The 44,279-nt window shown below is 72.1% G+C and carries 40 protein-coding genes, 1 tRNA gene and 2 pseudogenes; 18 read left to right on the forward strand and 25 right to left on the reverse strand.

The features are described from left to right. A tRNA-Leu gene (locus RR3_RS10130) sits at positions 1-85 on the forward strand. Positions 86-185: 100 nt separating this feature from the next. Here RR3_RS10130 and RR3_RS10135 read toward each other — a convergent pair. Next, positions 186-410, reverse strand: a complete 225-nt coding sequence (locus RR3_RS10135; RefSeq protein ID WP_064066674.1) for a hypothetical protein — start codon at positions 408-410, stop codon at positions 186-188. A gap of 145 nt (positions 411-555) precedes the next feature. On the opposite strand from RR3_RS10135, the gene RR3_RS10140 reads away from it, so the two are divergent. The 3 genes and pseudogenes from RR3_RS10140 to RR3_RS10150 all read left to right on the forward strand — a co-directional run. After that, positions 556-1,998, forward strand: coding sequence for an SDR family oxidoreductase (locus RR3_RS10140; RefSeq protein ID WP_064066673.1), 1,443 nt, complete (start codon positions 556-558; stop codon positions 1,996-1,998). Positions 1,999-2,136: 138 nt separating this feature from the next. Next, positions 2,137-2,532: a universal stress protein gene (locus tag RR3_RS10145; protein ID WP_064066672.1), complete on the forward strand. Its 396-nt coding sequence runs from the start codon at positions 2,137-2,139 to the stop codon at positions 2,530-2,532. Between the two features lie 47 nt (positions 2,533-2,579). After that, positions 2,580-2,717, forward strand: a pseudogene (locus RR3_RS10150) (DUF2784 family protein); the annotation flags it as partial. Positions 2,718-2,803: 86 nt separating this feature from the next. Here the strand turns inward: RR3_RS10150 and RR3_RS10155 are convergent. The 6 genes from RR3_RS10155 to RR3_RS10180 all read right to left on the reverse strand — a co-directional run bounded on the left by RR3_RS10155 (position 2,804) and on the right by RR3_RS10180 (position 7,335). Then, the gene (locus RR3_RS10155; RefSeq protein WP_017682183.1) at positions 2,804-3,757 is read right to left on the reverse strand and encodes a tyrosine-type recombinase/integrase; all 954 of its coding nucleotides are present in this window, start codon (positions 3,755-3,757) and stop codon (positions 2,804-2,806) included. 117 nt (positions 3,758-3,874) lie between these two features. Then, positions 3,875-5,254: a dihydrolipoyl dehydrogenase family protein gene (locus RR3_RS10160; protein WP_010596918.1), complete on the reverse strand. Its 1,380-nt coding sequence runs from the start codon at positions 5,252-5,254 to the stop codon at positions 3,875-3,877. Next, positions 5,251-6,147, reverse strand: coding sequence for a cytochrome c biogenesis CcdA family protein (locus tag RR3_RS10165; RefSeq protein WP_010596917.1), 897 nt, complete (start codon positions 6,145-6,147; stop codon positions 5,251-5,253). The genes RR3_RS10160 and RR3_RS10165 overlap by 4 nt, the downstream gene beginning before the upstream one ends. Further along, complete coding sequence (locus tag RR3_RS10170; protein WP_010596916.1) at positions 6,144-6,650, reverse strand: TlpA family protein disulfide reductase; 507 nt, start codon at positions 6,648-6,650, stop codon at positions 6,144-6,146. The genes RR3_RS10165 and RR3_RS10170 overlap by 4 nt, the downstream gene beginning before the upstream one ends. Next, a complete protein-coding gene (merT, locus tag RR3_RS10175; RefSeq protein ID WP_010596915.1) occupies positions 6,647-6,946 on the reverse strand; it encodes a mercuric ion transporter MerT in 300 nt (99 codons plus the stop codon). Before merT ends, RR3_RS10170 begins: the two co-directional genes overlap by 4 nt. Next, positions 6,946-7,335, reverse strand: a complete 390-nt coding sequence (locus RR3_RS10180) for an ArsR/SmtB family transcription factor (protein WP_026138108.1) — start codon at positions 7,333-7,335, stop codon at positions 6,946-6,948. Before RR3_RS10180 ends, merT begins: the two co-directional genes overlap by 1 nt. Before the next feature lie 128 nt (positions 7,336-7,463). On the opposite strand from RR3_RS10180, the gene merA reads away from it, so the two are divergent. The 3 genes from merA (at position 7,464) to merB (ending at position 10,081) form a co-directional block, all read left to right on the forward strand. Further along, positions 7,464-8,903 carry a mercury(II) reductase gene (gene merA, locus RR3_RS10185; protein WP_010596913.1) on the forward strand — a complete coding sequence of 480 codons (1,440 nt, stop codon included), beginning with the start codon at positions 7,464-7,466 and terminating at the stop codon, positions 8,901-8,903. A gap of 18 nt (positions 8,904-8,921) precedes the next feature. Further along, entirely contained in the window at positions 8,922-9,365 is a 444-nt protein-coding gene (locus tag RR3_RS10190; RefSeq protein ID WP_010596912.1) for a MerR family transcriptional regulator, read from the forward strand. A gap of 71 nt (positions 9,366-9,436) precedes the next feature. After that, on the forward strand, positions 9,437-10,081 hold the full coding sequence (merB, locus tag RR3_RS10195; RefSeq protein WP_064066670.1) for an organomercurial lyase MerB: 645 nt from the start codon (positions 9,437-9,439) through the stop codon (positions 10,079-10,081). A gap of 68 nt (positions 10,082-10,149) precedes the next feature. On the opposite strand, the gene RR3_RS10200 is transcribed toward merB, so the two are convergent. Beyond that, complete coding sequence (locus tag RR3_RS10200) at positions 10,150-13,161, reverse strand: Tn3 family transposase (protein ID WP_064066669.1); 3,012 nt, start codon at positions 13,159-13,161, stop codon at positions 10,150-10,152. A 150-nt stretch (positions 13,162-13,311) separates the two neighbouring features. On the opposite strand from RR3_RS10200, the pseudogene RR3_RS10205 reads away from it, so the two are divergent. The 4 genes and pseudogenes from RR3_RS10205 to RR3_RS10220 all read left to right on the forward strand — a co-directional run. Further along, a pseudogene (locus RR3_RS10205) lies at positions 13,312-13,548 on the forward strand (DUF2784 domain-containing protein); the annotation flags it as partial. 25 nt (positions 13,549-13,573) lie between these two features. Beyond that, positions 13,574-14,818 carry a saccharopine dehydrogenase family protein gene (locus RR3_RS10210; protein ID WP_064066668.1) on the forward strand — a complete coding sequence of 415 codons (1,245 nt, stop codon included), beginning with the start codon at positions 13,574-13,576 and terminating at the stop codon, positions 14,816-14,818. 288 nt (positions 14,819-15,106) lie between these two features. Next, positions 15,107-16,051, forward strand: a complete 945-nt coding sequence (locus tag RR3_RS10215) for a sulfite exporter TauE/SafE family protein (RefSeq protein ID WP_010595045.1) — start codon at positions 15,107-15,109, stop codon at positions 16,049-16,051. Positions 16,052-16,073: 22 nt separating this feature from the next. After that, the gene (locus tag RR3_RS10220) at positions 16,074-17,453 is read left to right on the forward strand and encodes a CoA transferase (protein WP_174557567.1); all 1,380 of its coding nucleotides are present in this window, start codon (positions 16,074-16,076) and stop codon (positions 17,451-17,453) included. Between the two features lie 28 nt (positions 17,454-17,481). Here RR3_RS10220 and meaB read toward each other — a convergent pair whose 3' ends face one another. From meaB to mutA, 3 genes are read right to left on the reverse strand one after another with little or no spacing between them, the layout of a single operon-like run. Continuing rightward, positions 17,482-18,501, reverse strand: a complete 1,020-nt coding sequence (gene meaB, locus RR3_RS10225; protein ID WP_040271567.1) for a methylmalonyl Co-A mutase-associated GTPase MeaB — start codon at positions 18,499-18,501, stop codon at positions 17,482-17,484. A 6-nt stretch (positions 18,502-18,507) separates the two neighbouring features. Beyond that, on the reverse strand, positions 18,508-20,754 hold the full coding sequence (scpA, locus tag RR3_RS10230) for a methylmalonyl-CoA mutase (RefSeq protein ID WP_064066667.1): 2,247 nt from the start codon (positions 20,752-20,754) through the stop codon (positions 18,508-18,510). Next, the gene (gene mutA, locus RR3_RS10235) at positions 20,755-22,620 is read right to left on the reverse strand and encodes a methylmalonyl-CoA mutase small subunit (protein ID WP_064066666.1); all 1,866 of its coding nucleotides are present in this window, start codon (positions 22,618-22,620) and stop codon (positions 20,755-20,757) included. A 247-nt stretch (positions 22,621-22,867) separates the two neighbouring features. On the opposite strand from mutA, the gene RR3_RS10240 reads away from it, so the two are divergent. Genes RR3_RS10240 through RR3_RS10250 form a run of 3 tightly spaced genes read left to right on the forward strand, consistent with a single transcriptional unit; the run spans position 22,868 to position 24,691 of the window. Beyond that, complete coding sequence (locus RR3_RS10240; RefSeq protein WP_082061252.1) at positions 22,868-23,548, forward strand: TVP38/TMEM64 family protein; 681 nt, start codon at positions 22,868-22,870, stop codon at positions 23,546-23,548. Between the two features lie 31 nt (positions 23,549-23,579). Next, a complete protein-coding gene (locus RR3_RS10245; protein ID WP_064066665.1) occupies positions 23,580-24,161 on the forward strand; it encodes a hypothetical protein in 582 nt (193 codons plus the stop codon). After that, the gene (locus RR3_RS10250) at positions 24,158-24,691 is read left to right on the forward strand and encodes a hypothetical protein (protein WP_064066664.1); all 534 of its coding nucleotides are present in this window, start codon (positions 24,158-24,160) and stop codon (positions 24,689-24,691) included. Before RR3_RS10245 ends, RR3_RS10250 begins: the two co-directional genes overlap by 4 nt. 82 nt (positions 24,692-24,773) lie before the next feature. Here the strand turns inward: RR3_RS10250 and RR3_RS10255 are convergent, their stop codons facing one another. The 3 genes from RR3_RS10255 to RR3_RS10265 form a co-directional block, all read right to left on the reverse strand. Continuing rightward, positions 24,774-26,003, reverse strand: a complete 1,230-nt coding sequence (locus RR3_RS10255) for an SPFH domain-containing protein (RefSeq protein WP_010595054.1) — start codon at positions 26,001-26,003, stop codon at positions 24,774-24,776. After that, on the reverse strand, positions 26,004-26,435 hold the full coding sequence (locus RR3_RS10260) for an NfeD family protein (RefSeq protein ID WP_003934930.1): 432 nt from the start codon (positions 26,433-26,435) through the stop codon (positions 26,004-26,006). Between the two features lie 62 nt (positions 26,436-26,497). Next, positions 26,498-27,319: a DUF3097 domain-containing protein gene (locus tag RR3_RS10265; RefSeq protein ID WP_048773516.1), complete on the reverse strand. Its 822-nt coding sequence runs from the start codon at positions 27,317-27,319 to the stop codon at positions 26,498-26,500. Between the two features lie 106 nt (positions 27,320-27,425). Here RR3_RS10265 and RR3_RS10270 point away from each other — a divergent pair, with 106 nt between their 5' ends. Next, complete coding sequence (locus RR3_RS10270) at positions 27,426-28,235, forward strand: Rv1486c family protein (protein WP_010595056.1); 810 nt, start codon at positions 27,426-27,428, stop codon at positions 28,233-28,235. Here RR3_RS10270 and RR3_RS10275 read toward each other — a convergent pair. From RR3_RS10275 to RR3_RS10315, 9 genes are all read right to left on the reverse strand, one after another. Then, the gene (locus tag RR3_RS10275) at positions 28,226-29,269 is read right to left on the reverse strand and encodes a hypothetical protein (RefSeq protein ID WP_064066663.1); all 1,044 of its coding nucleotides are present in this window, start codon (positions 29,267-29,269) and stop codon (positions 28,226-28,228) included. The two genes, RR3_RS10270 and RR3_RS10275, sit on opposite strands and share 10 nt — an antisense overlap. Positions 29,270-29,449: 180 nt before the next feature. After that, positions 29,450-30,514, reverse strand: a complete 1,065-nt coding sequence (locus RR3_RS10280; protein ID WP_010595058.1) for a ferrochelatase — start codon at positions 30,512-30,514, stop codon at positions 29,450-29,452. Between the two features lie 9 nt (positions 30,515-30,523). After that, positions 30,524-31,336 carry an NADH-dependent enoyl-ACP reductase InhA gene (gene inhA / locus RR3_RS10285; RefSeq protein ID WP_064066662.1) on the reverse strand — a complete coding sequence of 271 codons (813 nt, stop codon included), beginning with the start codon at positions 31,334-31,336 and terminating at the stop codon, positions 30,524-30,526. A gap of 50 nt (positions 31,337-31,386) precedes the next feature. After that, a complete protein-coding gene (fabG1, locus tag RR3_RS10290) occupies positions 31,387-32,136 on the reverse strand; it encodes a 3-oxoacyl-ACP reductase FabG1 (protein ID WP_010595061.1) in 750 nt (249 codons plus the stop codon). A 79-nt stretch (positions 32,137-32,215) separates the two neighbouring features. Beyond that, on the reverse strand, positions 32,216-33,196 hold the full coding sequence (locus RR3_RS10295) for a VWA domain-containing protein (protein ID WP_064066661.1): 981 nt from the start codon (positions 33,194-33,196) through the stop codon (positions 32,216-32,218). Further along, positions 33,193-34,146, reverse strand: coding sequence for a DUF58 domain-containing protein (locus RR3_RS10300; protein ID WP_010595063.1), 954 nt, complete (start codon positions 34,144-34,146; stop codon positions 33,193-33,195). Before RR3_RS10300 ends, RR3_RS10295 begins: the two co-directional genes overlap by 4 nt. Then, positions 34,143-35,300 carry an AAA family ATPase gene (locus RR3_RS10305; protein WP_010595064.1) on the reverse strand — a complete coding sequence of 386 codons (1,158 nt, stop codon included), beginning with the start codon at positions 35,298-35,300 and terminating at the stop codon, positions 34,143-34,145. Before RR3_RS10305 ends, RR3_RS10300 begins: the two co-directional genes overlap by 4 nt. Before the next feature lie 148 nt (positions 35,301-35,448). After that, a complete protein-coding gene (locus RR3_RS10310) occupies positions 35,449-37,344 on the reverse strand; it encodes an NlpC/P60 family protein (protein WP_064066733.1) in 1,896 nt (631 codons plus the stop codon). A gap of 337 nt (positions 37,345-37,681) precedes the next feature. Then, a complete protein-coding gene (locus RR3_RS10315) occupies positions 37,682-38,224 on the reverse strand; it encodes an Rv1476 family membrane protein (protein ID WP_010595067.1) in 543 nt (180 codons plus the stop codon). 257 nt (positions 38,225-38,481) lie between these two features. Here RR3_RS10315 and acnA point away from each other — a divergent pair, with 257 nt between their 5' ends. Further along, complete coding sequence (gene acnA / locus RR3_RS10320) at positions 38,482-41,286, forward strand: aconitate hydratase AcnA (protein WP_064066734.1); 2,805 nt, start codon at positions 38,482-38,484, stop codon at positions 41,284-41,286. A gap of 112 nt (positions 41,287-41,398) precedes the next feature. Continuing rightward, a complete protein-coding gene (locus RR3_RS10325) occupies positions 41,399-41,971 on the forward strand; it encodes a TetR/AcrR family transcriptional regulator (protein WP_010595069.1) in 573 nt (190 codons plus the stop codon). Positions 41,972-41,976: 5 nt separating this feature from the next. On the opposite strand, the gene RR3_RS10330 is transcribed toward RR3_RS10325, so the two are convergent. Both RR3_RS10330 and RR3_RS10335 read right to left on the reverse strand, forming a co-directional pair. Then, complete coding sequence (locus RR3_RS10330) at positions 41,977-42,222, reverse strand: helix-turn-helix domain-containing protein (protein ID WP_010595070.1); 246 nt, start codon at positions 42,220-42,222, stop codon at positions 41,977-41,979. 146 nt (positions 42,223-42,368) lie between these two features. Continuing rightward, the gene (locus tag RR3_RS10335; protein WP_017682210.1) at positions 42,369-43,997 is read right to left on the reverse strand and encodes an ABC-F family ATP-binding cassette domain-containing protein; all 1,629 of its coding nucleotides are present in this window, start codon (positions 43,995-43,997) and stop codon (positions 42,369-42,371) included. A 125-nt stretch (positions 43,998-44,122) separates the two neighbouring features. Here RR3_RS10335 and RR3_RS10340 point away from each other — a divergent pair. Further along, positions 44,123-44,279: SDR family NAD(P)-dependent oxidoreductase (locus RR3_RS10340; protein WP_139278873.1), on the forward strand; the 157-nt coding region annotated here is incomplete at its 3' end.

The raw sequence follows: 44,279 nt of genomic DNA on the forward strand, positions 1-44,279 counted from the left end.
TCCGAGTGGCGGAATGGCAGACGCGCTAGCTTGAGGTGCTAGTGTCCTATTAACGGACGTGGGGGTTCAAGTCCCCCCTCGGACACTCCGAATCGAGATCGTCGACGAAGGCCCCGAACCGAGCAGGTTCGGGGCCTTCGCCGCCCGCGGCGGTGGGCGTTCGCCGCCCGCGGCGGGTGGGCGGCTCAGCCGATCCGGCCCCGGCGGAAGTAGGTGATCGGGCCGATCCAGTTCACTGCGATGATCGCGGCCCATTTCGCCTTGCTGCCCGCGACCCGGTCCGCGGGGCGCCGCGTCAGATCGGTCCACGCCGTCGCGGCGAGCGAGAGCTGCACAGCGGCGAGGGTGAGCACGAGCGTCTGCTGCCCCGGGGTCAGGTCGCGGAACTGCGGGCGGCGCCGTGCGGTCATCGTCGTCTCCTTGGGTCGAGGATTCCTTCCCGCCGAGCCTGCCACGTTCCCGCCGTCGCCGGCAGAGCCACAGGTCCCACGAGGCCGGCCGGCGCGGCCCGCCCGATACCATCGGTCCGTACCGCCCCACACGACGAACAGGCCCATGACTTCGCACACCGACGCGCCGGGTATCGACCCGGCCGACCTCGCCACCTGCCTCCGCGTCCTGTCCCTCGTGGACGAGCTCGACGCCGACCACCCGGATTCGGTGACGGTGCAGCGCGCCGTGGGGCACATGTTCAAGAAGCTGAAGCGGCTGCGCCGCAACGAGACCCGCCGGGCCAAGGTCACCGCGGACCGGCAGGTGCTCGCGACGACCGCGACCGGATCGCCCACCCGCATCGACGACGAGACCGCCGGGATCGCGTTGAGCTCGAACGCACCGGGGGCGAGCGCGGGCACCCTGATCCGGCCGCGGGCCTGCTACGTGTGCAAGGACAAGTACACCCGGGTCGATGCGTTCTACCATCAGCTGTGCCCGCGCTGCGCCGCGGAGAACCACGCGAAGCGGGACGCCCGTACCGATCTGACGGGCCGGCGTGCGTTGCTCACCGGCGGCCGCGCCAAGATCGGCATGTACATCGCGTTGCGGCTGCTGCGCGACGGCGCCCACCTGACGATCACGACCCGGTTCCCGAACGACGCGATCCGTCGTTTCGCGGCCATGGAGGACAGCGCCGACTGGCTGCACCGCCTGCGCATCGTCGGCATCGACCTGCGCGACCCCGCCCAGGTCGTGGCCCTGGCCGACGACGTGGCCGCGCAGGGTCCACTCGACATCCTCGTCAACAACGCCGCCCAGACCGTGCGCCGCTCCCCCGGTGCGTACTCCGCCCTCGCCGAGGCCGAGTCCGGTCCCCTGCCCGCCGGCCCGCGGCCGGAGGTGCTCACCTTCGGCAAGCCCTCGGACGCCCACCCGGCCGCGCTGGCCGGGTCGCTGCCGTCGCAGCTGACCGCGGAGTCGCTCACCTCGCTCGCGCTGGTGGCCGGGTCGGCCACGGCCGACCGGATCGCCGCCGGTGTCGCGGTCGACGCCGGGGGGCTGCTGCCCGATCTGGTGCACACCAACAGCTGGGTGCAGACCGTCGGGGAGGTCGAGCCGCTGGAGCTGCTCGAGGTGCAGCTGTGCAACTCCGTGGCACCGTTCATCCTGGTCAATCGGCTGCGGCCGGCGCTGGCGGCCTCCCCGGCCCGCCGCACGTACGTGGTGAACGTCTCGGCGATGGAGGGGCAGTTCGCCGGGCGCCGGTACAAGGGGGCCGGGCATCCGCACACCAACATGGCCAAGGCCGCGCTGAACATGCTCACCCGCACCAGCGCCGAGGACCTGCGCGCCGACGGGATCCTCATGACCGCCGTCGACACCGGCTGGATCACCGACGAACGGCCCCACCACACCAAACTGCGCCTGGCCGAGGAGGGGTTCCACGCCCCGCTCGATCTCGTGGACGGGGCGGCCCGCGTGTACGACCCGATCGTGCAGGGCGAGGCCGGGGTGGACCTGTACGGCTGCTTCCTCAAGGACTACCGCCCGGCCCCGTGGTGAGCGCGTCCCGCCGGCCGGGTGAGATCCACCCGACACGTCCGCGCAGGTAGAGACCAGTTCCACACCGCCGGGAGCGGCCTGGGCGCCCCGGGACGGGGATACTGGAGACATACGCCGTCGCCGCCCCCGGAGGACCCCATGCCCGTTGCCGTAGTCCACGCCGACACCCCGGAAGGACACGCCGCGCTCACCACGGCCGCCCGCGAGGCCGCCCACGGCGACGGCACGACCCTCGTGCTCGTCGCGGTCGACGACGACGGCGCGGCCGGGCAGCGCGAACTCGACTCGATCCGCGCGGACGTCGCCGCCGCCCTGGGTGCCGACGGGTGGGAACTGCGGACGGCGGTGCACGACGGGGACCCGGTCGCCGCGCTGGTCGACCTGGTCGAGCGGTCCGGCGCGGACCGTCTCGTGGTGGGCAGCCGCGACCGCAACGCGCTCGGCAAGTTCCTGCTCGAACGGCGCCTGCAGCGGCTGCTGCTCGAGGCGCCGGTCCCCGTCCTGGTCGTCAAGGGCACCGACTCGGACGAGTAGTCGTCCGGAACGGCCGCTGCCCCGCCCGATCCGGTTAGGCTGGCGGTATGGCGTACCGGCTGTTGGCCGACGTCACCGTGGCCGCGCACCTGGCCTTCCTGCTGTATGTGACGTTCGGCGGTTTCCTGGCGTGGCGGTGGCCCCGCACGCTGGCGCTGCACGTAGTGGCGGTGGTGTGGGGGTTCGGGGTCCCGGCAGTAATGGCGCAAAAAACAACGAGGTTCGCGTAGCGCCTGGTCCGGGTAGACGGACGAGTCGTTGTTGGTGGCCGCTATCGGTGGCCGCGGTCGGGACCGAGGAGGCTGGTGATGCCGCGCATGGCCGCCGGTGAGGGTTTGAAGTAGCGGCGCAGGTTGTCGGGTTTGCGGTGGCGGGACTTGGCCATTAGCTCGAGCAGGCTGGCTCCGGCCTCGCCGAGATGCGTCAGGCCAGAATGCCGGAGTTCGTGCAGGTCCCAGCCGGTGCCGGGTCCGTTGGTGGCGGTGGCGGCATCGAGCAGGGCGCGGGCCTGGCCGTAGGACAACCTGGCCAGGCCGGTGTCGGGGCAGATGTCGCGGTCGGCGACGGCTTTGCGGGGTCCGGGTCGGCGGTGGGTGACGAACAGCGGTCCGCGGGTGCGGCCCTTGGTGAGGCGTGGCAGGAGCCGGGCGGTACCCGCGTCCCAGTACACGAGCTCGTGCGCGTACTCGTGATGGGCGGCGCCGCGGCGGCGGGTGCGGGGCTTGGCGCCCTTGGACTTCACCGGGCAGCACCGCCCGGCCAGGTCGAGGTCTTCGATGTTGACCTGGAGCAGTTCCTCGGTGCGGGCGCATGTTTCGTAGAGCATCCGCCACAGCGTCTTATCCCGCAGGTCGATGTCGCGGCGGGTGATGAGCCGGTCGATCGCGGTGCGCGAGCGCACCGGGGTGGCCGAGTCCGGCGGGGTGGAGCGTTTCACCCACGCGGGGACCGCCGGGGCGAGGTGTCCGTGCTCGCGGCACCACGCCAGCCAAGACGCGACCGCGGCGCGGCGGGCGTTCCAGGTGTTGACCGCCGCCTCGCCCCACAAAGTTTCCAGGGTTTCGCCGATCTCGTCGTCGGCGACATTGGCCAGCGGCCGGGCCTCGCCGAGCCTGGCGGTGGTCTTATCGACGGCGATGGCGTAGGAGCGGCGGGTGTTCGGGGAGCGGATCGAGTCGAGGAAGCCGTCGCCGGCGGCGCGGACGGTGATCCCGGACGACAACATTGTGACCTCCCTGGCCTGCTTGCCACAGATAACAGGGCCGCTTCGCGCACCGCCGGAGCGGAGTCGTCGCAGGCCGGGTTTCATGGTGCCACAGATAACAGGGTGTTATCTGTGGGATCAGTCGGCGGCGGGTCGGTGGACGCCGCCGGCGGCGGCGTTGACGGCTTCGGCGAGGGTGGGGTGGATGTGGATGGCGGCGGCGAGTTGGCCGTAGGTGGCGCCGCAGGTCATGGCGATGACGGCTTCGTGGACGAGGTCGCCGCCGTCGGGTCCGGCGATGTGGCAGCCGAGGATCCGGTCGGTGGCGGCGTCGGCGACGAATTTGACCAGGCCGCGGGTGTTGCCGATGGCACGTGCTTTGGCAACGCCGGTGAAGTTCTGGCGGCCGATGATCACGTCGTAGCCGGCTGCGCGGGCGGCGGGTTCGGTCAGGCCGACGGCTCCGACTTCGGGGTCGGTGAACACCGCGTGCGGCACGACACGTCCGGTGGTGGTGCGGTCCTGGTCGCGGTAGACGGTGCGGTAGACGATGTCGGCGTCGTCGCGGGCGGTGTGGGTGAACATCGGCCCGCCCCGCAGGTCGCCGATCGCCCACACGTTGTCGGCGGAGGTGTTCAGGGTGTCGCCGACGGTGAGGAAGCCGTGCGGGTCGGGTTGCAGGTCGAGGTGTTCCAGGCCCAGGGCGTCGGTGTTGGGGGTGCGCCCGGTGGCGAGCAGCAGGTGGCTGCCGGTGATCTCGGCGGTCTCGGTGCCGGTGCAGCCGATCCGGATGTTGCCGGCCGTCCCGGCGGCGTGAGTACAGGTGGTGGCGGTCGCGACAGTGATGCCGTCGGCAGTCATGCCGTCGGCGACGGCGGCGCTGATGTCGGGGTCTTCCCCGGGCAGCAGCCGGTCGGCGCGCTGGACGATGGTGACCTCGGCGCCGAATCGCCGGAACATCTGCGCGAATTCGCAGCCGACGTAGCCGCCGCCGACGACGAGCAGGTGGGCGGGTAGTTCGGTGAGGTCGAGCAGCGTGCGGGAGGTGTAGTAGGGCACGGCATCCAAGCCGTCGATGGCCGGGAGGGTGGTGCGGGTGCCGGTCGCGAGGATGATCCGGTCCGCGGTCAGGGTGGTGCCGTCGACGGTGAGGCGCCGGTTACCGGTGAATTGTCCTGCGGCGTGGTAGAAGTCGAGGTCGGCGGATTTTTCGACGGCCCGATACGATCCGGCCCGGATGGAATCGACGAGGGTGTTCTTACGCTCCACCACGGCGGCCAGGTCGACGGTGACCGGACCGCCGACGCGGACGCCGAACTCGGCGGCGCGGCGGGCCTGATGGGCGACGGCGGCGGAGGCGATCATCGTCTTGGTGGGGATGCAGCCCCGGTTCAGGCAGGTCCCGCCGAGCAGTTCCTTCTCGACGAAGGCGACCCGGCCGTGGCGGGCGGCGCGCAGCGCCAGTGGCAGCCCGGACATTCCGCCGCCGAGCACGAGGGTGTCGTAGCGTTCGGTCATTGCGGGCGCCCTTCCTCGATGACGGTCGTCGGGGTGCAGCAGTCGACGGGTGCGGCATCGGTAACGCGGCGCCGGATCATGCGGTGAGCGAGGACGGTGACGGCGGCGGTGAGCACGGTCAGTGCCGCGATCGTCGCCATCAGTGGTGTGTGGTTCTGCAGCCAGGTGCTGGCGGTGGTGGACAGGGCCGCGAATCCGTTGGTGCCGGTGGTGTCGCCGGTGACGGCGGGCAGCCAGTACCAGGCCAGGTAGGCGCCGGTGAGGATGAGCACGGTCGCGGTGATGCGGGTGCCGTGCCGGGCGAGGGCGGCGAGATGGTGGGTGAGCGCGGTACCGGCGGCCGCGGCGGCGAGGCTGACCAGCAGCAGGATCGTCGCGGCGCCGAGGGTGTAGGCGACGAACACCGCGAGCAGCGCACCCCAGCCCGCGGTGGCCTGGGCCTGGGCGATGACGGCCAGCAGCACCCCGAACGTGCACGACAGCGACGCCGCGGCGTAGCCGATCCCGGCGAGGACGATCCCGGTTGTGCCGCCCGGCCCGGTGGCCGGGCGCAGCGCTCGGGTGGGCAGTCGCAGACCGAGCACGCGGCCGGTGAACATGACGACACCGAGCAATACCAGGGCGACACCGACGACCAGACCGAGCCACGGCGCGGCGCTGATCAGCGCGCGGGCACCGGCGCTGATGGCCAGCCCCGCCACGGCCAGGGTGCCCGCGAACCCGAGGGTAAAAGCGACGCCGGTTCGCAGCGCCCGCGCCGTGCGTACCCCGAGCGGTTCGGTGGCGGTGTCGCCGAGGGTGTGGGTGATCCAGGCCGGCAGCAGCGCGAAACCGCACGGATTGACCGGGGCGAGCATGCCCGCGGTGAACGCCAAGGCCAGCAGCCCGTTCACCGGTCCCCGGCCTTCGCCAGCGCGGCGGTGATCTGATCGGCGGACGGGTCGGCGGCCCGGTAGGCGACCGCACCGCCGGGGTCGACGACGAGCAGGGTCGACAGGGCGGCCACGGAGTACCGCTTGGTCAGGGTCGCATCGGTGTCGATGACCGCGGGCACGGTGTCGGTCCCGGTTTGCTGCTGGAAGTCGGTGACGACCTGGGCAGGTTCGGCCGGATCCATGTCGACCAGGACGAAAGCGGCGGTGTCACCGAGTTGTCGCGCAGCCTGCGACAGCGACTTCGCGCCGCCCACGCATTCACCGCAGCCGACCGAAAAGAAGAACATCGCCGTCGGCTTGCCGCTGGGCACGGTCACCGGCGCCCCGGACAGCGCGGTGACCGTGACGGGGTCGGTGGCGGCGCGGGGCGAGGCGGTGTCGGTGCCGCAGGCAGCCAGCACCGTGACCGCCAGGGCGGCGAGCGCCGCGCTCACCGTGCGTCGGGTGATCGGCGTGGTCACGGCTGGGAACTCCGATCGGTCGACGCGTTGGGCTGATGCGATCGGCGGGTGCCCAGCAGTCCGCGGACTGTCCCTCGCTGCGGCGGCTTACGACGGCGCGCGGTGTAGCCGACGGCGGCGAGGACCATCACCGCGGCGGCCACGATCGGTCCCCAACTGCGCAGCGCACCGCCGAGGGCGGTGAGCGCACCGGCCGCGATCAAGGCCGGTCCGGCGCAGCACACGATCATGGCCACGGCGGCACCCACCACCGCGAGCGGGCCGCCGATCCCCGTGGAGTTGTTGCGTACGTTCATCAATGTCCTGCTCCGTTCACACGAGCGGTGTCGATGCGGGTGCAGCAGGTCAGCGCGGCGGCGTTGTCGGCGGCGAGGGAGCGGGCCAGCATCACCAGGTCCGCGACGCGTGGGTCGCCGACGGAGTAGCGCAGCTTCTTGCCGTCACGGCGCGCGGTCACATAACCGCAGTCGGCCAGGCAGGACAGGTGCACCGACACCCGCGGCTGGGAGATCCCGGCATGCTCGACACACTCCGCGGAGGTGCGCTCGGCGGCCAAGATGAACTCCAGCAGCTTCAACCGCGTCGGATCCGACAGCGCGCGAAAGAACTTCGCCGTCGCATCCAGGTGCGTGCAGGCCGTCTCGCCACCGGGCGCGGTGACGGCGGCGGTCGTGGACCGGGGCAAGGGGATCGCCTCCACAAGAAGAAAGTTGAACTATTCGGATAAGCGCATAGTATGATGTCCGGAGATATTCGTCAACGCGAATAGCAACCTGTTCCGTGACCGGAGTCCCCCAGCAAGGAGAACCCGCCGTGACCACGACATCCCCGCGCGCCGATCTGGCGATCATCGGTTCCGGTTCGGCGGCGTTCGCCGCCGCCATCGCCGCGGTCAACCTCGGCAAACGGGTGGTGATGGTCGAGCGCGCCGCGATCGGCGGCACCTGCGTGAACGTGGGCTGCGTGCCGTCGAAGGCGCTGCTGGCCGCCGCGGAGGCCCGGCACACCGCGGCGAGCGCCGACCGGTTCCCGGGGCTGGCGGCGACCGGGGCACCGGTGGACTTCGCCGAGCTGATCGCGGGCAAGAACGCGCTGGTCGACCGGCTTCGCGGCGAGAAGTACCTCGACCTGGCCGCCGACTACGGCTGGGAGATCGTCTCGGGAACCGCCGTCTTCACCGGTACCACCGACGCACCGGTGCTGCGGGTCGAGCAGGGGGCCGATGGCCCGCGGGTGATCGACGCCGATCAGTACCTGATCGCGACCGGCGCCGCGCCGTGGGCGCCGCCGACCGACGGGCTCGCCGAGGCGGGGTATCTGACCTCGACCACCGCGATGGAGCTCGACGTCCTGCCGGGGTCGCTGATCGTGGTGGGCGGCAACGCCATCGGTCTCGAACAGGCACAGTTGTTCGCCCGGCTCGGCACCCGGGTCACGGTGATCGAGGCCCTGGATCGGCTGGCGCCGTTCGAGGAACCCGAGATCTCCCGGGCCATCGCGCAGGTGTTCGCCGACGAAGCCATCACCGTGCTCACCGGCGCCACCCTCGACAAGGCACTGGCCGAGGGCGGCGAGAAACTCGTCACCGTCCGCACCGCCGACGGGGCCACCACCGAACTGCGGGCCGCCCAGCTGCTCATCGCCACCGGCCGCCGCCCCGACACCCCCGGATTGAATCTGGCGGCGGTCGGGGTACGCACCGACGACCGCGGCGCCGTCGTCGTCGACGCCCACCAGCGCAGCAGCAACCCGCGGATCTGGGCCGCGGGCGACGTGGCCGGCGGCCCCCAATTCGTGTACGTCGCGGCGGCGCAGGGCACACTCGCCGCCGGCAACGCCCTCGGGCACGCCGGCCGCACCCTGGACTACACGGCGCTGCCGCGGGTGACATTCACCAGCCCGGCCATCGCCGCGGTCGGCCACACCGACAGCCAAGCCGCCGCAGCCGGATTACGGACCGAGTCGCGGCTGCTCACCGGTGCGAACGTGCCGCGTGCCCTGGTCAACCGGGACACCCGTGGTGTGGTCAAACTCGTCGCCGAGGCCGGGACCGGGCGGGTGCTAGGCGTGCACGCCGTCGCCGAGGGTGCCGGGGATCTGATCACCGCCGCCGGGTACGCGATCACCGCGGGCATGACCGTCGACCAGCTCGCCCGCACCTGGGCGCCGTATCTGACCATGGCCGAAGCGCTGAAACTCACCGCCCAAACCTTCACCGCCGATGTCGCCAAGCTGTCCTGCTGCGCGGGCTGAGGACCGGATCGAGCCGTCATGAACACACCGGTGATGACCATCGGAGACCTGGCCCGCCGCACCGGAGTGCCGGCGAAAGTACTACGCCGCCACCACGACCTGGGCCTGATCTACAGCCTCGGCCGCAGCCGGGCCGGATACCGGCTCTTCGACGAACACGCGCTGTGGTGCGTCGAGGTCATCGCCACCCTGCGCGGCCTCGGCCTCACGGAGGCCGAAATCCGTCAGCTCGCCGCCACCTGCGACGACAGCGCCCGGCCGGTCGGACCGCAGCTGGCCGAACTACTGGCCCGCTCCCGGACCCGGATCGAGGACCGCATCCGCGACCTCGACGAGCAGCGCCGCCGCATCGACGAGTTCGAACACCACCACCACGACGCGTTGACCCGGGCGACCAGCCACGACCGAGCCGCCGCCCCGCCGTGGGTGCCGGATCCGAGGACATGCGGCTGCGGCGCTTGACCTTCCCTGCGGTGGCAAGCCCGACACTCGATCCCACACCCGTGACTACACGCTCCGAGGGGACACCAGCGATGACGACCAACCCGTTCGCCACCACCATCGTCGACACACTGTTCGACTCCACCGCCAATACGGGAACGAACCTGATGGGCACCGCGATGCGGCTGCTCGCGGCCGGTGAACCGATCACCATCGAACAGCTCGCTACCGCCGCCGGCGCCAGCGTCGCCGACGTCGAGAACGCGCCCGCCGCCGCGGACATCGAATACGACGACCGGCACCGCATCCTCGGCTGGGGCCTGACCCTCAATCCCACCCCGCACCGGTTCACCGTCGACGGCCACCAGCTCTACACCTGGTGCGCCGCCGACACCCTGCTGTTCCCCGCCATCATCGGTCGCCCCGCCACCGTCGAATCCACCTGCGCCGCAACCGGAACCACCATCCGACTGTCCGTTGACCCGGCCTCCGGGGTCAGCGGCCTCGACCCGGCCACCGCGGTCATCTCTGTACCCGGCCCCGACGAACTCGACCCGACCCGGGTCCGCGTCACCACCTGCAACCCCGGCCGCTACTTCGCCACCGCCGTGGCGGCCGCCGACTGGCAGAGCCGGCACCCCACCGGGCTCGTGCTGCCCGTCGCCGACGCCTACGCCCAGCTGCGCCCGATCAGCGACCGCGTCCTCACCGCCACCGAACCACCACGCTGTCGCTGACCCAACCCAGGCCACCGATGTGCCCAGCTACGCCCCAGCACCCTCTCCCGGAAGGTGGTAGCCGGCGGTCAGAAGAGGGTGTCGCGGACCCGCAGCGGCCGGTACCCGGTGGGGCCGAGCTGGGCCAGTTCGGCGTCGATGTCGACCTCGATGGCGCCGAAGAAGTTGATGTTCTCGCTGTGCGCCGGAGAAATGTGCGCCAGCACCTCGTCATCGATGCGCCGCCCGGCCCGCCGCATCTGTTCGGTCGCCAGACCGTAATACTCCGTGGTCCAGGCGATGACGGCGTTGGTCGCCAACGTGAGGCACCATGCCTGTTCGGTCTGTCCCTCCAGGTGCCTCGCGCGCACGGTTCCTTCATGCGCGTAGAGCAGGTCGCGGCGGAGCGCGTGCAGGGATTCGCCCTTGTTGAGCTGGCGGGAGATCTTGCGTCGATAGCCCGGGTCGGACAGATACCGGGCGGCGTAGATCGTGCGCCGCAGCGCCCCGTACTCCTTGAGCGCCGCCGCGAGGGCGTTCTGCCGGCCCGACGCCGACAGCTTGCCGACCAGCAGCGACGCGGTGGCGTGCCCGAACTTCAGCGACCCGGCCAGCCGGAGCAGGTCGTCGTAGTGCTCGGCGATCAGATCGAGATTGCACCGCCGGGTCAAAAGCGGGCCCGCGTGCGGGAACGCGGACTCGACCTGGGCTCGCGGCGCCGCCCGGTACAGGGTGATCCGGCCCAGGTCCCGGATGCGGGGCGAGAACTGCAACCCGAGCAGGTCGAACAGCCCGAAGTTCACCAGGGTGACGCCGTGCGTGTCGGTCGCATGCTCGGTGATCGGCAGATCCGTTGCATTGCCGAGGATTTCGTCCAGCACGTAGTGAGCTTCACGTCTCGTCGCGACGATGACCTTCGTGCCGTAGGTGGCGTGCTGATCGGTGACATGGGTATACGTGCTCAGTCCTTCGTTCGCGAAATAGCGGCTCAACGCTCTGGCAGTGACCGATTTGCCACGGGTCGGGAACCGCTGCCCATCACTGGAGGACAGGGTGCCGGCCCCGAAAATCGGGGTCAGCGGCAGGCGTTGGTGGTAGTCGATGATCGTCAGGTTCGCCGCCCGCAGCGTCTCCTCCCGCACATACCACTCCGAAGTCCAGGCCAGGATGTCGTAGGAGATGCCGGAGGCCTCCGCCATACGGGTGAGACCCAGGTTGGTGGAGTAGGCCAGCAGCACCGCGATGAGGTTGCGCTTCAACTCCGGGGTGCGGGACTGCTTACCGCCGGCGTGGGTGAAGCAGTCCAGGTAGCCGGTGCGTTTGTCCAGCTCGATCAACAGCGACACGATCGGCGCGAACGGCAGCATCTCCGTCAACTCCTGCTTCAACGCCACCGCTTCGGCCGGAACGTCTTCTGCCGACAGCGGCGAGACCACCAGGTCACCGGCCTCATCGAGACGGACCGGGCCGTCGCCGTCGGCGAGCACCTTCTCCAACTCGCTCATAGCGTCGTGCAGCTCGTCGGTGGCGGTCGCCAGGGCGCGGGCCGGATCAGCGGACTTGCCGACCAGGCGGCAGAACTCGTCACGCTGCGGCTCCCACGCCTGCGGGGTCAGCAGGTAAGCGGCCGGGTCGGCGTAGCGGCGCGACCCCGGCACGAACACGTCGCCGCTGCGCAACCCGTCCCGCAGCCCCAGCAGCACGCACAGCTCCCAGTAGTGCCGATAGGCGGTGGTGTTGCCGGCTTTGCGGGCCTCGTCGAGGTAGCCGCGCCACTTCGTCGGCACGAACCCCGTCGGCGCGTCGTCGGGCACCTTGCGGGTACCGGTCGCATTCAGCTCCCGCAGCATGTGCACCCCGATCAGCAGCTCGATCGCCGCGGTGCCGCCGGCGAACCGGACTGTCGACAGCACCTGCGGGGTGAACTGCCGCAGATAGGAGTACGAGCTGTCCAGAGCGGCCAGGTGCCCGTGATCGCGCGGCAGCCGAGGTTTGGCCTGCGCGACCGCGGCCCGCAACCGCTCCCATCCGATCCGATCGCCCCGGATCAGGCCGCCGATCTCCTCGTCAGGGATCTGCGTGTCGGTGATGATGGCCAGCAAGTCGTCGAGCAACCCCTGCCGATCCTCTCCGGCCTTACCGCGCTCGGCGAGCTCGTCGCGCATCCGGCGTTCGGCTTTGCTCAACCTGGCCGAGATCGCCTGATCGAACAGCTGCACCACCTCGTCGAGCACATCGGTGGCCGACTGAGCCAACACCGTGAGCAGGATCGGGTAGCGGCGTTGCGGATCCCGGCGTTCCAAGGCTTGGCCCGTCAAGCGTCGGCCCACAGTCGCCAGGAACCGCCGCCGCTCCGCCGGCAGCACCGACATATCCAGCTCATCCGCGCCCAGGTTGCGCAGGAACACCAGCTTCTCGACCTCGGCCTTCACCGCGGTCGCCGACGCCTCCACCGGGCCGGTCGACAACCACCGCAACCGCGACATCCCGATAGACGGGTCGGCGACCAGCAACGCATCCAGTTCCTTACACCGCTGCGGCGTGAACTCGCGCGCCAACCGGTCATAGGTCTCCCGCTGCGCCTGCGTGCGAGCATGCGCGACCCGGCGGACCACCGTGTCCGGGCCCGGCCGGATCACCCGCGCCGAGATCAGGTACTCACACGCCAGCCGGAACAACAGCGTCGGCGAATCGTGCTCCATCGCCCGCGCCAGAAGGAACTCATCCAGCTCCTTCAACTCCATCGACCCGGCAGGCCGCCACCCCAGATACTGGGCCACCAGCCGCACATGCTCGGTCCGCGTCTGCGCCCGCTTGCCATACGAACGAAGCTGCACCGCATCGACATTCAGCTGATCCGCCAACCGGGCCACCGCCACCGGCGGCGCCGACGACACCTTGTCCGGCACGAACCCCAGCCACGGCAAGGTGCACAACGCCACCGCCAGGCCCAGACGGACCGCAGGGCCCCTGCCCTGCGGAGCAACGAACGCCAGATCCGCCGGGGTCAGCGTGAAGTACCGGAACAACTCCTCACGACTGATCTCCGGGAACTCCCGCAGGCGCTGCAACTCCTCGTCCGCGAATACCCGCGTCGCCACGAACCCCAGCCTCCAAAACGCCGACCAACCTCATCGGCAGCCAAGCCAAGCACCAACCACCCCGGCCCGCAGCCCGAACCGAGAAATCACCGCCGACCAGGCGCTACGCGAACCTCGTTGTTTTTTGCGCCATTACTACCGGGACCCCGGTTCGCCACCGTCCTCGCCGGGTTCGACTGCCCGCTGACCGATCTGGAGAACTGGGCGCGCCGCCGCGCTGGGATCGAGGGCCTGCCGCCGAGCGGGTTCATCGACCACTACCTGACCGGGGTGATCTACCCGGACTCGGCGGTGGGACTCGTGCGGGCCGCGGTGGCGGTGACGATCGTCGTGTCCTGGTTCGGGTGGTGGCTGCGGCGCCGTCGTGTGAGCCGCGTCGCATCCTGACTTACCCGGCAGTAGGGTGTGGCGCATGACTGCCTCCCGCGATCTCGACATCGTCGTCTACGGCGCCACCGGCTTCGTCGGCCGGATCACCGCCGCCTACCTCGCCGAACACGCCCCCGAAGGGGTGCGCATCGCCCTCGCCGGCCGCTCCCGCACCCGTCTCGACCGCATCCGCGCCGAGCTCGGGCCCGCCGCGCGGGATTGGCCGGTACTCGAGGCAGACGCCGGCGACCCGCAGTCGCTGGCCGCGCTCGCCGCCCGCACCCGCGTGGTGGTCACCACGGTCGGCCCCTACGCCAAGTACGGGCTGCCGCTGGTGCAGGCCTGCGCCGAGGCGGGCACCGACTACGTCGACCTCACCGGCGAGGTGTTGTTCCACCGCGAGAGCATCGACCGGTTCGACGACCTGGCGCGCCGCACCGGCGCCCGCATCGTGCACTCCTGCGGATTCGACTCGATCCCCTCCGATCTCGGCGTGCACGCGCTGCACCGGGCCGTGCAGGCCGACGACGCCGGCGATCTCACCGACACGACGCTGGTGGTGCGGGCGATGCGGGGCGGCGTCAGCGGCGGCACGATCGACTCGATGCGCACCCAGGTGGACGTGGTGCGCCGGGACGCCGCGGCCCGCAAGGTCGCCCTCGCCCCCTACTCGCTGTCGCCGGACCGGTCCCGCGAACCCGACCTCGGGCGCCAGAACGACCTGGCGACCGTCGACGGCCGATCCGTCGCGCCCGACCTGTCCGGCCGGCTCGCGCCGTTCTTCATGGGCCCCTACAACACCCGGGTGGTGCGCCGCAGCAACGCGCTCAGCGGCTGGGCGTACGGGCCGCACTTCCGCTACCGGGAGACCATGAGCGTCGGTTCGTCGCGGCTGTCGCCGCTCGTGGCGACCGGTGTCGCCGCGGGCTTCGGCGCGCTGGTGGCGGGGCTGGCGTTTCCCCCGACCCGGTTCGTGCTCGACAAGCTGCTGCCCGCGCCCGGACAGGGCCCGTCCGAGTCTGCCCGCGAGCGCGGCTTCTTCACCATCGACCTCTACACCACGACGAGCACCGGTGCCCGCTACCGCGCCCGCGTCGCCGCCCAGGGCGACCCCGGCTACAAGGCGACCGCGGTGATGCTCGGCGAATCGGCACTGTCGCTGGTCCTCGGCGGCGACCGCCTCCACGCCGGGGGCGGGGTGCTCACCCCCGCCACCGCCTTCGGGGACGTACTCACCGACCGGTTGCGCGCCGCCGGATTCGAGATCACGGCCCGGCGCCTGCCGTGACCGCCGCGGCGCCGTCGCGGGAGGCGGCGACACGCCGCCCGGCGACGGCGCCGCCGCGCGCGACCGGCTATGCTCGGACGGATCGTCGCGAGAGCGGCGAACGGCAGACCTGGGAAGGGACACGAACGTGCACACGACGAGCATCGCGGCGGCTCCGGCCACCCTGCTCGCGTTGATGGCGTTCTGGCCCACCCGACGGGGCGCGTGCTTCGACCAGGAGTGTTGCTGAGCGGCGTCCGCCGCCCTCTCCCCTCCCCGGTTCGCTCCTTCGTGGTCGGAGTCTTCTGCATGTTCGCTCTTCTGGTGTTCACGCTCGTCGGTATCGGTGCGCAGCTCGTCGACGGGGCCCTCGGCATGGCCTTCGGGGTCACCGCCACCACCTTGTTGATCTTCAGCGGGATCGGTCCCGCGCACGCCAGTGCCGCCGTGCACCTCGCCGAGGTCGGCACCACCCTCGTCTCCGGCGCCTCGCACTGGCGGTTCCGGAATGTGGACTGGGGGGTGGTCGCGAAGCTGGGCGTGCCCGGCGCGCTCGGCGCCTTCCTCGGCGCGACGGTGCTCTCGAGCCTGTCCACCGCGGCCGCAATCCCGGTGACGTCGACGATCCTGCTCGCCATCGGTGTCTATGTGGCGCTGCGGTTCTCGGTCCGGCCACCGGCCGTCGCGCACGCCCGCACCTCACCGCACTCGGCGAAGTTCCTGTCCCCGCTGGGCCTGTTCGGCGGGTTCATCGACGCCAGCGGCGGCGGCGGATGGGGGCCGATCACGACCAGCACCCTGCTCTCCCGCGGCAAGACGGCCCCCCGGACCGTGATCGGCTCGGTCAGCGCCTCCGAGTTCCTCGTCGCACTCGCCGCGAGCATCGGCTTCCTCGTCGGTCTCGGCCGGGAATCGCTCGGCAACCTGCTCGTCGTGGCCGGTCTCGCCCTCGGCGGGGCCATCGCCGCACCGATCGCGGCGTGGCTGGTCAGCCGGGTACCGGCCACCCTGCTCGGCACCGCCGTCGGCGGCGTCATCGTGTTGACCAACGCACAGAAGCTGTGCACCTCGTTCGAGATCTCCGCCACGGCCACTACCCTGCTGTACCTGCTGATCGTGGCCGGCTGGATCGCGCTGCTCACGGTCTCGTGGCGCCGGTCGCGCCTCACCCGCGCCGAATCCGCCGGGGCGCTCGAGCGCCTCGAGCCGGCCCGCCCCGAACTGCGGGAGCCGGCCGCGGACCGCACGAGCTAGCGTCCCGCTCTACGCTCGGCGCATGACGAGCCCCCTCGCCGTGCTCGACGCCTACGGCGCCGCCCTCGCCGCCGCCGGCCTCGACGTCCCGGTGGAGCCGGCGCCCGGCATCGACTGCGTCCCGGCCGGGCGGTTCCTCACCGCCCGGCTGCCGGTGGCCGACCTCGCCACCGGGGCGGTGACGGCCTTCGCGGCGGCCACCGACCGCTACCGCCATGCCCGCGGACTCGCCCCGCAGGGGGCGCGGCTCGACCCGGAGCGGATCGCCGCGTCGTTCGCCGGGGACCGGATGCTGCGCATGGCCGGCCGGCCCGTGCAGGGGTTCGCGGCGCTGTCCGGGTTCTTCGCCGCCGCCGACGGGTGGGTGCGCACCCACGCGAACTACCCGCATCACCGGGCGCGCCTGCTGCGCGCCCTCGACCTGCCGGACGGCACCGACCGTGCCGGCTGCGCCGCCCGGCTCCGGCAGCTGCCGGCGGCGGCGGTCGAGGACGCGGCCGCCGCGCACGACGCGATCGCGGTGCGGGTGCGCACCGAGCACGAGTGGGCGACGAGCCCGCCGGGCCGGGCCGCGGCGACGGGTCCGCTGGTCCGGATGCTCGCGCGGGACGACACCGCCGACCGGACCGTCGCGGGCGACGATCCGGCGCGGCCCCTGACCGGGCTCCGGGTGCTGGACCTGACCCGGGTGATCGCCGGGCCCGTCGCCGCCCGCGCGCTGGCCCTGCTGGGAGCGGAGGTGCTGCGCATCGATCCGCCCGCACTCCCCGAGATCACCTGGCAGCACGCCGAGAACGGGCAGGGCAAGCGCACGGCGCTGCTCGACCTGCACACTCGTCGCGGGCGGGAGACGTGGTGCCGTCTGCTCGCCGACGCCGACGTGCTGCTCACCGGCTACCGGCCCGGGGCGCTCGACGCGCTGACCGGTGCGCCCGGCACGATCCGGCCCGGTCTCGTGCACGGCCGGGTGTGCGCGTGGGGATGGTCCGGGCCGTGGGCGGCCCGTCGCGGCTTCGACTCGATCGTGCAGGCCGCGTCCGGGATCGCGGTGGCCGAGGGCGACTCCGACACGCCCGGCGCGCTGCCGGTGCAGGCCCTCGACCACGCGAGCGGCTACCTGCTGGCGGCCGGGGTGCTCGATGCGCTCGCCGCGCGGCACCGGGACGGGCGGGGCCGCGACGTGGCGGTCGCGCTGGCCCGCACCGCGGCATGGCTGCTGCAGGCGCCCGGCCGGGACCCGCACCCGCCGGTGCCGGCGCGTCCCGGGCCACGGACCGTGGCCACGCACGCGGCGGTGACCACGGCCCGTCCGGTGCTCGCCGAGTACCCGGACTATCCGTTCCCGGCCCGGGCCTGGGGCGGCGATCCGGCGGCCTGGTGGTCCAGGGGCTGGGTGGTCTAGGGGCTGGGCGGTCTAGGGGCTGGGTGGTCTAGGGTGCGGCGTCGAACGCGTCGAGGATCTGCTGGGCGGCCAGCGCCGCGGTGAGCGAGCCGTCGCGCACGGCGCGTTCGACGTCGCCGCGGAGCGCACGCACCCGGGGGTTGGTCTCGAGCCGGCGCAGCAGCTGGTCGTGCACCATCGTCCAGGTCCAGTCCACCAGCTGGCGGCGCCGGTTCTCCTCGAACAGGCCCGCCGCGGTGAGCACCCGGCGGTGCTCGAGGACGGTGTCCCAGAACGTGTCCAGGCCGGCGCCCTCGAGGCCGCTCATGGTGATCACCGGCGGCTTCCACACCGCGTCGTGCGGATGCACGAGCCGCAGGGCGCCGGCCAGTTCCCGCGCCGCGACCCGCGCGTCGCGTTCGAAGGGGCCGTCCGCCTTGTTCACCGCGACCAGGTCGGCGAGTTCGAGGACGCCCTTCTTGATGCCCTGCAGCTGGTCGCCGGTGCGGGCGAGGGTCAGGAAGGTGAAGCAGTCCACCATGTTCGCGACGGTCACCTCGGACTGCCCGACCCCGACGGTCTCGACGAGGATCACGTCGAACCCGGCGGCCTCGAGCAGCACCATCGTCTCGCGGGTGGCCTTGGCGACACCCCCGAGGGTGCCGGCCGTCGGGGACGGCCGGATGTAGGCGTCGCGCTGCACCGACAGCCGCGCCATGCGGGTCTTGTCACCGAGGATGGAGCCGCCGGTGCGGGTCGACGACGGATCCACCGCGAGCACCGCCACCCGGTGCCCCTTGCCGAGCAGGTACATGCCCAGCGCATCGATGAAGGTGGACTTGCCGACGCCGGGAACGCCGGTGATGCCGACGCGCATCGCGCCGCCCGCCTTCGGGAGCAGGCGCAGCAGCAGTTGCTGCGCCTGCTCCCGATGGTCGTCGCGGGTGGATTCGACGAGGGTGATCGCCTTCGCCAGGCCGGCCCGCCGGTTGGCGAGCACGGCCTCGGCGAGGGCGTCGACGTCGACCGCGGGCCGGCGGGTGTGACTGCCGACGGGGGTGCTGCCCATTGCGGGTCAGGCCCCGAGGTCGTGGCCGAGCTGGTCGGCGAGCTTGTGCAGCAGCCCCACCGCGGCGTCCGCGATGACGGTGCCCGGCGGGAAGATCGCGGCGGCACCGGCCTGGTACAGCTCGTCGAAGTCGCCGGGCGGGATGACCCCGCCGACGACGATCATGATGTCCGGGCGGCCCACCTCGGCGAGGGCCTCCCGCAGCGCGGGCACCAGGGTGAGGTGTCCCGCGGCCAACGACGACACGCCGATGACGTGCACGTCGTTGTCGGCCGCCTGGTTGGCGACCTCCTCGGGGGTCTGGAACAGCGGTCCCACGTCGACGTCGAAGCCGAGGTCGGCGAAGGCGGTGGCGATCACCTTCTGCCCGCGGTCGTGGCCGTCCTGGCCCATCTTCGCGACGAGGATACGCGGCCGGCGGCCTTCCTCCTCGGCGAACTTCTCGACGAGTTCGGTTGCCGTGCTGATGTTGACCGCCTTTCCGGCCTCGTCCCGGTAGACCCCGCTGATGGTGCGGATCTCGGCCTGGTGGCGGCCGTAGACCTTCTCGAGGGCATCGGAGATCTCGCCGACGGTGGCCTTGGCGCGGGCCGCGTCGATGGCCAGGGCCAGCAGGTTCGTGTCCGGCCCGGTGTCGGTCGCGCCGGCGGCGCGGGTGAGGGCGTCCAGCGCGGCCTGCACGGCCTCGGGGTCGCGGTCGGCCCGCAACTGCTCGAGCTTGGCGAGCTGCTCGGCCCGCACGCGGGAGTTCTCGACCTTGAGGACCTCGATCTCGTGGTCCTCGGTGACCTGGTACTTGTTGACGCCGATCACCGGCTGGCGGCCGGAGTCGATGCGGGCCTGGGTGCGGGCCGCGGCCTCCTCGATGCGCAGCTTCGGGATGCCCTCGGAGATGGCCTGCGCCATGCCGCCGGCCTCCTCGACCTCCGCGATGTGCTTGCGGGCGCGGTTGGCGAGCTCGTGGGTGAGCCATTCGAGGTAGTACGAGCCGCCCCACGGGTCGATCGGCCGGGTGGTGCCCGACTCCTGCTGCAGCAGCAGCTGGGTGTTGCGGGCGATGCGGGCGGAGAAGTCGGTGGGCAGCGCGAGCGCCTCGTCGAGGGCGTTGGTGTGCAGCGACTGGGTGTGGCCCTGGGTCGCGGCCATCGCCTCGATGCAGGTGCGGGCGACGTTGTTGAACACGTCCTGCGCGGTGAGCGACCAGCCGGAGGTCTGCGAGTGGGTGCGCAGCGACTTGGACTTGGCCGACTTCGGGTGGAACTTCTCGACGAGCTCGGCCCACAGCAGGCGGCCGGCGCGCATCTTGGCGATCTCCATGTAGAAGTTCATCCCGATGGCCCAGAAGAAGGACAGGCGCGGGGCGAACTTGTCGATCTCCATGCCCGCGTCGAGGCCGGCGCGGATGTACTCGACGCCGTCGGCGAGGGTGTAGGCCAGCTCGAGGTCGGCGGTCGCACCGGCCTCCTGGATGTGGTAGCCGGAGATCGAGATGGAGTTGAAGCGCGGCATGTTCGCGCTGGTGTAGGCGAAGATGTCGGAGATGATCCGCATCGACGGCTTGGGCGGATAGATGTAGGTGTTGCGGACCATGAACTCCTTCAGAATGTCGTTCTGAATGGTCCCGGCCAGCTGCTCGGGCTTGACGCCCTGTTCCTCGGCGGCGACGACGTACAGCGCCAGGATCGGCAGCACCGCGCCGTTCATGGTCATCGACACCGACACCTGCGACAGGTCGATGCCGTCGAACAGCTGCCGCATGTCGAGGATCGAGTCGATCGCGACGCCGGCCATGCCGACGTCGCCCTGCACGCGGGGATGGTCCGAGTCGTAGCCGCGGTGGGTGGCGAGGTCGAACGCCACCGACAGGCCCTTCTGCCCGGCCGCGAGGTTGCGCCGGTAGAAGGCGTTGGACTCGGCGGCGGTGGAGAACCCGGCGTACTGCCGGATGGTCCACGGCTGGTTGACGTACATCGTCGGGTACGGGCCGCGGACGAACGGCTCGAGACCCGGGTAGCTGTCCAGCGGGTAGCCCTCGGCGACGATCCGGTCGCGGTCGGCCTTGGTGTAGACGGGCTTGACGTCGATGCCCTCGGGCGTGGACCACACCACCTGCTCGGTCGTGTAGTGGTTGGCGGCGGCGACCCCGTCGACGAGCGCTGCGGCCTGCTCCTCGGTGGGGGCGGCGGGGGCCGGCGCCGCCGGATCCGTCAGCGGGACGTCGGCGAAGCTGCCGATCTTGTGTTCGATGCTCACTTACGCTCCCAGGGTGTTCAGCAGGTCGGTCAGCGCGGCGATCGCGTCGATCTTGGCGGTGAGGAACCCGTCCGGGCGCGCGGCGCCGCCGGTCTCGCTCACGGCCTTCTCCGGCCCGGCGAGCAGGACGGTGCCGACGCCGGCGTCGCGGAGGGCGGTGACGGCCGCGCCGGCCTGTTCGCCGTAGCGCTTGTCGGTGCCGCACACCACGGCGACGGTGACGGCGGCGTCGCGGACGGCGGCGGCGATGCTGTCGTCGTCGACGGACAGCGGGCCGGGATTGACCGTCTCGATGCCGCCGGAGGCGAGCAGGTTCGCGGCGAACGTCGTGCGGATGTTGTGCTCGGCGATCGGCCCCAGCGGGGCGAGCAGCACCCGGGGCCGGGCGCCGTGCGCGGCGAGGTGGACGTCGGAGCGGTCGCGCAGCGCCTCGAAGGCGGCGGCGTACCGGGCGACGGCGGCCCCGGCGTCGGCGGTCTCCGCGGGCAGCGGCGCCTCGGCCAGGTTGGGGAACTCGTTGACGCCGGTCACCGCGGTCCGGCGGTAGGCGATGTCGGATTCGCGGCGGGCGCGGGTGGCGGCGATCCGCTCGGCGATCAGGCCGGCGTCGAGGGCGGCGCGGTAGCCGCCGGCCGCCTCGATCTGCTGGAAGAACTCCCACGCCTTGGCCGCGATCTGCGCCGTCAGTTCCTCGACGTACCAGGATCCGGCGGCCGGGTCGAGGACGCGGCCGAGGTTGGACTCCTCGAGCAGCAGCAGCTGGGTGTTGCGGGCGATGCGCGCGGAGAAGGCCTCCGACACCCCGAGCGCGCCGGCCGGCAGGGCGGCGTCGAACGGGAGCACGGTGACCGCGTCCGCGCCGCCGATGCCGGCGCCGAACGCGGCGAGGGTGGTGCGCAGCATGTTCACCCAGGGGTCGCGCTGAGTCATCATCGCGGCCGAGGTGACGGCGTGCTGGGGGGCGTGACCGGCGTCGGCCGCACCCACGACCTGCGCGATGCGGGCCCACAGTTGCCGGCCGGCGCGGAACTTGGCGATGGTCTGGAACTGGTCGTCCGTGGCGGCGAACCGGAACTCGATCTGGCCGAGCGCCCGGGCCGCGGACTGGCGGCTGCCGGTCAGCTCGCGCAGGTACTCGAGTCCGGCGGCGACGGCGGCACCGAGTTCCTCGGCGTCGGCGGCCCCGGCATTGTGGAATGCGGTGCCGTCGACCGTGAGGGCCCGCACGGTCTCGGCGCGGCCCGCGGCGGCGTGGGCGAGCTCGACGGCCTGGGCGACGGTGACGTCGGCGCGTCCCGAGAAGGCGCTGGTCAGCGGGGCGGCCCCGAGATGCAACCGCACGGCGGCGCGCTCGGCGACGTCGGTGCGCGCATCGAGCAGCGCGTAGAGGGCGCCCGCGGCGGCGGCGGTGTCGGCGCCGGCGTCGAGGGTGAGCGGCGCGAGATCGAGCAGGACCCTGTCGAGCGCGGCGGGCAGGTCGGCGATCGCGATGCCGTCCGCGCCGACACGCAGCCACAGGGCGCTGACGCCGTTCTCGAGGGCGTCGAGGATGCGCTCGTTCACCTCGCCGGGAGTGTCGCCGAAGCGGGCGCTGACGAGCCATCCGGTGTTGACGTCGCGGACCGCGGAACCGCCACGGACGAAGGGGAAGGAGCCGGGCAGCGGCGCCTCGGGACGTTCGTCGCGCAGGCCGTAGAGGGGCGCGACGGCGACGTCGTCGTAGGTGGTGGTCTCGAGCAGCCGCTGCGGTTCCGGTCCGAGCTCCGCGGGGTCGACGCGGCGGGACTTGGCCAGCACCCCCGCCACCGCCTCCTGCCACTGCGCGTAGGCGCGCGCGGCATCCTCGGCTTCTGAAGCTAATGACACGTGAGGTCCTCTCGTACGCAGCGGGCGGGCTCGCCGAACACGGCCGTGGAAACCTTAAACTGATTCCGTTGTGATGCTAGCCGCATACACGCCGCCCCTATTGTGGGGATCACCACAGTTTCCCTAGCGATCGATAATGTCGTCGCCTAAGGAATCTACCGGGCGCCGGCGTGACGGCCCGAGGGGCCCCGCACCCGGCCGTGCACGGCCGCGCCCCGGCGCGCGAAGCCCGGTATCGTGACCGGTCGTGACGAAGATGCTGCGGGACCGGCGGATTCTCGCGGCGGCGGCCGCGCTGGCCGTCCTCGCACTCGCCGCCCTGCTCCTGCCCCACCCGTCCGTCGCCGAGGTGCGCGCCTGGGCCGAGGCGGCCGGGCCGCTGCTTCCGCTGCTGTTCTTCCTGATCCACGCCGTGGTGACCGTGGCCCCGTTCCCCCGCACGATCTTCACCCTCAGCGCCGGGGTGCTGTTCGGGTCGGCCACGGGCATCGCGGTGACCGTCGCCGCCACGACCGTCAGCGCCGTGCTGGCGCTGCTGCTGGTGCGTGCGATCGGCCGCGGGGTGGTCGAGGAGCATCTGAGCCACCCCACGGTCCAGGCGGTCGACGAGCGACTGGCGCGGCGAGGCTGGCTGGCGGTGGGGTCGCTGCGGCTGATCGCGCCCCTGCCGTTCGCGGTGGTCAACTACTGCTGCGGGATCTCGTCGGTGCGGGTGGCCCCGTACGCGCTGGCCACCGCCGCCGGCATCCTGCCGGGCACGGTAGGGGTGGTCCTGCTCGGCGACGCCCTCACGGGACGCACCCATCCCGCGCTCCTGGGGATCTCGGCGGTGTGCATCGCCGTCGGCGCCTCGGGACTGTGGCTCGAGTCCCGCCTCCCGGCGCCCCGCCCCGCGACCACCACCGTGTCATCAAGCCCTGAAGCTTGATTTTTGCTATTCAAGGCTCCATCCTTGATGAATGTTCGTGTTGACTGTCGATCAGCGCGGCAGCCGACGGGACGTCGACCGGGTCGCGGACCTGCTCGGCGAGCTGCGCGGCGCCGAGCTGCTCCGCCCCTTCGAACGCACCGCCGGCGACGAGGTGCAGGCCGTCGCAGCCGACCCGGCCGTCGTGGTCGATCTCGCCCTCGACCTCGTCCGCCGGGGCCACTGGAGCGTCGGCATCGGCGTCGGGCCCGTCGAGCAGCCCTTGCCCGCGCAGACCCGCGCCGGCCGCGGCCCGGCCTTCGAACATGCCCGCCGCGCCGTCGACCGCGCCAAGAACGCACCCGCCCGGGTCGCGGTGGAGGGACCGGACGCCGCCGCGGCCGCCGACGCGGACGCCGCCCTCACCCTGACGGCGCTGCTGGTGACCCGCCGCTCCGATGCCGGGCACGAGGCCGTCGAACTCGTCCGCCGCGGACTCACCCAGGCCGAGGCCGCCACGCGGCTCGGCATCAGCACCCAGGCGGTGTCGCAGCGTCTGGCCGCCGCCGGATGGCAGGCCGAACCGGCCGGCCGCGACCTCGTCCGCCGTCTCCTGGAAAGGGCCGATCGTTGACCGTCGTCACCCTGGTTCTGCTCGCCGTCGCCGCGCTGGCCCCGATCCTGGGCCTGCGCCGCGGCACCCCCGTGTGGCTCGTCGCCGGACTCGCCGCGGCGGCCCTTGCCGGTGCCGCGCTCGCCGCGACCGCCACCCCCGCGGTCCGTGGCGTCGCCCTGGCCGCGACCCTCGTGCTCACGACCGCGGCGGCGGTCACCGGCGGCGGCCCCGCCGTGCTGGCCTCGTTCCGCATCGCACGTCGGCAACCCGATGCGGGACCGGTCCCGCCGTCCCCGGCCGGACCCGAACCGCCGCCCGGACCGCTGCGCGGCGGCCGGGTGATCGGCCTGCTGGAGCGGGCGGCGGTCGCCGCCGCGATCCTGGCCGGATGGCCGGAGGGCATCGCCGTCGTGCTCGCGGTCAAGGGCCTCGCGCGTTATCCCGAACTGCGCGAACCCCAGGCCTCGGAGCAGTTCATCATCGGCACCTTCACCAGCGTGCTGTGGGCGATCGCGGTGTGCGGGGTGGGACGGGGCCTGCTCACCTGAGCGGCCGCGCAACCCCGGGATCCGGGTCCCGGGGTTCAGGTCACCGGGTTCAGGTCACCGGGTCCAGGTCACCGGGTCCAGGTCACTGGGGTTCGCCGTGCCGTTGCCCGGGCTGCGGCTGCACCCATCCGCCCGTGATCGGCTCGGACGGCGGCAACGCCGCCGACGGGGGCTCCCCGCCCCGGCGTTCGGCGCCGGTCGGGTTGTGCACCGCCGGATCGACCGGTTTGCGGGCGACGGCCTCCGCGGCGGCGACGGCCTGCGCGACCTCCGGATCACGCGCGGTGGAGAACCAGTCGGCCACCTCGTCGGTGTCCTCCTCCGGTCGCGGGAGCCGCTCGTCGACCGGGCTGGGCTCGAAGCGGAACACCCCGTCCTCGCCTGGGGCGCCGAGATGCCGGGCGAAGCCCTTGAGGGCGTCCCCGAAGTCGCTCGGCACCATCCACACCTTGTTCGCGTCGCCCTGCGCCATCTGCGGCAGCGTCTGCAGGTACTGGTAGGCGAGCAACTCCGGGGTGGGCCGGCCGGACTTGATCGCCGCGAACACCTTCTCGATGGCCTTCGCCTGACCCTGCGCCTCGAGGTACTTCGCGGCGCGGTCACCCTGAGCGCGCAGGATCCGCGACTGGCGGTCCGCCTCCGCCTCGAGGATGGCCGCCTGCTTGGCACCCTCGGCCGACAGGATCCGGGACTGCTTGTCACCCTCGGCGGTCTTGATCGCCGACTCCCGATGCCCCTCGGCGGTGAGGATCATCGCCCGCTTCTCGCGGTCCGCCTTCATCTGCTTCTCCATCGACTCCTGGATCGACGGAGGCGGATCGATGCTCTTGAGCTCGACCCGGGCCACCCGCAGACCCCAGCGGCCGGTCGCCTCGTCGAGCACCCCGCGCAGCTGGCCGTTGATCGAGTCGCGGGAGGTGAGCGTCTCCTCCAGGGTCATGCCGCCGACCACGTTGCGCAGCGTGGTCACCGTCAACTGCTCCACCGCCGCGATGTAGTTGCTGATCTCGTACACCGCCGCCTGCGGGTTCGTCACCTGGAAGTACACGACCGTGTCGATGCTCAGGGTGAGGTTGTCCTGGGTGATCACCGGTTGCGGCGGGAACGAGACCACCCGCTCGCGCAGATCCACCTTGGCCCGGATCCGGTCCACGAACGGGACCAGGAACGTCAGCTGACCCGACACCGTCCGGTAGTACCGGCCCAGCCGCTCGATCACCGCGGCCTCGGCCTGCGGCACCAGCGCCACCGATTTGACGACCACCAGCGCGACGAACGCCACGACAACGGCGAGCACGATCAGCGCTTCCATCTACGGTCCCTTCCACACGACGGCCGTCGCGCCGTCGATCTGCATCACGGTCACGGTCGTGCCGGGCGGGTACACCTCGGTGACGTCGAGCGGACGCGCCGTCCACACCTCCCCGTCCAGCTTCACCTGCCCGGAATGCGCGGCCACCTCCTCGAGCACCAGCGCCTGCTTGCCCGGCAGGGCGTCCACGTTCGTCGCCTTCGCCGGTGGCAGCGCGTAGCGGCGGCGCAGCACCGGCCGCACCCCGCCCAGCAGCACGAGCGACGAGACCGCGAACACCAACGCGTCGGCCCACACCGGCAGGTCCGTCGCGGCGGACACCCCCGCCGTGGCCAGAGCGGCCGCACCGAGCATCAGCAGGACGAAATCGCCCGTCAACGCCTCCGCGGCGGCGAGCACCAGCCCGGCGATCAGCCAAATCAATGCCGACACGACGCCATCCAACCACAAATCGGACATCCCGGGTGGAACCGCAGGCCAGGGCCGCGGTGCCGTCAGTCCCCGGCGGGCTCGGTGACGAAATCGACGAGCTGCTCGACCGCCCCGATCAGCGGCGCCTCGAGATCGCGGAAGCTCGACACCGCCGAATAGACGCGACGCCACCCGTCCTGCGGGCTGCCCCACCCCAGCGCCCGGCACACCCCGGTCTTCCAGTCCTGCCCACGCGGAATCGTCGGCCACGCCTCGATGCCCAGCGCCTTCGGCCGCACCGCCTGCCACACGTCGACGAACGGATGCCCGGTGACGAGCACGTGCGGCCCCAGATTCGCGGTCAGCCGCTCCTCCTTGGAACCGGCGACGAGGTGGTCGGCGAGCACCCCCACCCGGCGACCGGGACCGGGGGCGAACCCGGCGAGCCGCTCCCCCAGGTTGTCGAGACCCTCGAGCTGTTCGACCACGACACCCTCGACACGCAGATCGTGCCCCCACACCCGTTCCACCAGGGCGGCGTCGTGCACCCCCTCCACCCAGATCCGGCTGCCGCGCGCGACCCGCGCCCGCAGCCCGGCGACCTTCGTCGACCCGGACGCGGACCGGGCGGCGCCGGCCGCCGCGGGGCGCGGCGTGGGCCGCACCAGGGTCACCGGGCGGCCGTCGAGGAGGAACGCCGCCGGACGCAGCGCGAACAACCGGGTGCGCCGCGCGGCGTCCTCGAGCCGGACGAAGTCGCCGTCGTAGGTGCGCTCGAAGCCGACGACCGCACCGCACCACCCGGACGCGGCGTCCTCGACCACGAGGTCCTTCTCGGCAGCCACCTCGGGAACTGCGGGTCTACGGGCGCGCGGATGGCCGGCGAAGATGTCGCCGCCGTACATGTCGGGACTCACCCGCGCCACGTTAGGGCCGCCGCGGCCGCAGCCGCGGGAGGGCACGCCGACGGTCGTGACTGCGCCGTCGGGACGGCGCCTATGCTCGGAAACCGTGAGTTCCCCCGGTCAGACCCTGACGGTGTGGGCCGGTTCCTGGCTGGCCGGACACGCCGCGCCCGACGACGTCCTCGACGCCCTGCACGCCTGGGCGCCGCTGCACCTGGTGGTCTCCCACGACGAGCCCGCCGGCGACGTCTCCGGCGTGCCCGCACGCTCCCCCGTCGACGGCGCCGCCGTGCTGCTCACCGCGCTGCGCCGGGCCGACCCGGCCGGCGCGGACGGGATCCGGCTGGTGCTGCCCGCCCCCGGCGACGTGCGCGGCCTGCCCCCGGGCACCGCGCTGGCCCGCGCCGCGGTCGCGGCCGGCGAGGCGGTGCTCGCGGGCGCACCCGGAACACCCGGTCTCGGCTTCGTCCCCTCCGTGGAGGGCCCGGACGTGCTGCGCTGGACCCTGTTCGCGGTCCCGGCGGTGCCCGAGCCGCCCGCCGAGCCCGGCCTCGGGGAGGCCGAGTTCGCCATGCGCGAGGCGGTGCGGGAGGCCGCGACCAGGGTGGGCGGGGTGCTGACCGTGGGCGCCGGCGGCCGCGCCGCCGATCCCCGGGAGCAGATCGCAGCCGAGATCGCCGAGCATGCGCGGCACCGCTATCCGGAGTCGATGCCCGAACGCGCCGCCCGCATCCTCGACTCGGCCGATCAGGTCGCGGCGATCCTCACCGTCGCCGGCCGCGGCGCGGAACCCGACGCGGCCTCGGCCACCGGGCAGGCGGCGCGGGAGCAGGCGCTGCGCCCGCTGTGGGCCGCCGTGCGCGCCGCCCGGCTCGGGGCGGTGGCGGCCACGGTCCGGGCCGGCCATCACGCCTGACGCACTGCCGGCGACACCCCGCCCGGGACGTCCCCCGGCACGATGGCGCTCTTCTCCGTCCGGATCGCCGCCCGCACCACGATCAGCAGCAGCAACGACACCGCGAACCCGGCCAGCGCGCCGAACTGGCGCAGGTCGAACAGGAACACCTGGGTGACGAGCAGGTTCACCGCGACGGAGGCGTACAGCAGCCGCAGCGCGGGCAGATCGCGGTGCCGCGCGAACTGCCAGAGTCCGGCCACGATCAGCACGGCGCTCACGGCACCGGAGAGTTCGGCGCCGATCTCGGAGATGCCGGCGTCCTCGGCCTCCCACCCCGACCCGGCCAGTACGATCGCCAGTCCGACGAGGGTGTGGGCGGCGTGCACGGCGAACACCACCAGCACGAGCCGGCGGGCCGCGGCGGTCGCCGCCCAGGCCGTGACCCGGTGCTCGATCCGGTCCCGGGCCGCGGCGATGCGCCCGTCGAATCCGGTCGTCGCCGCGACCGGCGCGGCCAGCGCGGCCCGTACCGAGCCGGCCAGCTCACGCTGCGCCGGATCCTGAACCCCTGCCAGGACGTCCAGCGCGCGGCGGCGCCCGAGCTCGTCGAGCCGGCCGAGCACGAGATCGGTCAGCGCCTCGAGACCGACGGCGAGGCGCTGCCGGTCGGTCGGGCCGCGCCGCGCCAGTGCCACGCGGGCACCGAGGTAGAACGCGACGAGCACCACGTACATCACGGCCACGGCGGGCCGGAAGAAGTAGTCGACGTCGGTGGTGAGGAACTTGCCGACCTCGTCGAGGAACAGCCCGAAGCCGATCCCCCCGAGCAGCGCGGCGCGCATCCGCACCCGGCTGCCGTGCCGGATCAGGGCGCCGACGAGGGCGACGGCCATGAGCAGCCCACCCCACAGCACGTGCGCGATGTGCAGGGTGCCGCCGCCGATCTGCGGATAGCCGGTCGCGGCGAGGTAGCTGCGGGTGACGAGCACGGTCGCGACGGTGGCGACGAGGAAGACCTCGACGCGGGTGAGGGCGGCGTCGTCGACGGTCATGCCGACATCTTCCCCCGGGTCGTGGCGGCCGAGCCCGATATCGGCGCGACCGCCTGCCCGTCCGGCTCGGGGCACCGGGCAGCACGGTCGGCGAGTCGACCCGGCGCGGCAGGTGGTGGCTGTCGGCCGGAGCCCGCACGCCGGGCCCGCGGGCCGGGCCCGCGGGCCGGGCCCGCCCGGTCAGCGGCGCGGCCGTGCCGGGGGCCGGCAGCATTCGGGGGCGCAGAGCTCACCGTTGCACCCGACGCCGAGCAGCGGTTCGGTGCCGCGCCGCACGGGGGCGGCACCGTCGAGGCGTTCGCGCACCAGCTCACGCACCATCTGCACGAACCGCGGGTCGGTGCCGGCGGTGGCGGCGCGGACGAATGCCATGCCGAGTTCCGCGGCCCGGTCGCGCGCCTCGGTGTCGAGATCCCAGACGACCTCGAGGTGGTCGGAGACGAATCCGACCGGCACGACGACGACCGCGTCGATGCCGCGGGCGTGCAGAGCGTCGAGGTGGTCGACGATGTCCGGCTCGAGCCACGGCACCTGCGGGGGTCCGGACCGGGACTGCCACACCAGGTCGTGGTCGCCGGTGCCGGTGGCGGTGGCGACCAGGCGGGCCGCCTCGGCGACCTGCCGGCTGTAGAGGTGCCCACCCAGATCGGGGGGGCCACCGGTGGCGTCGGCGGCGGTGGGCACCGAGTGCGCGGTGAACACCAGGCGCGCCGCGTCGCGACGGTCGGCGGGCAGCTGGGCCCGGGCCGCGGCGACGGCGTCGGCGACGGCGGCGAGGAAGAGCGGATGATCGTAGAAGTGCCGCAGCTTGGTCAGCGCGGGCGCGTCGTCGCCGACGGCGGCGCGGGCGCGGGCGATGTCCTCGTGATACTGCCGGCACCCCGAATAGCCACCCCAGGCCGAGGTCGGGAACACCAGGGCGTTGCGCACCCCGTCGCCGCGCATGGCCGCGACGGTGTCCTCGATCATCGGGTGCCAGTTGCGGTTGCCGAAGTAGATCGGCAGGTCCAGCCCGGCGGCGGCGAAATCCACCTCGAGACGCGCGATGAGGTCGCGGTTGAGGGCGTTGATCGGGGACACACCGCCGAAGTGCAGGTAGTGCTCGGCGACCTCGTCGAGGCGTTCGGGTGGCACCCCCCGCCCGCGGGTGACGTTCTCGAGGAACGGGCGCACGTCGTCCGGCCCTTCCGGGCCGCCGAACGAGAGCACCAGCAGCGCGTCGTACGGCTCGGGGGTACGGGTCATGGCTCGACCCTAGGCGCCGGCACCGAAGCCGACCTGGGAATGGAAGCCCCCGTCGACGTAGACGATCGACCCGGTGGTGCCGGGCAGCCAATCCGAGAGCACCGTGCACACGGTCTTGGCGACGGGCGTCGGATCCTCGACGTCCCAGCCGATCGGGGCGGCCGCGGACCAGCCCTCGTTGAGCCGGTTCATCTCCGCCCCGGGACCGGTGGCGTCGCCGGCGATGGCCTTGGCGGCGAGGGTCTTGATCGGGCCGGCGGCGACGAGGTTGGAACGGATGCCGCGGCCGCCGACCTCCTTGGCGACGTAGCGGTTGACGGACTCGAGGGTGGCCTTGGACACGCCCATCCAGTTGTAGAAGGGCACGGCCCGGGCCGGGTCGAAGTCCATGCCGACCAGGGACGCACCGTCGCTGAGAACGGGCAGCAGCGCCTTGGCCAGTGCGGCGTAGGAGTAGGCGGACACTTCGAGGGCGACGGCGACGTCGGTCCACGGCGCGTCGAGGAACGGGCTGCCGAGGCAGGAGCGGGGCGCGAACCCGATCGAATGCACCACGCCGTCGAGGCCGTCGGGGGCGAGTTCGCACACCCGGTCGGCGAGGGTGGCGAGATGCTCGGTGTTCTGCACGTCGAGTTCGAGGGCCGGCGGCACCGGCTGCGGCAGCCGCTGCGCGATGCGGTCGATCAGGCGCAGCCGGTCGAAGCCGGTGATGATCACCTTCGCGCCCTGTTCCTGCGCGACCTTCGCGGTGTGGAAGGCGATGGAGGCGTCGGTGATGATGCCGGTGACGAGAATGGTCTTGCCCTCGAGCAGTCCGCCCATGAGTGTGTCGGTCCTCCAGTGAGTTTCGGATGTGGTGGCGTGCGCCGGTGTCAGTGGCCCATGCCGAGGCCGCCGTCGACGGGGATGACCGCGCCGGAGACGTACGCGGAGTCGTCGGACGCGAGGAAGCTGACGACGGCGGCGACGTCCTCGGGTCTGCCGAGACGCTGCAGCGGGATGAACTTCTTCGCGGTGTCGCGGACGTCGTCGGAGAGTTCGGCGGTCATGTCCGTCTCGATGAAGCCGGGCGCGACGACGTTGGCCGTGATCGACCGCGAGCCGAGTTCGCGGGTCACCGAGCGGGCCAGGCCGATGACGCCGGCCTTCGAGGACGCGTAGTTGATCTGCCCCGCCTGACCGGCCATGCCGACGACCGAGCCGAGGAAGATCATCCGGCCCCAGCGCCCTCGCAGCATCGCGCGGTTGGCGCGCTTCGCGCACCGGAACGCACCGGTGAGGTTGGCGTCGACGACCTTCGTGAACTGGTCCTCCGTCATCCGCATCAGCAGCGTGTCGTCGGTGATGCCGGCGTTCGCGACCAGAACCTCGACCGGTCCCTGGTGCTCTTCGACCTCCTTGAACGCGGCGTCGACGGAGTCGCTGTCGGTGACGTCGCAGCGGACGGCGAACAGCCCGTCCGGGGCGCCGGAGCCGCGGTGGGTGACGGCGACCCTGTGGCCGTCCGCCTGCAGGCGGCGGGCGACGGCGAGGCCGATGCCACGGTTGCCACCGGTGACGAGAACCGAGCGGGGGGTGGCCGCGGGGCGCGGCGATCCGGCGGGGCTGCTTGCGTCAGTCATGGGGTCAAACCCTATCTGGTGGCGGTACGGGTCGGTAACAAGGCGCCCCGAGCGGCGGGCGGACCGGCTGCTACGCAGGTCAGGGCAGGCGTTGGCGCAGCAGCAGGGCGGCGCCGACCCCACCGGTGACGGCGAGGACGCCGAGGATCAGCCAGGGGCGGCTGGCGTCCCCGCGGGTGGTCTCGTACCCGATCTGTTCCTCGAGGGTGTTGTAGGCGTCCTCGAGTTCCTGCAGGTTCGATGCGGTGAAGAAGGTGCCGCCGGAGAGGTTTGCGATCTCCTTGAGGGACGGATCGTCCACCGGAACCGGGATGCGTTCGTTCTCGATCGAGACGGTGCCGTACTCGGTGCCGAAGGAGATCGTCGAGACGGGCACGTCCTTGTCCGCGGCCTGCCGGGCGGCGGTGAATCCCCCGCGTGGGTCGTCGGGGCTCTCCGGGACGGTCTGCTTGCCGTCCGAGAGCAGCACGATCCGGGCCGGGGGTGCCTGGTCGCCGCCGCCGAGCACCGCGGCGAGGGTGTCGACGGACTGCAGGGCCGTGAAGATCGCCTCGCCGGTGGCGGTGCGTTCGCTCAGCTGCAGGTTGTCGATCGCGGTCTTGGTGGCCTCCCGGTTGGTGGTGGGCGAGACGAGCACCGACGCGGTGCCGGAGAACGCCACCAGGCCGAGATTGATGCCGGGTGTCAGGTCGTCGGCGAAGGACTTGGCGGCCGCCTGCGCGGCGGCCAGACGGGTCGGCTCGACGTCGGTGGCCTGCATCGACAAGGACACGTCGATCACCAGGACGACGGTGGCGCGGTTGCGCGGGACCCGCTGTTCGGCGGTGGGCCCGGCCGCGGCGACGGTGAGCAACGCGAGACCGGCCAGCAGCAACGCGACCGGGACGTGCCGGCTGCGGCCGGGCCGCTGCGGCGCCACCTTCTCGAGCAGTTCGAAGTTGGTGAACCGCAGCGTGTGCCGCATGCGGCGGCGCTGCACCGCCACGTACCCGGCGGCGAGGGCGAGGACGACGAACAGGAACAGCAGCCACCACGGCGCGGTGAAGTCGGAGATGCTCACCGGGCCCCCTTCACGGGCGCGCCGAAGCTGTGGCGGCGGGCGGCGACGAACCGGACCACGTCGTCGATCCAGTTGCGGTCGGTGCGCAGGCTCAGCAGGGGGGCGCCGCAGCTGCGGACCGCCCGGCGGACGGCGTCGCGGTGTTCGGTGGCGGCGCGCGCGTAGTCGGCGCGCAGCTGCTCGGTGGTGGTGAACTCGCGGGTGCGCCCGGTTTCGGGGTCGTGCAGCACGACGTCGCCGAGGTCGGGGAGTTCGAGATCGCGGCGGTCGAGGACTTCCACCGCGAGCAGGTCGTGCCGGCCGGAGAGGGCACGCAGCGACCGTTCCCAGTCGAGGGGGCCGAGGAAGTCGCTGACGACGACGACGAGGCCGCGGCGCCGCTGCGGGCGCCGCAGCGACTCGATCAGGCCGCGCAGGTCCCCGCGGGTGCCGTCGGGGGCGTGCGGGGTCGTCGCGATGGCGCGGAGCATCGCCTGCGTGTGCAGCTGGCCGCCGCGGGCGGGCACGCGGCGGGTGTGCGCCCCCGTCCCGACCACCGCGCCGATCCGGTTGCCGCCGCCGCCGGCGAGGTAGCCGACCGCGGCGGCGGCGGCCACGGCGAGGTCCCGCTTCTCACAGACCCCGGTGCCGAAGTCGAGACTGGGCGAGAGGTCGATCGCCAGCCACGTCTCGAGCTCGCGGTCGGCGACGGTCTGCCGCACGTGCGGGTGGGTGGTGCGAGCGGTGACGGACCAGTCCATCTGGCGCACGTCGTCGCCGGGCTGGTACTCGCGGGCGTCGCCGGGCTCGGAGCCGGGGCCCGGGATGAGTCCGAGGTGGTCGCCGTGCAGCACGCCGTCGAGGCGGCGCCGCACCGTCAGCTCGAGGGTTCGCAGCGCCGCAGTCAGGGCGGGGTCACGCAGCTCGCCGGAACGGAAGGTCGGCGGAGTGACCGGGGGGCGTCGGCTCACCGCTGCCCCGCACCGGCCTCCGGCCCGGGCATCCCTGCCGCCGGCGCGGCCGCGACCCCGACCGGCGCCGGGGCGGGGACGGGCGGTTCGGCCTGCGGGGCCACCTGCGGCATGCCGACGGTCTGCAGGATGCGGGCGATGATCTGGTCGGGCGAGACGTCGTCGGCGAGGGCGTCGTAGGACAGCACCAGCCGGTGCCGCAGCACGTCCGGGATGACGTCGACGACGTCCTGGGGCACGACGTAGTCGCGGCCGCGCAGCAGCGCCAGGGCCCGCGCGGCGGAGATGATGCCGAGCGTCGCCCGCGGGGACGCTCCGTAGGCGATCCAGCCGTCGACCTCGGTGAGGCCGATCTCGCCGGGAGCGCGGGTGGCGAAGATGACCCGCACCACGTAGTCGACGAGGGCGTGGTGGACGAACACGCGGTTGGCGACCTGCTGCAGGCGGATCAACTCGTCGCTGTCGAGGATCTGCTTGGGTTCGGGTGCCGCCACCCCCATGCGGTAGACGATCTCGCGTTCCTCCTCCACCGTGGGGTAGTCGACGAGGACCTTGAACAGGAACCGGTCGCGCTGCGCCTCCGGCAGCGGATACACGCCCTCGTTCTCGATCGGGTTCTGGGTGGCCATCACCAGGAACGGGTCCGGCATGGGGAAGGTCCGGCCACCGATCGTGACGTGCCGTTCGGCCATCACCTCGAGCAGGGCGGACTGCACCTTCGCCGGGGCACGGTTGATCTCGTCGGCGAGCACGAAGTTCGCCACGACGGGGCCGAGTTCGGTGTCGAAGGCTTCGCGGCCCTGCCGGTAGATGCGGGTGCCGACGAGGTCGGTCGGCACGAGGTCGGGGGTGAACTGCACCCGCGAGAACGATCCGCCGACGACCTTGGCGAACGTCTCGACGGCGAGGGTCTTCGCCACGCCGGGGACCCCCTCGAGCAGCACGTGGCCGCGGGCGAGGACGCCGACGAGCATCCGCTCGACGAGCCGGTCCTGACCGACGATCACCCGTTTGACCTCGTAGATGGCCTGTTCGAGCAGCCGCACATCGTGTGCCTGGTCCGACGTGCGGCCCGCCTCCCCGGTCGGGGCGGACGCGGCGGTCTTCGCGTCCGACGTTGCCGTGCCCGACGTGCCACCCTCGCGTGAGGTCACCAAGAATCCACCGCTTTCGCCTCGTTGCTGCTGGAAGTCACCTACCCACACCACTATTCCAGGTGGCGGACGTCGGCGCCGTCGCCGAGCCGGTGCCCGCGGTCACCGGTGTCGGACGAGCCTCCTCCGGCCGGGTGGGAGCAGTGTGTCAGGACACCATCCGTACCACGTACGGGGTCATGCCGTCCCAGCGTACCGGTGAGATCTTCACGTGCGAACCCGACTGCGGGGCTTCGATCATCTGCCCGTCGCCCAGGTACAGGCCCACGTGCTGGCTGGCGTTCGGGCCGTAGAAGATCATGTCGCCGCGGCGCATCTGAGCCGACGGCACCTGCTCGCCGGCGGTGTACTGGTAGCCGGTGTAGTGCGGCAGCGAGATCCCGATCCCGGCGAACGCGTAGATCATCAGCCCGGAGCAGTCGAAGCCGACCTTGTTGTAGTCGCCGTAGCTGTCCGCGACGCCGCCGTCGCGGATGCCGAGGGTCGGACCGTTCTCGTCGCCACCGCCCCACGCGTAGGGCACCCCGATCTGGGACATCGCCCGGTCGATCACCGTCTCGACGGCGGCCGCGCCGGTGAGGGTCGAGCCCCGCTCGGGGCTGGTCCGGGGCCGGCTGCGGGTGGGCGGAGTGGTGGTGGTGTCCTCCTCCACCACCGGGTCGGCGCGGTCGGGACTCGTCGCGTCCTCGGAGCCGGACTCGTCGCTGCCGTCGGTCGACGAGTCGCCCGAGCCGCCGGTGCCCGAGCCGTCGGTGCCCGCACCATCGGTGCCCGAACCGTCGCTGCCCGAATCGTCGGTGCCCGAATCGTCGGTGCCCGAGCCGCCGGTCCCCGCACCATCGGTATCGGGCCCGCCCGTACCCGACCCGTCCGCGCCGGATCCGTCGGCACCGGATTCGTCGGCACCGGATTCGTCGACACCGGATTCGTCGGCGTCCGATCCGTCCTGCCCGGACGTGGCGCGCCCAGGCCGGGTCGTGCCGGAGGTCGGCGGCAGCGGCGACTCGAACCCGACCTCGGACTCGCCGGAGTCGGCGGCCGCGGCCTGGGGCCGCACGTAGCCGTCGATCTGGGTGTGGGGGCGCTGCCCGTTGGCCAACTCGGCCGCGCGGGCATTGGCGTCGGAGTCGGCGGCGACGCGCCGGGCGGCGTCGGCCGCCGCCTGCCGCGCGGCAGCCTCGGCCGCCGCCGTCGCGGCCTCCTCGGCCTGCCGCTGCCGATCCCACTCCGCATACTGCGCGCGCTGACCCTCGAGTCCGGTGACGGTGCCGCGGGCCCGGTCGAGTTCGGCCTGCGCCTGTGCGCGGTCCTGTTCGATGCGTTGCTTCTCGGCCGTCTGCGCGGCCAGCGCGGTGCGCGCCTCGCTGATGGCGGCCTCGGCGGCGGCACGACGTTCCTCCGCCGCCGCGGCGGCGGCGTCCGCTTCCTGCTTGCTGGCGCGCGCTCGCGAGTCCCGGTTGGCCTGCTCGGTGCGGGCACGTTCGAGCGCGTCGAGGACGGCGGTGCGGCCCGCGGAGAGCAGACGCATGATCTGGGCGCGGTCGAGCAGATCGTCGGGCCCGGTGGAGCCGATGAACGAGGCGAGCGAGGCGACATTGGTGCCCTGGACGTAGCTGTCGCGGGCGAAGGCGTCGAAGTCCTGCTGGGCCTGCCGGATCCGGGTGCCCGCGTCCTTCAGCGCCTGCTGCGACAGGGTGACGGCGTGGGCGGCGGCGTCGGCGGCGTCGCGGGCGGACTGCAGGTCGACCAGGGCGCGGTTGACGTTCTCCCGTTTGATCGCCACCTGGTTCTCGAGTTCGGCGAGGTGCTGGTCGGCTGCGGCGATGCGGAGGATGAGACCGCCCACCTGGTCCAGCCCGGCGGCGACGGCACCCCCGGCGGCCGCGAGATCGGCATCGCTCGGATTGGGTGGCGGGGGCGGGACCGCCCCGGCGGACGCGGCAGTGCCGGCGATCAGCGAGGCGGCCAGGCCGATGCCGAGGACCAGCCGCGCCGTGCGGGGCAACCGGCGTCTTCGGGGCGTCCGCGACGACTGCCGGGACATCGCCTGCCGTATTCCGCTACGCCTCACATCGCCCTCCCTCGGTCGCGCCGGCGGGACGCACCCGAGCGCAACCGGGAAAGGGGTCGGTGCAGCAGCGATCCACCACGGACGAGGCCGCGGTTGCACCGCTCGACGGCCCGGCGTCGACTCACGGTTCGCACCGCAACCCGGCACCGGGTATGTGTGACACCCCTTCCCCAAGAGCGCCAAGTGCACCGTACGACACTTCGCACCCCGAGGAAACTCCAGTCACAGAAGACGGAAGCGTACTGAGACCTGTGTCAACGGCCTGAGCTGTGACGACGGCCACAGTCGGGGGCGAAAATTCTCCGTCGCGTCAGCGCGGGATCCGGTCGGCGGCCGCCGTCGTCGTGTCGGTGTCGTGACGGCGACGGACCGCCTTGGCGAGATACGTGGCCCCGGCCGCGCCCGCGACCGCGAGCAGCAGCAGCACCGTGAGCAACGTCCAGGGCGGCGCGGGCTCGGTGAGAGCGTCGACGAAATTCGACGCCGAGACGACCGGGTCGCCGGTGTAGGTGCGGTCCTGCGCGGACTCGAGAACCACCCGATCGATGCTGTCGCTGTGCGCGCCCACCCAGCCGGGGCTGAGCACGAGCACGGTGCCGCCGTCCTCGCCGGCGACGTCCGTGGCGAGGTCGCGCAGCTGCGAATCGAGACGCGGATCGCGGTCGAGCACGACGATGCTCAGGTCGATCCCGTGCTGCTGCGCGCGTTCGACGACGGCAACGAGATCGTCGACGCGCTCCGGGGGTGCCGAGACCTGGTCGTCGGCGAGCTCGGCGAGGACCTGCTCGAGCGAGACGCCCGGCGGGAGGTCGGTGGCCGACGGCGTCAGGACACGTGGCAGGGGCGCAGACATCTCTCTCCGTGGTACTCGACGGCCACCGCTCGTGCGGCGCCGTTCGTACCCTACGCGACGAGGCGATCGCGGCGGCCGGACGCCGGATCGGCGGTTCCGTCCCACCGCTTCACAGGACAAGCGTACTGTTAGACTTGCCGCGAGACGCCTCCGACGCCGTCCGGCCCTGTTCTGCGGCCCGGCCCGGCTGCGGAGCCTCGCTTCGGCCGTCGACACAGCCCCGTCGGCGGCGAGCCTCATCGACGAGTGGAGCTGACGTGAGCACCAGTATTGATTCGTTCGGCGCCAAGGGGACGCTGGAGGTCGGAGAGAACTCGTACGAGATCTTCCGCCTCTCGGCCGTTCCCGGCACCGAGAAGCTGCCCTATGCACTGAAGGTTCTCGCCGAGAACCTGCTGCGCACCGAAGACGGTGCGAACATCACCGCCGATCACATCCGCGCCCTCGCGAACTGGGATCCGTCGGCCGAGCCGAGCGTCGAGATCCAGTTCACTCCCGCCCGGGTGATCATGCAGGACTTCACCGGCGTGCCCTGCGTGGTCGACCTCGCCACCATGCGTGAGGCCGTCACCACCCTCGGCGGCGACCCGAACAAGGTCAACCCGCTCTCCCCCGCCGACATGGTCATCGACCACTCGGTCATTCTCGACGTCTTCGGCCGGGCCGACGCCCTCGAGCGCAACGTCGACCTCGAGTACGAGCGCAACGGCGAGCGCTACCAGTTCCTGCGCTGGGGCCAGGGCGCCTTCGACGACTTCAAGGTCGTTCCCCCGGGCATGGGCATCGTGCACCAGGTCAACATCGAGTACCTGGCCCCCACCGTGATGGTGCGCAACGGCCAGGCCTACCCCGACACCTGCGTCGGCACCGACTCGCACACCACGATGGTCAACGGCCTCGGCGTGCTCGGCTGGGGCGTCGGCGGCATCGAGGCCGAGGCCGCGATGCTCGGCCAGCCGGTCTCGATGCTCATCCCGCGCGTGGTCGGCTTCAAGCTGACCGGCGAGATCCGGCCGGGCGTGACCGCCACCGACGTCGTCCTCACGGTCACCGACATGCTCCGCAAGCACGGTGTCGTCGGCAAGTTCGTCGAGTTCTACGGCGCGGGCGTCGCCGAGGTGCCGCTGGCCAACCGCGCCACCCTGGGCAACATGAGCCCCGAGTTCGGGTCCACCGCCGCGATCTTCCCGATCGACGGCGAGACCATCAACTACCTGCGCCTGACCGGCCGCAGCGACGAGCAGCTCGCGCTCGTCGAGGCGTACGCCAAGGAGCAGGGCATGTGGCACGACGCGGACAAGGAGCCCGCCTACTCCGAGTACCTCGAGCTGGACCTGAGCACCGTGGTCCCGTCCATCGCCGGCCCGAAGCGCCCGCAGGACCGCATCCCGCTCACCGAGTCGAAGACCGCCTTCCGCAAGGACATCCACAACTACGTCGAGGAGCAGCACCCCGTCGAGCACACCCAGCTCGACGAGGCCGTCGAGGAGTCCTTCCCGGCGTCCGACCCGGTCGCGCTGTCCTTCGCCGACGACGGCGCCGTCGACGTCCAGTCCGCCGCCAACGGCGCGGACGGCCGGCCCACCAAGCCGGTGCGGGTCGTCTCCGAGGAACGCGGCGAGTTCGTGCTCGACCACGGCGCCGTCGTCGTCGCCGGCATCACCTCGTGCACCAACACCTCGAACCCGTCGGTGATGCTCGGCGCCGCGCTGCTCGCCCGCAACGCCGTCGAGAAGGGCCTGTCGTCGAAGCCGTGGGTCAAGACCAACATGGCACCCGGTTCGCAGGTCGTCTCCGACTACTACGAGAAGGCCGGGCTGTGGCCGTACCTCGAGAAGCTCGGGTTCTACCTCGGTGGCTACGGCTGCACCACGTGCATCGGCAACACCGGGCCGCTGCCGGAGGAGATCTCCAAGGCCGTCAACGACAACGACCTGTCGGTGACCGCCGTGCTCTCCGGTAACCGCAACTTCGAGGGTCGCATCTCCCCCGACGTGAAGATGAACTACCTCGCGTCCCCGCCGCTCGTCATCGCGTACGCCCTGGCGGGCACGATGGACTTCGACTTCGAGACCGATCCGCTCGGACAGGACCAGGACGGCAACGACGTCTTCCTGAAGGACATCTGGCCGTCGGCCCAGGAGATCGACGACACCATCAAGTCGGCGATCAGCCAGGACATGTTCCGCAAGTCCTACGCCGATGTCTTCAAGGGCGATCACCGCTGGCAGAACCTGGAGACCCCGGAGGGCGACACCTTCGCGTGGGACGCGAACTCGACCTACGTCCGCAAGGCTCCGTACTTCGACGGCATGACGATGGATCCGGCTCCGGTCTCCGACATCAAGGGTGCCCGCGTGCTGGCCCTGCTCGGCGATTCGGTCACCACCGACCACATCAGCCCGGCCGGCCCGATCAAGCCCGGCACCCCCGCCGCGCAGTACCTCGACTCCCACGGGGTCGCGCGCAAGGACTACAACTCGCTCGGGTCGCGGCGCGGCAACCACGAGGTGATGATCCGCGGCACGTTCGCGAACATCCGCCTGCAGAACCAGCTGCTCGACGGGGTCTCCGGCGGGTACACCCGCGACTTCACGCAGGACGGTGCTCCGCAGGCGTTCATCTACGACGCCTCGCAGAACTACCAGAAGGCCGGCATCCCGCTGGTCGTCCTGGGCGGCAAGGAGTACGGTTCCGGCTCGTCCCGCGACTGGGCCGCCAAGGGCACCCGCCTGCTCGGTGTCAAGGCGGTCATCACCGAGTCGTTCGAGCGCATCCACCGGTCGAACCTGATCGGCATGGGCGTCATCCCGCTGCAGTTCCCCGCGGGTGAGTCGGCGAAGTCTCTCGGACTCGACGGCACCGAGGTGTTCGACATCGCGGGCATCGAGGAGCTCAACCAGGGCACGACGCCGCGCACGGTGCACGTCACCGCCACCAAGACGGACGGCAGCACGGTCGAGTTCGACGCGGTCGTGCGCATCGACACCCCCGGCGAGGCGGACTACTACCGCAACGGCGGCATCCTGCAGTACGTGCTGCGCAACATGATCCGGGGCTGACACCCCCGGATCGGCCGCCCGCACCCGCGGGCGGACCACGCTGTGCACCGGCGGCGGGCTCGGGGCGACTTCGTCTCGGGCCCGCCGTCTCCGCCCCGAAAGGACGTTCGCGGTGCCCAAGGTCAGTGAGGACCACCTCGCCGCGCGCCGGAGACAGATCCTCGCCGGCGCCCGCCGGTGCTTCGCCGAGTTCGGCTACGACGGCGCCACGGTGCGCCGCCTGGAGGACGCCACGGGACTGTCCCGCGGCGCGATCTTCCATCACTTCAAGGACAAGGACGGCCTCTTCCTGGCCCTGGCGCAGGAGGACGCCGCGCGGATGGCCGACGTCGCCGCCGAGCAGGGCCTGGTGCAGGTGATGCGGGACATGCTCGCCTCACCCGAGCAGTTCGACTGGCTCGGTACCCGGCTCGAGATCACGCGGCGCCTGCGCACCGACCCGGACTTCGCGAAGGCCTGGACCCAGCACTCCGCGGAGCTGACCAAGGCGACGGTGGGCCGGCTCGAACGGCAACGCGAGGCCGGCCGGCTGCGCGACGACGTGCCGACCGAGGTCGTGCTCAGCTACCTGGACCTGGTTCTCGACGGGCTGATCGCGCGGCTCGCCTCGGGCACCGCCGACGGCGAGCTGGCGGCGGTGCTGGACCTGGTCGAGGAGTCCGTGCGGCGCACCGCCGCCGGCTGACCCGGTCAGGTCGAGGCGCGTGCCGCGCTGCGCCGGTTCGGTCCGCCCCGGCCGCGCAGCGCGACGTGGGACTCCACGAGCACGTTGTGCACGAACCCGTAGGAACGGCCCGTTTCCTGCGCCAGCGTCCGGATGCTCGCCCCGGCCTCGTAGCGGCGTTTCAGTTCTGCCTGCAGACGGTCACGCGATTCCCCCGTGACCCGTGTGCCCTTGGTCAGTACGCTCCCGGCGTGCTCGGATTTGCGTGCCATCGGATCCTCCCGTCGGCTCGGCAAGGCCCCGCCTCCCAGGCTAGTTCACGGCGCGGGGCACCGGGAGGAATCGCGCAGGTCCGGGCCGCAGCGGCCGCCCGGCTCCGCACCGGAGATGCGCCCGCACCCGCCGCGCAGGTCGAAGCTCAGGCGAGCTGGATCAGCTCCAGGTACTCCTGCGACCAGTGGTCCTCGGTGCCGTCCGGAAGAAGGATGACGCGCTCCGGATCGAGCGCTTCGGCGGCCCCGGGATCGTGGGTGACGAGCACGACCGCACCGGCGTAGCTGCGCAGCGCGTCGAGCACCTGTTCCCGCGAGACCGGGTCCAGGTTGTTGGTCGGCTCGTCGAGCAGCAACACGTTCGCCGCGGAGGACACGAGCCCGGCCAGCGCCAGGCGGGTCTTCTCGCCACCGGACAGCGTCCCGGCGGGCTGGTCGAGCTGGGGGCCGGTGAACATGAACGCCCCGAGCAGCCCCCGCAGGTCCTGCTCCCCCGCGTCCGGTGCCGCGTGCCGGATGTTCTCCCACACTGTCGCATCGTCGTCGAGGGTGTCGTGCTCCTGGGCGAAGTATCCGATCTTCAGGCCGTGTCCGGGCACCAGCCCGCCCGCGTCCGGGGTCTCGACCCCCGCGAGCAGCCGCAGCAGCGTGGTCTTGCCGGCACCGTTGAGGCCGAGCACGACGACGCGGCTGCCCCGGTCGATCGCCAGGTCCACGCCGGTGAAGATCTCCAGCGAGCCGTACACCTTCGTCAGGCTTTCGGCGGTGAGCGGGGTCTTGCCGCACGGCGCCGGGTCCGGGAACCGGATCTTGGCCACCTTGTCGGCCACCCGCACCTCGTCGAGTTCGGCGAGCAGCTTGTCGGCGCGCTTGGCCATGTTCTGCGCGGCGACGGCCTTGGTGGCCTTCGCGCCGAGCTTGGCCGCCTGCTGACGCAGCGCGGACGCCTTCTTCTCGGCGTTGGCACGTTCGCGGCGACGGCGCGCCTCGTCGGTGGCCCGCGCGTCGAGGTACTTCTTCCAGCCCATGTTGTAGATGTCGGCCTCACCGCGCACCGCGTCGAGGAACCACACCTTGTTCACGACGTCGGCGAGCAGGTCCACGTCGTGGCTGATGACGACCAGCCCGCCGTCGTGGTTCTGCAGGAATCCGCGCAACCAGGTGATCGAGTCGGCGTCGAGGTGGTTGGTGGGCTCGTCGAGCAGCAGGGTGGTGGTGGACTTGCCGGAACCGTCGGAGGCGGCGAACAGGATGCGGGCCAGTTCGACGCGGCGGCGCTGGCCGCCCGACAGGGTGCGCAGCGGCTGGCCCAGCACCCGGTCCGGCAGGCCGAGGCTGGTGCAGATGCGGGCCGCCTCGGATTCGGCCTCGTACCCGCCGAGGGCCGAGAAGCGTTCCTCGAGCGACCCGTACTTGCGCACCGCCCGGTCGCGGACGTTCTCGTCGACGGCCTCGGCCATGACGGCCTGCTGCTTCTCCATCGCCCGCAGGATCTCGTCGAGGCCGCGGGCGGAGAGCACGCGGTCCTTGGCGAGCACGTCGAGGTTGCCCTCGCGGGGGTCCTGCGGCAGGTACCCCAGGTCACCGGAGCGGACGACGGCACCCGCGTACGGCTCCCCCTCCCCCGCGAGGATGCGCAGGGTGGTGGTCTTGCCGGCGCCGTTGCGTCCGACCAACCCGATCCGGTCGCCCGGCTGCACCCGCAGCGCCGGTCCCGGCGCCGAGAGCAGCGTCCGCACGCCGGCGCGGACTTCCAGATCGGTGGCGGTGATCACGCGTGGGACTCCTCAGGGATGTTTCGGATCGGTTGCCGATGATGCCGCAGGGGCAGGCGCACGAACCATTCATTTTACCGTCCGCAGCGCCGACTCCCGACGTGAGATGCGCTACGTTCCCCGGCATGACGACTTCCCCCCGATATCCCGCCGGCTCGGACCTGACGGGCCGGACGGCACTGGTGACCGGAGCGAGCCGCGGGATCGGCAAGGCGATCGCCGCGGCGCTGCTCGCCCGCGGCGCGAACGTGGCCCTCACGGCCCGCAAGGCCGAGCCGCTCC

It is taken from the genome of Rhodococcus ruber NBRC 15591, assembly GCF_001894945.1.
GTDB classification, from domain to species: Bacteria; Actinomycetota; Actinomycetes; order Mycobacteriales; family Mycobacteriaceae; genus Rhodococcus; species Rhodococcus ruber.

Excerpts from the sequence above, each read along its gene's own strand:
- RR3_RS10135 (WP_064066674.1), bottom strand. The coding sequence starts at position 410 with ATGACCGCACGGCGCCGCCCGCAGTTCCGCGACCTGACCCCGGGGCAG.
- RR3_RS10140 (WP_064066673.1), top strand. The coding sequence starts at position 556 with ATGACTTCGCACACCGACGCGCCGGGTATCGACCCGGCCGACCTCGCC.
- RR3_RS10145 (WP_064066672.1), top strand. The coding sequence starts at position 2,137 with ATGCCCGTTGCCGTAGTCCACGCCGACACCCCGGAAGGACACGCCGCG.
- RR3_RS10155 (WP_017682183.1), bottom strand. The coding sequence starts at position 3,757 with ATGTTGTCGTCCGGGATCACCGTCCGCGCCGCCGGCGACGGCTTCCTC.
- RR3_RS10160 (WP_010596918.1), bottom strand. The coding sequence starts at position 5,254 with ATGACCGAACGCTACGACACCCTCGTGCTCGGCGGCGGAATGTCCGGG.
- merT (WP_010596915.1), bottom strand. The coding sequence starts at position 6,946 with ATGAACGTACGCAACAACTCCACGGGGATCGGCGGCCCGCTCGCGGTG.
- RR3_RS10190 (WP_010596912.1), top strand. The coding sequence starts at position 8,922 with ATGAACACACCGGTGATGACCATCGGAGACCTGGCCCGCCGCACCGGA.
- merB (WP_064066670.1), top strand. The coding sequence starts at position 9,437 with ATGACGACCAACCCGTTCGCCACCACCATCGTCGACACACTGTTCGAC.
- RR3_RS10210 (WP_064066668.1), top strand. The coding sequence starts at position 13,574 with ATGACTGCCTCCCGCGATCTCGACATCGTCGTCTACGGCGCCACCGGC.
- RR3_RS10215 (WP_010595045.1), top strand. The coding sequence starts at position 15,107 with ATGTTCGCTCTTCTGGTGTTCACGCTCGTCGGTATCGGTGCGCAGCTC.
- RR3_RS10220 (WP_174557567.1), top strand. The coding sequence starts at position 16,074 with ATGACGAGCCCCCTCGCCGTGCTCGACGCCTACGGCGCCGCCCTCGCC.
- meaB (WP_040271567.1), bottom strand. The coding sequence starts at position 18,501 with ATGGGCAGCACCCCCGTCGGCAGTCACACCCGCCGGCCCGCGGTCGAC.
- RR3_RS10245 (WP_064066665.1), top strand. The coding sequence starts at position 23,580 with ATGTTCGTGTTGACTGTCGATCAGCGCGGCAGCCGACGGGACGTCGAC.
- RR3_RS10255 (WP_010595054.1), bottom strand. The coding sequence starts at position 26,003 with ATGGAAGCGCTGATCGTGCTCGCCGTTGTCGTGGCGTTCGTCGCGCTG.
- RR3_RS10265 (WP_048773516.1), bottom strand. The coding sequence starts at position 27,319 with ATGTACGGCGGCGACATCTTCGCCGGCCATCCGCGCGCCCGTAGACCC.
- RR3_RS10275 (WP_064066663.1), bottom strand. The coding sequence starts at position 29,269 with ATGACCGTCGACGACGCCGCCCTCACCCGCGTCGAGGTCTTCCTCGTC.
- RR3_RS10280 (WP_010595058.1), bottom strand. The coding sequence starts at position 30,514 with ATGACCCGTACCCCCGAGCCGTACGACGCGCTGCTGGTGCTCTCGTTC.
- inhA (WP_064066662.1), bottom strand. The coding sequence starts at position 31,336 with ATGGGCGGACTGCTCGAGGGCAAGACCATTCTCGTCACCGGCATCATC.
- fabG1 (WP_010595061.1), bottom strand. The coding sequence starts at position 32,136 with ATGACTGACGCAAGCAGCCCCGCCGGATCGCCGCGCCCCGCGGCCACC.
- RR3_RS10310 (WP_064066733.1), bottom strand. The coding sequence starts at position 37,344 with ATGTCCCGGCAGTCGTCGCGGACGCCCCGAAGACGCCGGTTGCCCCGC.
- RR3_RS10315 (WP_010595067.1), bottom strand. The coding sequence starts at position 38,224 with ATGTCTGCGCCCCTGCCACGTGTCCTGACGCCGTCGGCCACCGACCTC.
- RR3_RS10330 (WP_010595070.1), bottom strand. The coding sequence starts at position 42,222 with ATGGCACGCAAATCCGAGCACGCCGGGAGCGTACTGACCAAGGGCACA.